The sequence below is a fragment of the Nonomuraea sp. NPDC049607 genome (assembly GCF_040675375.1).
Classification (GTDB): domain Bacteria; phylum Actinomycetota; class Actinomycetes; order Streptosporangiales; family Streptosporangiaceae; genus Nonomuraea.
Window position 1 is genome coordinate 115,344 of the sequence record NZ_JBFAOV010000002.1, and the last position, 56,170, is coordinate 171,513.

The 56,170-nt window shown below is 71.0% G+C and carries 53 protein-coding genes and 1 tRNA gene (1 of these 54 running past the window's edge); 31 read left to right on the plus strand and 23 right to left on the minus strand.

All coding sequences use genetic code 11. The features are described 5' to 3' along the window. A protein-coding gene (locus AB0J97_RS04730) for a VTT domain-containing protein (protein WP_364084508.1) crosses the window boundary here: on the plus strand, positions 1–431 show its 3' portion. Its footprint begins 91 nt before the window's first position; the window shows 431 of its 522 coding nt (coding positions 92–522); its start codon lies off the left edge, out of view; its stop codon occupies positions 429–431. Here the strand turns inward: AB0J97_RS04730 and AB0J97_RS04735 are convergent. Beyond that, positions 428–619 carry a DUF1508 domain-containing protein gene (locus AB0J97_RS04735; RefSeq protein WP_357699303.1) on the minus strand — a complete coding sequence of 64 codons (192 nt, stop codon included), beginning with the start codon at positions 617–619 and terminating at the stop codon, positions 428–430. The genes AB0J97_RS04730 and AB0J97_RS04735 overlap by 4 nt on opposite strands. 156 nt (positions 620–775) lie before the next feature. On the opposite strand from AB0J97_RS04735, the gene AB0J97_RS04740 reads away from it, so the two are divergent. Further along, positions 776–1,576, plus strand: coding sequence for a serine hydrolase (locus tag AB0J97_RS04740; protein WP_364084512.1), 801 nt, complete (start codon positions 776–778; stop codon positions 1,574–1,576). 10 nt (positions 1,577–1,586) lie between these two features. Here AB0J97_RS04740 and AB0J97_RS04745 read toward each other — a convergent pair whose 3' ends face one another. Further along, positions 1,587–2,132, minus strand: coding sequence for a hypothetical protein (locus AB0J97_RS04745; RefSeq protein WP_364084515.1), 546 nt, complete (start codon positions 2,130–2,132; stop codon positions 1,587–1,589). Between the two features lie 268 nt (positions 2,133–2,400). On the opposite strand from AB0J97_RS04745, the gene AB0J97_RS04750 reads away from it, so the two are divergent. After that, positions 2,401–2,688 carry a hypothetical protein gene (locus tag AB0J97_RS04750; protein ID WP_364084518.1) on the plus strand — a complete coding sequence of 96 codons (288 nt, stop codon included), beginning with the start codon at positions 2,401–2,403 and terminating at the stop codon, positions 2,686–2,688. Between the two features lie 5 nt (positions 2,689–2,693). Here AB0J97_RS04750 and AB0J97_RS04755 read toward each other — a convergent pair whose 3' ends face one another. From AB0J97_RS04755 to AB0J97_RS04765, 3 genes are read right to left on the minus strand one after another with little or no spacing between them, the layout of a single operon-like run. Then, on the minus strand, positions 2,694–3,143 hold the full coding sequence (locus AB0J97_RS04755) for a group II truncated hemoglobin (protein ID WP_357699295.1): 450 nt from the start codon (positions 3,141–3,143) through the stop codon (positions 2,694–2,696). Positions 3,144–3,197: 54 nt separating this feature from the next. Further along, positions 3,198–4,010: an RNA methyltransferase gene (locus tag AB0J97_RS04760; protein WP_364084521.1), complete on the minus strand. Its 813-nt coding sequence runs from the start codon at positions 4,008–4,010 to the stop codon at positions 3,198–3,200. Next, the gene (locus tag AB0J97_RS04765) at positions 4,003–4,773 is read right to left on the minus strand and encodes a DUF4184 family protein (RefSeq protein ID WP_364084524.1); all 771 of its coding nucleotides are present in this window, start codon (positions 4,771–4,773) and stop codon (positions 4,003–4,005) included. The genes AB0J97_RS04760 and AB0J97_RS04765 overlap by 8 nt, the downstream gene beginning before the upstream one ends. A 139-nt stretch (positions 4,774–4,912) precedes the next feature. Here AB0J97_RS04765 and AB0J97_RS04770 point away from each other — a divergent pair, with 139 nt between their 5' ends. From AB0J97_RS04770 to AB0J97_RS04835, 14 genes are all read left to right on the plus strand, one after another. Beyond that, positions 4,913–5,551, plus strand: a complete 639-nt coding sequence (locus AB0J97_RS04770; protein ID WP_364084527.1) for a hypothetical protein — start codon at positions 4,913–4,915, stop codon at positions 5,549–5,551. Between the two features lie 233 nt (positions 5,552–5,784). Continuing rightward, positions 5,785–7,467, plus strand: a complete 1,683-nt coding sequence (locus tag AB0J97_RS04775; RefSeq protein WP_364084530.1) for a substrate-binding and VWA domain-containing protein — start codon at positions 5,785–5,787, stop codon at positions 7,465–7,467. Positions 7,468–7,606: 139 nt separating this feature from the next. Further along, the gene (locus AB0J97_RS04780; protein WP_364084533.1) at positions 7,607–9,160 is read left to right on the plus strand and encodes a sigma-70 family RNA polymerase sigma factor; all 1,554 of its coding nucleotides are present in this window, start codon (positions 7,607–7,609) and stop codon (positions 9,158–9,160) included. A gap of 274 nt (positions 9,161–9,434) precedes the next feature. Next, positions 9,435–9,803, plus strand: coding sequence for a hypothetical protein (locus tag AB0J97_RS04785; RefSeq protein WP_357699284.1), 369 nt, complete (start codon positions 9,435–9,437; stop codon positions 9,801–9,803). Positions 9,804–9,814: 11 nt separating this feature from the next. Next, positions 9,815–10,930: a GNAT family N-acetyltransferase gene (locus tag AB0J97_RS04790; RefSeq protein ID WP_364084536.1), complete on the plus strand. Its 1,116-nt coding sequence runs from the start codon at positions 9,815–9,817 to the stop codon at positions 10,928–10,930. Between the two features lie 147 nt (positions 10,931–11,077). After that, a complete protein-coding gene (locus tag AB0J97_RS04795) occupies positions 11,078–11,911 on the plus strand; it encodes a glycosyltransferase family 2 protein (protein ID WP_357699280.1) in 834 nt (277 codons plus the stop codon). Positions 11,912–11,922: 11 nt separating this feature from the next. After that, a complete protein-coding gene (locus AB0J97_RS04800) occupies positions 11,923–12,864 on the plus strand; it encodes a glycosyltransferase family 2 protein (RefSeq protein WP_357699278.1) in 942 nt (313 codons plus the stop codon). Further along, positions 12,861–13,664 (plus strand): polysaccharide deacetylase family protein, encoded by an 804-nt coding sequence (locus AB0J97_RS04805; RefSeq protein WP_357699276.1) that lies wholly within the window; start codon positions 12,861–12,863, stop codon positions 13,662–13,664. Before AB0J97_RS04800 ends, AB0J97_RS04805 begins: the two co-directional genes overlap by 4 nt. Next, positions 13,657–14,973, plus strand: a complete 1,317-nt coding sequence (locus tag AB0J97_RS04810; protein ID WP_364084541.1) for a hypothetical protein — start codon at positions 13,657–13,659, stop codon at positions 14,971–14,973. The genes AB0J97_RS04805 and AB0J97_RS04810 overlap by 8 nt, the downstream gene beginning before the upstream one ends. Before the next feature lie 1,178 nt (positions 14,974–16,151). Further along, positions 16,152–18,395 carry a hypothetical protein gene (locus AB0J97_RS04815; RefSeq protein ID WP_364084543.1) on the plus strand — a complete coding sequence of 748 codons (2,244 nt, stop codon included), beginning with the start codon at positions 16,152–16,154 and terminating at the stop codon, positions 18,393–18,395. A gap of 70 nt (positions 18,396–18,465) precedes the next feature. Continuing rightward, positions 18,466–19,671 carry a DUF418 domain-containing protein gene (locus AB0J97_RS04820; RefSeq protein ID WP_364084546.1) on the plus strand — a complete coding sequence of 402 codons (1,206 nt, stop codon included), beginning with the start codon at positions 18,466–18,468 and terminating at the stop codon, positions 19,669–19,671. A 75-nt stretch (positions 19,672–19,746) separates the two neighbouring features. Next, positions 19,747–20,085, plus strand: a complete 339-nt coding sequence (locus AB0J97_RS04825; protein WP_357699269.1) for a winged helix-turn-helix domain-containing protein — start codon at positions 19,747–19,749, stop codon at positions 20,083–20,085. Beyond that, complete coding sequence (locus AB0J97_RS04830) at positions 20,085–20,351, plus strand: hypothetical protein (protein WP_357699267.1); 267 nt, start codon at positions 20,085–20,087, stop codon at positions 20,349–20,351. The genes AB0J97_RS04825 and AB0J97_RS04830 overlap by 1 nt, the downstream gene beginning before the upstream one ends. Before the next feature lie 9 nt (positions 20,352–20,360). Further along, positions 20,361–21,335: an NAD(P)-dependent alcohol dehydrogenase gene (locus AB0J97_RS04835; protein WP_364084551.1), complete on the plus strand. Its 975-nt coding sequence runs from the start codon at positions 20,361–20,363 to the stop codon at positions 21,333–21,335. Here AB0J97_RS04835 and AB0J97_RS04840 read toward each other — a convergent pair. Beyond that, on the minus strand, positions 21,325–21,789 hold the full coding sequence (locus AB0J97_RS04840; RefSeq protein ID WP_364084554.1) for a DUF2867 domain-containing protein: 465 nt from the start codon (positions 21,787–21,789) through the stop codon (positions 21,325–21,327). The two genes, AB0J97_RS04835 and AB0J97_RS04840, sit on opposite strands and share 11 nt — an antisense overlap. A gap of 52 nt (positions 21,790–21,841) precedes the next feature. Between AB0J97_RS04840 and AB0J97_RS04845 the strand changes: the two genes are divergently transcribed. Then, positions 21,842–22,420: a TetR/AcrR family transcriptional regulator gene (locus AB0J97_RS04845; RefSeq protein ID WP_364084557.1), complete on the plus strand. Its 579-nt coding sequence runs from the start codon at positions 21,842–21,844 to the stop codon at positions 22,418–22,420. 175 nt (positions 22,421–22,595) lie between these two features. On the opposite strand, the gene AB0J97_RS04850 is transcribed toward AB0J97_RS04845, so the two are convergent. The 4 genes from AB0J97_RS04850 to AB0J97_RS04865 all read right to left on the minus strand — a co-directional run bounded on the left by AB0J97_RS04850 (position 22,596) and on the right by AB0J97_RS04865 (position 27,176). Beyond that, positions 22,596–23,378: a methyltransferase domain-containing protein gene (locus AB0J97_RS04850; RefSeq protein ID WP_364084560.1), complete on the minus strand. Its 783-nt coding sequence runs from the start codon at positions 23,376–23,378 to the stop codon at positions 22,596–22,598. 354 nt (positions 23,379–23,732) lie between these two features. Then, positions 23,733–25,133 carry a xylan 1,4-beta-xylosidase gene (locus AB0J97_RS04855; protein WP_364084563.1) on the minus strand — a complete coding sequence of 467 codons (1,401 nt, stop codon included), beginning with the start codon at positions 25,131–25,133 and terminating at the stop codon, positions 23,733–23,735. A 91-nt stretch (positions 25,134–25,224) separates the two neighbouring features. Further along, positions 25,225–25,977 carry an SDR family oxidoreductase gene (locus tag AB0J97_RS04860; protein ID WP_357699255.1) on the minus strand — a complete coding sequence of 251 codons (753 nt, stop codon included), beginning with the start codon at positions 25,975–25,977 and terminating at the stop codon, positions 25,225–25,227. A 161-nt stretch (positions 25,978–26,138) separates the two neighbouring features. Further along, entirely contained in the window at positions 26,139–27,176 is a 1,038-nt protein-coding gene (locus AB0J97_RS04865) for a phosphotransferase family protein (RefSeq protein ID WP_364084566.1), read from the minus strand. A 157-nt stretch (positions 27,177–27,333) separates the two neighbouring features. On the opposite strand from AB0J97_RS04865, the gene AB0J97_RS04870 reads away from it, so the two are divergent. Both AB0J97_RS04870 and AB0J97_RS04875 read left to right on the plus strand, forming a co-directional pair. After that, on the plus strand, positions 27,334–28,416 hold the full coding sequence (locus AB0J97_RS04870; protein WP_364084569.1) for a GNAT family N-acetyltransferase: 1,083 nt from the start codon (positions 27,334–27,336) through the stop codon (positions 28,414–28,416). After that, positions 28,413–29,543, plus strand: a complete 1,131-nt coding sequence (locus tag AB0J97_RS04875) for a DegT/DnrJ/EryC1/StrS family aminotransferase (protein ID WP_364084572.1) — start codon at positions 28,413–28,415, stop codon at positions 29,541–29,543. The genes AB0J97_RS04870 and AB0J97_RS04875 overlap by 4 nt, the downstream gene beginning before the upstream one ends. On the opposite strand, the gene AB0J97_RS04880 is transcribed toward AB0J97_RS04875, so the two are convergent. Continuing rightward, complete coding sequence (locus AB0J97_RS04880) at positions 29,515–30,234, minus strand: hypothetical protein (protein WP_364084575.1); 720 nt, start codon at positions 30,232–30,234, stop codon at positions 29,515–29,517. The genes AB0J97_RS04875 and AB0J97_RS04880 overlap by 29 nt on opposite strands. Positions 30,235–30,275: 41 nt before the next feature. After that, positions 30,276–31,670, minus strand: coding sequence for a PLP-dependent aminotransferase family protein (locus AB0J97_RS04885; RefSeq protein ID WP_364084578.1), 1,395 nt, complete (start codon positions 31,668–31,670; stop codon positions 30,276–30,278). A gap of 71 nt (positions 31,671–31,741) precedes the next feature. Here AB0J97_RS04885 and AB0J97_RS04890 point away from each other — a divergent pair, with 71 nt between their 5' ends. The 8 genes from AB0J97_RS04890 (at position 31,742) to AB0J97_RS04925 (ending at position 40,473) form a co-directional block, all read left to right on the plus strand. Then, on the plus strand, positions 31,742–32,380 hold the full coding sequence (locus AB0J97_RS04890; protein WP_357699243.1) for a pyridoxamine 5'-phosphate oxidase family protein: 639 nt from the start codon (positions 31,742–31,744) through the stop codon (positions 32,378–32,380). An 85-nt stretch (positions 32,381–32,465) separates the two neighbouring features. Further along, positions 32,466–34,835 carry a serine/threonine-protein kinase gene (locus tag AB0J97_RS04895; protein WP_364084581.1) on the plus strand — a complete coding sequence of 790 codons (2,370 nt, stop codon included), beginning with the start codon at positions 32,466–32,468 and terminating at the stop codon, positions 34,833–34,835. Between the two features lie 114 nt (positions 34,836–34,949). Further along, a complete protein-coding gene (locus AB0J97_RS04900) occupies positions 34,950–36,638 on the plus strand; it encodes a protein kinase (protein ID WP_364084584.1) in 1,689 nt (562 codons plus the stop codon). 22 nt (positions 36,639–36,660) lie between these two features. Beyond that, positions 36,661–38,073 carry a hypothetical protein gene (locus tag AB0J97_RS04905; protein WP_364084587.1) on the plus strand — a complete coding sequence of 471 codons (1,413 nt, stop codon included), beginning with the start codon at positions 36,661–36,663 and terminating at the stop codon, positions 38,071–38,073. A 46-nt stretch (positions 38,074–38,119) separates the two neighbouring features. Beyond that, positions 38,120–39,277: a DUF2510 domain-containing protein gene (locus AB0J97_RS04910; RefSeq protein WP_357699235.1), complete on the plus strand. Its 1,158-nt coding sequence runs from the start codon at positions 38,120–38,122 to the stop codon at positions 39,275–39,277. A gap of 69 nt (positions 39,278–39,346) precedes the next feature. Beyond that, complete coding sequence (orn, locus tag AB0J97_RS04915) at positions 39,347–39,940, plus strand: oligoribonuclease (RefSeq protein ID WP_357699233.1); 594 nt, start codon at positions 39,347–39,349, stop codon at positions 39,938–39,940. 68 nt (positions 39,941–40,008) lie between these two features. Next, positions 40,009–40,084, plus strand: a tRNA-His gene (locus AB0J97_RS04920). Positions 40,085–40,239: 155 nt separating this feature from the next. After that, positions 40,240–40,473 (plus strand): helix-turn-helix transcriptional regulator, encoded by a 234-nt coding sequence (locus AB0J97_RS04925; protein WP_364084591.1) that lies wholly within the window; start codon positions 40,240–40,242, stop codon positions 40,471–40,473. Positions 40,474–40,486: 13 nt separating this feature from the next. Here AB0J97_RS04925 and AB0J97_RS04930 read toward each other — a convergent pair whose 3' ends face one another. Then, positions 40,487–41,158 carry a pyridoxamine 5'-phosphate oxidase family protein gene (locus tag AB0J97_RS04930; protein ID WP_364084594.1) on the minus strand — a complete coding sequence of 224 codons (672 nt, stop codon included), beginning with the start codon at positions 41,156–41,158 and terminating at the stop codon, positions 40,487–40,489. A gap of 122 nt (positions 41,159–41,280) precedes the next feature. Here AB0J97_RS04930 and AB0J97_RS04935 point away from each other — a divergent pair, with 122 nt between their 5' ends. Then, positions 41,281–42,504, plus strand: coding sequence for an NAD(P)/FAD-dependent oxidoreductase (locus AB0J97_RS04935; RefSeq protein WP_364084597.1), 1,224 nt, complete (start codon positions 41,281–41,283; stop codon positions 42,502–42,504). A gap of 7 nt (positions 42,505–42,511) precedes the next feature. On the opposite strand, the gene lat is transcribed toward AB0J97_RS04935, so the two are convergent. The 4 genes from lat to AB0J97_RS04955 all read right to left on the minus strand — a co-directional run bounded on the left by lat (position 42,512) and on the right by AB0J97_RS04955 (position 46,675). Next, positions 42,512–43,780: an L-lysine 6-transaminase gene (gene lat, locus AB0J97_RS04940; RefSeq protein WP_364084600.1), complete on the minus strand. Its 1,269-nt coding sequence runs from the start codon at positions 43,778–43,780 to the stop codon at positions 42,512–42,514. Between the two features lie 66 nt (positions 43,781–43,846). Next, positions 43,847–44,389, minus strand: coding sequence for an HdeD family acid-resistance protein (locus tag AB0J97_RS04945; RefSeq protein ID WP_357699224.1), 543 nt, complete (start codon positions 44,387–44,389; stop codon positions 43,847–43,849). Between the two features lie 58 nt (positions 44,390–44,447). Then, entirely contained in the window at positions 44,448–45,095 is a 648-nt protein-coding gene (locus AB0J97_RS04950; RefSeq protein ID WP_357699222.1) for a hemolysin III family protein, read from the minus strand. Between the two features lie 47 nt (positions 45,096–45,142). After that, the gene (locus AB0J97_RS04955; RefSeq protein WP_364084605.1) at positions 45,143–46,675 is read right to left on the minus strand and encodes a penicillin-binding transpeptidase domain-containing protein; all 1,533 of its coding nucleotides are present in this window, start codon (positions 46,673–46,675) and stop codon (positions 45,143–45,145) included. A gap of 25 nt (positions 46,676–46,700) precedes the next feature. Here AB0J97_RS04955 and AB0J97_RS04960 point away from each other — a divergent pair, with 25 nt between their 5' ends. Continuing rightward, positions 46,701–47,546, plus strand: a complete 846-nt coding sequence (locus AB0J97_RS04960; protein WP_364084608.1) for a fused MFS/spermidine synthase — start codon at positions 46,701–46,703, stop codon at positions 47,544–47,546. Between the two features lies 1 nt (position 47,547). Here the strand turns inward: AB0J97_RS04960 and AB0J97_RS04965 are convergent, their stop codons facing one another. After that, positions 47,548–48,225 (minus strand): response regulator transcription factor, encoded by a 678-nt coding sequence (locus AB0J97_RS04965; protein ID WP_364084611.1) that lies wholly within the window; start codon positions 48,223–48,225, stop codon positions 47,548–47,550. Then, the gene (locus AB0J97_RS04970) at positions 48,218–49,960 is read right to left on the minus strand and encodes a histidine kinase (RefSeq protein WP_364084614.1); all 1,743 of its coding nucleotides are present in this window, start codon (positions 49,958–49,960) and stop codon (positions 48,218–48,220) included. Before AB0J97_RS04970 ends, AB0J97_RS04965 begins: the two co-directional genes overlap by 8 nt. 256 nt (positions 49,961–50,216) lie before the next feature. Here AB0J97_RS04970 and AB0J97_RS04975 point away from each other — a divergent pair, with 256 nt between their 5' ends. Then, the gene (locus tag AB0J97_RS04975) at positions 50,217–51,548 is read left to right on the plus strand and encodes a serine hydrolase (RefSeq protein ID WP_364084617.1); all 1,332 of its coding nucleotides are present in this window, start codon (positions 50,217–50,219) and stop codon (positions 51,546–51,548) included. Here the strand turns inward: AB0J97_RS04975 and AB0J97_RS04980 are convergent. Genes AB0J97_RS04980 through AB0J97_RS04995 form a run of 4 tightly spaced genes read right to left on the minus strand, consistent with a single transcriptional unit; the run spans position 51,543 to position 56,136 of the window. Further along, on the minus strand, positions 51,543–53,081 hold the full coding sequence (locus AB0J97_RS04980) for a glycogen debranching protein (protein WP_357699210.1): 1,539 nt from the start codon (positions 53,079–53,081) through the stop codon (positions 51,543–51,545). The two genes, AB0J97_RS04975 and AB0J97_RS04980, sit on opposite strands and share 6 nt — an antisense overlap. Then, the gene (locus AB0J97_RS04985; RefSeq protein ID WP_364084620.1) at positions 53,082–53,903 is read right to left on the minus strand and encodes a carbohydrate ABC transporter permease; all 822 of its coding nucleotides are present in this window, start codon (positions 53,901–53,903) and stop codon (positions 53,082–53,084) included. Positions 53,904–53,913: 10 nt separating this feature from the next. Further along, positions 53,914–54,843, minus strand: coding sequence for a sugar ABC transporter permease (locus AB0J97_RS04990; RefSeq protein WP_357699206.1), 930 nt, complete (start codon positions 54,841–54,843; stop codon positions 53,914–53,916). A gap of 3 nt (positions 54,844–54,846) precedes the next feature. Beyond that, positions 54,847–56,136, minus strand: a complete 1,290-nt coding sequence (locus AB0J97_RS04995; RefSeq protein ID WP_364084623.1) for a sugar ABC transporter substrate-binding protein — start codon at positions 56,134–56,136, stop codon at positions 54,847–54,849. Positions 56,137–56,170 lie beyond the last annotated feature (34 nt).

Below are 56,170 nucleotides of genomic sequence, written 5' to 3' on the forward strand. Positions count from 1 at the left end.
TTCTCATCCTCGCGCTGTTCGGCGCGTTCCAGGTCTACTACTGGGTCGGCCGCAAGCTCGGCGAGAAGCTCTACGAGTCGCGGGTCGGCGTACGGCTCGGCCGCGAGCGCATCGCCAGGATCGAGGGCGTCGTCGAGAAGTGGGGCGCGCTGGCCGTCTACGGCTGCTTCTGGGTGCCCATGCTGCGGCACACGCTGCCGTGGGTGGCGGGCGCGCTTCGGGTGTCCTATCCCTGGTACGTGGTGGCGAGCGCGCTCGGCTGCCTGACCTGGGCGCCCATCTGGTGGTTCGGGCTCACGGCGCTGGTGTGGGGCTGGCTGGAGCTGGCCGCCCGCTCGCCCGCCGGCGCGCTGCTGCTGCTCGCGGCGGTCGCGGCCGGCGTCGCGTGGTTCTTCGTCCGCCGCCGGCGTAAGGCGCTGGCCTCGTCCTAGATCGCCGCCGGGGTCTGGTCGTCGATGGCGGCCTCTGGAGCGTTCCTGCGTACGGTCTCGATGCCGTTCACGCAGGCGGCCTTGCTGGGATAGCCCTCGCCCACGGCCAGCGTCTGCCCGTTGTTCGCGACGAGCGCGAAACGGAACGCGCCTCGCTCGTCCTGACTGATGATGAATCTGCCTGCCACGGCCTCGTCTCCCCGCAGATGTCGGATCTATCAAGCATTTACCCCCAACTGGGCGCCACTTACGGCCGAGTTTCGCAAACCAAGCCTTGATCTCCTGCGAACATGTCTGGCATGCGTATTGGGGGTTTCATCGGCTCTGCCGTACTCGCGTTGCTTGTGGGGATCTCTTACCCGGCGTCCGCCGCACGGGCCGCCGACGTCCCGGCGGTGAAGGCCGGGGCGGCGTACGTGGTGGACTCGGACGGAACGATCCACTTCAGGAAGCGGGAGACCCGGCGGGTGCCGGTCGCCAGCCTGGTCAAGGTGATGACGGCCTACGTCGTCCTGCGGGAGGGACGCCTGAACGAGGCGATCACGGTCACCGCCGCCGACACGAAGCACGCGACCAGCAACGGCGCGACCACGGCGGGCCTGCGCAAGGGCGAGCGCCTCACGGCCAGGGACCTGCTGTACGGCCTCATGCTCCCCTCGGGCGCCGACGCCGCCAACGCCCTGGCCAGGAAGTACGGGCCGGGCAAGACGGCGTTCGTGGCCAAGATGAACCGGGCCGCCCGCTCGCTCGGCCTCGCCGACACCCGCTACACCAACCCCGACGGGCTGCCCACGCCGGCCAACGGCGGCTACTCGACCGCCGTGGACCAGGTCACGCTGGCGCAGCGGGCGCTGACCGACCCGACCTTCCGCGCGGTGGTGGGCAGCCAGGTGCACAAGGTCGCCAAGTCGGCCCTGCACCGGGCGCACACCTGGCGCAACTCCAACAAGCTGCTCGACCGGTCGGACGGCGTGCTGGGCGTGAAGACCGGCTACACGAACGCGGCGCAGTACTGCCTGCTGTTCGCCGGTGAGCGCAACGGCAGGCTCGTGGTGGGGGCGCTGCTCCACGACGGGGACGAGCGCCGCTTCACCACCGCCGCGCAACTGCTGGACTACGCGGGCGAGCAGATGGCCGCCGGTTGACCCGCGAGGGTCAGCCGAACGTGAGCCGGCCCGCCGCGGGCAGCGTGCTCAGGCCCCCGGTCGCGCAGGCCAGGATGCCCATGGCGGGCGTGATCGAGCCGCGGACGTGCTCGCCGGACAGCGGCCCCGAGGCGACCGTGCCGGTCAGGAAGCTGTCGGCCGGGCTCTGGGTGGCCAGCCGGTCGGCCCGCGCGCGCACCTGCGAGGTGCCGACCGGCCGCCCGTCGAGGCCGAACCAGGTGATGCGGACGGCGCCGTGGACGTGCCGGGCGCTCGCGCACGAAGCCTGGCCGACGCTCTTCAGGGTGACCCAGCCCGAGCGCAGGTAGGGGGCCGTGCCGTCGCCCGACAGGCAGCCGGTGAGCTGGAGGTTGCCGCGGACCGACACCGGCCTCGCGGTCAGGCCGACGCGCGGGCTGAAGGTCAGCGGCCGGCCGTCGGGTGAGCTGACGGCGCAGGTCAGGGCGTGCTGGTCGGGAGCGGCCCACAGGGGGGAGGCCGCCGACGCGTACGGGGTCGCCGCGGCCGCGGCCGCGATGATCCAGGCCAGCTTCACAGGACCTCCGTAGGTCGCTCTCGGTGATCGGCAGCTCACATCTTGCCGTATCCCGGGCGGGTGACGGTCCTCCGCCGGCCCGAAAGGCAACAGCCCGGCCGGCGGGAGCGCGATCACGGCCGTCGGTTCGCGATTGAGGCGGCCGGCCGTGGGTACCCGCTGATCGCGAACTGAAACCACTCAGGTGGACTTCGCCCCCCGAAGCCGACCCCAGGGTCGATTCACGCAGATAGGGTGGTGAATCTACCCCTCCGCAATAAGGAAGATCATGGCGGAATTCATCGAAGTCCGCACGACGATCGAGGGCCATGAGCAGGCCGCCGCGCTCGCGCACACGATCCTGCTCGCGGAGCTGGCCACCTCGATCGACATCGCGGAAGCCCCGGCCGCGGAGGCCGGGGACTCCTGGCAGCTCACGCTCATCACCCCGCGGGAGCGGGCCGCCGCGCTGGAGGCGCACATCGTCGCGAACGGCGGCGCCGTCGACTCCCAGCCGGTGCTGCACGACATCGACGCCTACCCCGACTGGCTCACCGAGGACACCGACCGCCCCTGAACCGGCTATCGCGGCGGCTGCTCCCAGTCCCAGCGCGGCACCTCGCGCAGCGGATGGAGCTGGTCGTCGGTCTCGGCGTGGGAGTTCTGGAGCGCGACCTGCGTGCCGAACTCCACGTGCGAGCGGAGCGAGGCCCGGAACGGCTCGTCGCCGGGCAGCCCGGCCTCGTCGGCGGCCCGCATGTACAGCTCGACGAACCGCAGCCGCTGGGCCTCCTCGATGGCCAGCCCGCGATGCGCCTCGATGAGCAGCGGGAAGCCGCCCATCTCCGCCGAGAACGTGTCGGGGCCGCCGAAGGTCTCGACGGTGAAGGCGGTCAGGTTGTCCACGTGGCCCGCCTTGCCCTCACCGAACAGCGGCTGGAGCAGCGGGTCCGTCAGCAGGCTGCGGTAGAAGATCTCGATGAAGCGGCGTAAGCCCTCTTCGCCGCCGGCGTGCTCGAACAAGGTCTGCATGATTACAGGGTTACACGGCTGGTCGAGACGCCACCAGACCCACTCGCCGGGAGGTCAGCGCCCGGCCGGGCGCATCAGCCCGTGGCAGGCGATCGCCGCCGCGGCCACCACGTTGAGCGAGTCGACGCCGGCGTCCATCGCGGCCGGGCTCATGGGGATGCACACCGCGTGGTCGGCCTCGTGCAGCCAGTGGGAGGACAGGCCGTCGCCCTCGGCGCCGAGCAGGAGCGCCACCCGGTCGCCCATCGCGATCCGGTCGATGGGGGTCGCGCTCTGGTCGGGGGTCAGCGCCAGGCTCTGGAACCCGGCCTCGCGCAGCTCGCCGAGGCCGGTGTACCAGTCGTCGAGCCGGGCGTACGGGATCGAGAAGACCGCGCCCATGGAGACCTTGACGGCCCGGCGGTAGAGCGGGTCGGCGCAGCGCGGCGAGAGCAGGACGCCGTCGACGCCGAGCGCGGCGGCGCAGCGGAAGATCGCGCCGACGTTGGAGTGGTCGACGAGGTCCTCCAGGACCAGCAGCCGGCGGGCGCCCTTGATCAGGGTCGCGGCCGTGGGCAGCGGCAGGCGTTGCATGGAGGCCAGCGCGCCGCGGTGGATCTGGAAGCCCGCGATGCCGGTCATCAGCTCGTCGCTCACCTGGTAGACGGTGGCGTCGCCGATGACGTCGGACAGCGACTCGTACCAGCGCCGGGTGGTCAGGACCGAGCGGATGGGGTAGCCGGCGGCGACGGCCCGCCTGATCACCTTCTCCCCCTCGGCGAGGAACAGGCCGCGCTCCGCCTCCAGGCTCTTGCGCAGCTCGACGTCCCGCAGCCGGGTGTAGTCGGCGATTCGGGGGTCGTCGGCGTCGAACACGTAGTCAGGCACCTTCCGATACTGCCATGCGCCGCCTGACCTGCCAGACGACCGCGTAGCAGACCAGGACGGCCGAGAGCCCGACCACGGTGCCGGCGCCCGTCTTGGTGACCACGCTCCTGAAGCCCAGCGCGGGGTTGGGCTCGTCCACCAGCGGCCACAGCAGGGCGCCGGCGACGATGCCGAGCGCGCACGCGGCCAGCACGACCCACCGTGCGGCGGGGGCGAGCCGCAGGCGGCCCGGCACGTGGGCCTCCTCGCTCCTGGACAGGGCGCGCCACGCCCACCACACGACCACGGTCAGCCCGACGGCCGACGAGGTGTACTGCAACACGCTGAAGAGCCTGGTCGTGCCGTAGACGAGGGTGTCCGGCCAGGCGCCCCAGCGGGCGGAGGCGTAGGAGTGGGTGAAGGAGTCCCAGAACACGTGGGTGGCCGCGCCGATCACCCCACCGGCCGCCACCGGCAGGATTCTGAGCCGGACCGGACGCAGGAGCGCGGCCCGGCCGGTGAGCGACGGCGGCAGCAGCGAGATCAGCGGATCGCGCAGCACGAGGTGGAACAGCGGCAGGAGCAGCAGCACGGCGGCCAGGTCGAGGGTGAGCACGCCCTGCCAGGAGTGCCAGTTCCCGTAGACGGGCAGGAACGGCAGGAAGATCGGCAGGTCGGGGACCATCGCCCCCAGCGCGAGCGCCCACGGATCGGCGAACCGCCGCGCCCGTTCGGAGGCCACCAGCGGCAGCACGGCGGCGATGTGACTCGGCGTGAACGGCACGACCCCTCCCCCGGACGGTGCCCGCCATTATCCGGTGAATCTTGAACATCCTTTGCCGCACAGGCCTTAAAGTCACTCTGAGTCATGGGTACGTTACGTAACGCTGTCGACGGCCGGATAGCCGGAAGTTCGGGGGTTCATGGTGTCTGACCAGCGGATTCATGAGCATCCGGCCGCGACGGCCGACTGGCTGCGGGCCGCCCGCGCCGCGCGTGCGCTCTCCGTGGCCACGCTCGCCTGGCTGGCCGTGGAGAGCACGCTCGGCCTGGCCGCCGGGCTGTCGGCACACTCCGTCGCGCTGATCGGCTGGGGGCTGTCGGCCTTCGCCGAGGCGGGGGCGAGCCTGATCGTGGTGTGGCGCTTCACCGGCGCCCGCACGCTCTCGCCGCACGCCGAGACCACCGCCAGGCGCGCGGTGGCGGTGAGCTTCTGGCTGCTCGCGCCCTACCTCGTCGGGCACGTCGCGCATGACCTCGACGCCGGCCACCGGGCCACGCCGACCGTGCTCGGCATCGCGGTCACGACGGTCAGCCTGGTCAGCATGCCGGCGCTGGGGCTGGTCAAGCGGCGGCTGGGGGCGCGGCTGGCGTCGGCGGCGACGTCCGGGGAGGGCACCCAGAACCTGATCTGCGCCGCCATGGCGGCCGGCGTCCTGGTCGGCCTGTGGCTGAACACGCTGGGCTGGTGGTGGGTGGACCCGGCCATGGCGGTGGCCCTCGCGGCGGTCGCCGTGCGTGAGGGGGCGCGCGCCTGGCGCGGTCACGCCTGCTGCCACTGAGCGCCACTCTCCGTAATAGGCGCACCAAAAGAGCGGTTTTGCCACACAGAGTCCACCGAGTATCGTTCCCGAAGTATTGCGGAGCAACTCCCGCTAGGGTCTCCGGAAGGTCTCAACGCCTAAGAGGACACCAAGAGGACATCGTGGGGCGACACCGGACAGACGAGCTCGATGGCGGCTACCGAGCCCAGGAACCACCCTCCCGCAGGCGGTCCGTCAGCGGGCGTGGCAGAGTGCTCGTACCGCTGGCCGGGGCCGTCGCCCTGGCCGTGCTCCTCGGCGTCGCTGCGTTCGTGATCTTCAACCGCGAGCACGACTGCTCGGCCGGCAAGCTGCCGCTGCGCGTCGTGGCCACCCCCGACATCCACCCCGCGCTCAGCAAGATCGCCGCCAGCTACACCAAGGCCATGCATTCGATCGACAGCAAGTGCGTCGAGGTCACCGTGGCCAAGGAAGGGGCGGCCAAGACCGCGAACGGGCTGGCCGCCGGCAAGTCCGCCGCGGACGTGTGGGTGGCCGACTCCAGCCTGCTGGTGGGCAACGTCCGCAACTCCCCCGCGGGCTCGGCGCTGCCGGAGCCGGCCGGCTCGGTCGCCGTCTCGCCCGTCGTGCTGGCGACCGCCAAGTCCGCCGCGGCCAAGCTGTCCGGCAGCCTCACGCCGAGCTGGGCGGGCATGATCGCCGCGGCGAACGTCGCCAACCCCGACGGACCGGGCAGGAAGGTCCGGGTGCTGGCGCTCGACCCGCAGAAGAACTCCGCCGGGCTGGCCGCACTGCTGGCCGCCGCCACCTCGGCCAAGGAGGCCAAGCAGGACAAGGCGCTGGTGGGCGCGCTGAAGGAGATCTCCGGCCAGCTCGCCTCCGACCCGGCGGCGCTGCTGGCCAGCCTGACGGTGAAGTCGGGCAGCAGGGTGCCGGTCGGCGTCGCCACCGAGCAGGCCGTCTACGCCCACAACGCCAAGAAGCCCGAGGCCCCGGTGGTCGCCCTCTATCCCAAGGAGGGCACGCTCAGCCTCGACTACCCGATCACGGTCCTCACCAAGGACCCGGCGGTCCAGAAGGCGGCCACGGACTTCAGGCAGGACCTCGGCACGGACGCGGCCAAGAAGACCCTGCGCGCCGCGGGCTTCCGCAGCGCCGACGGCAAGGCCGGCGACGCGCTGTCGAAGGAGAAGGGGTTCGTCCCCGACAAGCCGGAGGCGCTGCCCAAGCCCGACGCCAAGGCCGTGGCCTCGATGGTGCAGACCTGGTCCCGGCTGAACCTCGGCACCCGCCTGCTCACCCTGCTCGACGTCTCCGGCACGATGGCGCTGCCCGTGCCCGGCACGAACATGACCCGGATGCAGGCCATCAACAAGATCGCCATGGAGGGGCTGGGTCTGTTCCCCGCCGACTCCGAGCTGGGCCTGTGGACGTTCTCCACGCACATGGACGGACAGGGCAAGGACTGGAAGGAACTCGTCTCGGTCGGCCCGCTCGCCGAGTCGACGGACGGTGTGCTCCGCAAGCAGGCGCTGGCCGCCCAGTTCGGGCAGATCCAGGCCAAGGCCACCGGCGACACCGGCCTGAACGACACCATCAGGGCGGCCTACGGCGAGCTGACGAAGACGTACCAGGACGACAAGATCAACACGCTGCTGATCCTCACGGACGGCGCCGGCAACGACGACCCCGACGGCGGCGTCACGAACGCGCAGATCCTGCAGTACCTCAAGAAGACCTACAACCCGAAGCGGCCGATCAGCATCCTGCTCATCGCCTTCGGCCCGGAGGCCGAGGCGGGCAGGAAGCAGATGGACACGCTGGCCAAGACGACCGGCGGCGAGGCCTACATCGCCAAGGACGTGCTCCAGGTCCGCGACTTCTTCCTGCAGGGCATGGAACGCCGGCTCTGCGCCCCCAGCTGCGACGGCTGAGCCACTCCCGTCACAACCATCACGAGGTCATGCCTGTTGGGCATGGCCGGGGCCGCGCCGGTCAACCTGGCCGATCGAGGCGGCGTCCTCTCCCGCGTGGGTGCTTTGAGCGCCCGTTCACCCGCGGGGAGGGGAATCCGTGCCTGGATGGCCGACGGTCGGCCGCGCCGACGATCAAGAGCTGGTCGACGCCCTGCGACGGGCCGACACCGACGCCCCCGCCGACCTGTACGACTCCTACGGCGAACGGCTCCACGACTACGCCTTCTCGCTGATCGGCGACCGGGAGGCGGCCGCGGACGCCGTGCACGACGCCCTGGTGACCGCGCAGGGTTGCGTGGAGCGGCTGAAGGAGGCCGGCCGCCTGCGCCCCTGGCTGTACGCGCTGACCAGGTTCCAGGTCCGGGCCAGGATGGCGCATCGCGGCACGCCCGCCGGGGGCGTGCCGCGGACGCCCCCGGCCGGGCAGCCCGACTCCGAGCTGGCCGAGCTGGTCCGCGAGACGCTGGCCGAGCTGAGCGGGAACGAGCGCGAGATCGTCGAGCTGTCGGTGCGTCACGGCCTGACGCCGGTCGAGGTCGCCTCGGTGCTGGGGCTGACCTCCCGTCAGGCCGCCACGCGGCTCGGCCGGGCCCGCGACCAGCTGGAGAACGCCGCCGCGGCGGTCGTCCTGGCGAAGACGGGCCGCGCGCACTGCCCGGATCTGTCGGCGATGGTGGATTCGTGGGAGGGGCCGCTCACGCCGTTGCTGCGGCGGCGGCTGTCGGGGCACATCGCCGGGTGCGAGGTGTGCACCGAGGGCAAGCACCGGCAGATCTCGGCGTCGCGGCTGCTCGACCTGGTGCCGGTCGAGTTCCCGCCGATCTCGCTGCGCCGCCGGGTGATCGACACCTGCGTCAATCCCGAACGCGACCAGACCAGGACGCTGATCACCGACCGCGGCGACAGCTTCGACAGGGCCGGCTTCCCGGTGGTGGCCGAGCGGCGCTCGCGCCGCCGCCGTCCGCGCCGTCTCGGGCCGGTGCTGCTGGCCGGGGCGTGCGTGCTGGCCGCGACCGGGGCGGTGGTCGTGCTGAACGGCGGCGACACCGCGCAGACGGCGCTCACCGTGACGCCCACGCCCGCCCTCTCCTCCGTCGAGCCGGCGGTCACACCCGAGCCTGACCCCGAGCCGGAGCCGGACGACGACCTGACGCCCGAGCCCACGCCGAGCGACGGCGGGCCGGAGACGTCCCCGGCCGCCACGCCCACGGCCCGGCCGTCCGCCCGGCGGCCCAGTCGCGGGCCGGCCGCGCCCACGGTGGTCCGCCGCAGGCCGGTGCCGGTCGCCCGGCTCGGCACGTCGTGCCCCGGCTCGATCGCCGGCGCCGCCAAGATCGGGCTGCGCGCCCGCAACGCCGCGGTCTCCTGGACGGCGACCGCGTCACAGGGCCTGGACGTGTTCCCGGCCAGCGGTTCGGTCAAGGCGGGACGCTCGGTGTCGATCTGGGTGACCGTCCTGGACCCGAGCGCCGCGGGCCGCGGCCGGGTCGCGTTCACCTCGAACGGCGGCGCCGCCACCTGCTCGCTGGCCTGGAACGCCGACCGCGCCCCGCAGACCGACCCGCCGTCCGACCCGCCGGCCACCCCCGAGCCGTCCGAGCTGCCGAGCGAGGACCAGTCGTCGAATGTGGACGCGGCACCACAAGGGTGACGAACAGCCTCCCAGCTAGAACGGACATAACGGGATAAACAGGACCCTGGCTCGAACATCATAGGCCACATAGGGCATTCTGGTTAGCTTGGGGAACACGCCTGGAAACCCGGAGTCACCATGTCACGTGGCGGAAGTCACATGAAGAACTTTGCCATGCCGGTGAACCTATGCGGCTCTCCAAGCGTCGGCATTGACGTGTCCGGACCCGGATTGGTCCCATGAAAGTGGATCAATCATGTCTTAACCAGAAAGAGCAGGAGAGAAACAGGAGATGCTCAAGCACCGCAGAGCGCTGGCATGGCTGCTGGCACTCGCCTGCATAGCGGGGGCCGTGGTCGCCTTGTTCGACCTCGACACCCCGCTGCGCCCGTTCTTGATCTCCTTGTTCCTTCTCGTGGTTCCGGGGGCGGCGGTCGTGGGACTGTTGCGCGATCGTGACCCGCTTGCCGCACTATCAGTAGGAGCCGCGGCCAGCCTCGTCCTGAACGTGCTCCTCGCCGAAGCCATGCTGCTGTTCAACGCATGGTCGCCCAGAGCCGGGGTCGCGACGGTCGCCGTGCTCGGAGGGTTCATGTACGTGCTTCGCGTGTTGTACCGGGGGAAGAACATGCAGACCGAACAGGGGGCCAGGGCAAGGTGAACATCCAGGTAGTGCGCCCGAGAGACCTCGGAGACTCCGAACGCGCCCGATGGCGCGAGCTCCAGAAGGCCGACCCGAGTCTGGACAACCCGTTCCTTTCGGTCGAGTTCGCGGTCGCGATGGACCGGCTGCGCGACTACGTGCGCGTGGCGGTCATCTCCGACGGCAACCGCATCGCCGGGTTCTTCCCGTACGAACGGCACAGCTTCGGCATCGGGAAACCGCTCGGCGGCTTCCTCACCACCTGCCACGGCCTGATCGCCGTGCCTGACCTGCGGCTCGACGCGAAGGACCTGCTGCGCGCCTGCAAGCTCAGCGTCTTCGACTTCGACCACCTGGTCGCCGGCCAGCCGACGTTCGCCCCGTACGAGGCCGACGTGCGCCCGGCCCCCGTGATGGACTTCACCTCCGGCTTCGACTCATGGCTGGAGCAGGTCAAGGTCAACTCTCCCAAGAACCTCAAGACCGTCCGCTACAAGGAGCGCAAGTTCGGCCGGGAGCAGGGCGGGCTGCGCTTCGAGTGGAACGCGACCGACCCCGAGGTCCTGCGCACGCTGCTGACCTGGAAGTCCGACCAGTACCGGCGCACCGGCCGGGTCGACCGGTTCGCGCAGCCGTGGATCGTCGAACTGATCGACATGATGCATGCCGAGAAATCATCGGATTTCTCGGGCATCCTCACCATGCTTTATGCCGGGGACGTGCCCGTCGCTGGGCATTTCGGCCTCCGTACCGCCACGACCCTTGTAGGGTGGTTCCCCGCCTACGACACCGAGTACGCCCGGTACTCGCCCGGCATCGTCCATCACCTGCAGATGGCCGAGGCCGCCGCGAACGACGGGATGCACATGGTCGACATGGGCAAGGGCGGCAAGGAGTACAAAGACTGGCTCAAGAGTGGGGTCCTGTACGTCGCCGAAGGCCGCATCTCACGACCGTCCGCGACAGCGGCCGTCCACTGGATGGGCCGAACTCCTTTCAACAAAGCTCGAACAATCGTGATGGATCGACCGTCTCTTTATAGGGCGGCCGACCGCGTCCTCAAGGGCTTTGGTCGGGTGCGCACCTCGATGCAGCAGCAACAGGAGTCACCCAATGTAGTCAAGGAACCAACGGGAGCGAGCTGAGCGCTCCTGGCACCACCCCCCGGCACCAGCACACCCTCACTCCACAGGACCCATAGTGCACCGCTCGACGGCTCCGCCATTCCCGCAGCACCCGGGGATGACTCCGGGCGGTGAGCAGGGCCGGGTCCCGGAAGGATATCCCTCGCCATGAGTCCCGAGATCACCAAGCACAACGGCAAGGCCCAGAAGTCGCCCTTGCGTTCCATGCCTCCGCCTTCCAGCTTCACGCCGGTCACCCCTCACCTGGCCATTTCCCCGACGGTGAGCGTGGTCGTACCGGCGATGAACGAGGCCGAGAACCTCCCGCACGTCTTCGCGACGATCCCCCAGTGGGTCGACGAGATCGTGCTCGTCGACGGCAACTCCGTCGACGACACCGTCGAGGTCGCCAAGCGCCTGCGGCCCAACGTGAAAATCGTCACGCAGACCGGCAAGGGCAAGGGCGACGCCCTGTCCGCCGGCTTCGCCGCGTGCACCAGCGACATCATCGTCATGATCGACGCCGACGGCTCGACGGACGGCCGCGAGATCATCTCGTTCGTGGGCGCCCTCGTGACCGGGGCCGACTTCGTCAAGGGTTCGCGCTACGCCGCCGGCGGCGGCAGCGACGACCTGACGCTCAACCGGCGCCTGGGCAACAAGGTCCTCACCGGCATCGTCAACGTGATGTACAAGACCAGCTACACCGACCTGTGCTACGGCTACAACGCGTTCTGGGCGCGTCACCTCGACGTGCTCGACCTCGACTGCGATGGCTTCGAGGTCGAGACCCTGATGAACGTGCGCGCGGCCAAGGCCGGGCTGAAGGTGCACGAGGTGCCCAGCCACGAGCGCAACCGCATTCATGGCGAGAGCAACCTGCGTGCCGTACGAGATGGCTTCCGTGTGCTCAAGACGATCCTGAAGGAGTGGCGCCGCCAGCCCTCCGCCCCTCAGCCTGAGCCCACCGCCACTCCCGCCGCTGACCGAGGCGTCGCGTAAGAGGAACCGTTGTGAACACGTCTGTTGTCATCTGCGTCTACACAGAAGAGCGCTGGGAGGACATCAGGCAGGCAGTCGAGTCGGTCGAGAACCAGAGCCGCCCGGCACACGAGCTGATCCTGGTGGTCGACCACAATCCGGACCTGCACCTGAAGCTCAAGCGCACCTATCCACAGGCCATTGTGGTGGAGAACACGCACGAGCAGGGGTTGTCCGGCGGCAAGAACACCGGCGTGGCCACGGCCACCGGTGAGATCGTCGCGTTTCTCGACGACGACGCGGTCGCCGAAGCGGGGTGGCTGGAGGCTTTGGAGGAGGGCTTCCAGGAATCCGGTGTGGTGGGCGTGGGCGGGCGTACCGACCCGTTGTGGGCGTCCAAGCGCCGGCCCCGCTGGTTCCCGTACGAGTTCGACTGGACGGTCGGGTGCACGTACCGCGGCATGCCCGCGGTACGTGCGCCGATCCGCAACGTCATGGGCGGAAACGCCGCCTTCCTGCGCGAGGTCGTCGCCGAGGTCGGCGGCTTCCACAGCGGCATCGGCCGCAGCGTGCAGGGCCGCAAGTCGCGCCCGCTGGGCTGCGAGGAGACCGAGTTCTGCATCAGGCTGAGCCAGCGCAAGCCGGGCTCGGTGATGTTGTTCGAGCCCCGCGCGGTCATCGGGCACAAGGTGTCCAGGCAGCGCGAGGGCTTCGCCTACTTCAGGTCCAGGTGCTACGCGGAGGGCCTGTCGAAGGCCCTGGTCACGCGGGAGGTCGGCACCCAGGACGGGCTGGCCAGCGAGCGCGCCCACGCCATGAAGACGCTGCCGCTCGGCGCGCTTCGGGGGGTGGGCGACGCCCTGCGCGGCGACCTGTCCGGGCTCGGCAGGGCCGCGGCGATCGTCGTCGGCCTGGCCTGGACGACCTGGGGTTACGTGGTGGGCACGGCAAGGCTGAAGGCGGCACGCTCATGATCCGCATTCCGATCCTGATGTACCACTCGGTCAGCGACACCCCCAACGACGACACGCGCCCGCACGCCGTGCGGCCGTCCGACCTGGCCGAGCAGCTCGCCTACCTGTCGGAGAGCGGGTTCACCCCGCTCACGCTGGGCGACCTGGTGGCCGCGCTGAACAAGATCGACGGCCGTACGGTGCCGGAGAAGCCGATCGTCCTGACCTTCGACGACGGCTACGCCGACTTCCACAGCCAGGCGCTGCCCCTGCTCGACCGCTACAACTTCCCGGCCACGGTCTTCCTGACCAGCGGCTGGGTGTCCGACGCGGGCAAGGACGCGGCGGGCCGTCCACTCGACGACATGCTGTCGTGGGGCCAGGCCCGCGAGGCCGCCCAGAACGGCATCGAGATCGGCGGCCACAGCCACAGCCACCCGCAGCTCGACCAGCTCCGCACCGACGAACTGCGGCAGGAGCTGCGCAGGAACAAGGGCCTGCTGGAGGAGAAGATCGGCGCGCCGGTCGCCACCATGGCCTACCCCTATGGCTACTCCAGCGCCCGGGTCCGCCACGAGGTGCGCAAGGCCGGCTACTTCGCCGCCTGCGCCGTGAGCAACACGATCGCGGCCGACCGCCACGACATGCTCGCCATCCCCCGGCTGACGGTCGGCAAGCCGACGACCATCAGCATGTTCAGACGCGCCGTCGAAGGCAACGCCGTACCTCTCATCTACCTGCGCGAACGCATCCTCACCAAGGGGTACGCGGTCGTCCGGCGGACGAGGTACGGGCTGCAGCGGGTGCGCGGAAATGTCTAGCCTGCGGGAAAAGATCCTCCGCGACCTCAGCAATCCGCTCTTCCGCCAGGGTTACGCCCTGATGGCCAACACGGTCGTCACGGGCACCCTCGGCATGGGCTACTGGCTGCTGGCGGCGCACTTCTACACCCCTGAGGAGTTCGGGCGCGGCCAGGCGGTGATCACCGCCATGCGGCTGTTCGCGTCGCTGACCGCGCTCGGCTTCGTGGGCGCGCTGGCCCGCTTCCTGCCAGTGGCCGGGCGGCGTACCCCCGAGCTCATCCTGCGCGGCTACGGCCTGGCCGCCGCCACGGGCGGGGTCGCGGCGCTCGGCTTCCTGCTGACGCTGCCGCTGTGGGGGAAGACGTACTCGGTGCTGGCCGGCTTCGGGCCAGGGCTGTTCTTCCTCGCCTCGGTGCTGGTGTGGGCCGTCTTCACGCTCCAGGACGTCGTGCTCACCGGGTTGCGCAAGGCCACCTGGGTGCCGGTCAACAACCTGGTGTTCGGGCTGGTCAAGATGGGCCTGCTGGTCGCGCTGGCCAGTGCGCTGCCCGACGGCGGGATCTTCGTCTCGTGGATGATCCCGACCGCGCTCGCGCTCATCCCGGTCAACTGGCTGATCTTCGGCGTCGTGGTGCCCCGGCACGTCAAGAGCCTCGGCACCGCCCACGAACCGCCCCGGCTGCGGCAGATCGGCCGGTTCCTGGCCGGTGACTTCCCCGGGACGCTGTCGATCCTGGCGATCGTCTACCTGGTGCCCGTGGTCGTGGCGACCAAGGTGGGCGAGGCCACGTTCGGGCGCTTCTCGATGGCCCACACCCTGGCCAGCATGATCGAGCTGCTGGCCATGAACATGGCGGTGTCGCTGACGGTCGAGGGGTCCTTCGATCGTTCCAAACTGGCCCTGAACTGCCGGCGGGCGCTGCGGCGCGGCTTCATGATCGTGACGCCGATCATCGTGGTCGCGATCATCGGGGCGCCGCTGATCCTGACCGTCTTCGGCGCCGAGTTCGCCGACGAGGGGTCCACGCTGCTGCGGCTGATGGCGCTGGCGGTGCTGCCGCGGGTGCTGATCGAGGTGTACCTGAGCGCGCTGCGGGCACAGAGTCACGCGCGCACGCTGGCGCTGGTGCAGATCGGGCTGGCGGTGCTGGTGCTGGTGTCCACGGTGGCGCTGTTCCCCGGCTTCGGGGTGAACGCCGTCGGCTACGGACTGCTCTTCAGTGAGCTGCTGGTAGCACTTTTGATCTTCGGAAATCTACGCAAAATACTCAATTTTGGTGAAACTGGGCAGCCGACTGTCACTCAGGGGTCGTCCGGGGCCGCATGATGGTCAACGTGAGGCAACGGGACGGCGATGGCATGACTAAGGGGAAAACCGGCTCTTCCGACGTTCGCAAGGACGCCGGTGAGGAGACAGAGGCACCCTTCGATCCGGAGGCCACGGGGGTGATCCCGCGGCTGACGTTCGACGGCGGCCAGGAGGGCACGTCCGACGAGGACGCCGCCGGCTCCTCGGATTCGGATTCGGCTGATTCCTCTGCCGAAGTGAACGCCGACACGACGACGGCCTTCCGCATCCCCGGGAACGTGCACATCGGCCACCCTCCCACGGCTGACGAGCCCTCTTCCGGGCCTCCGCAGGCGTTCGCGGAGCGTGGCGCGGAGGCGCAGCCGAAGACTTCCGGGCCCAACGCGTTCACCGCCAGGGCGCCGCACGCACCGGCCCCGTCCCCGGAGGGGGCGGCGTCGGGTGGTCCGGCTTCGGCCTCGAAGGGGTCGGCGGCGGCTGGGACCATGCCCATGCCGACCGCGGAGCCCTCTCAGGCCCCCGCCTCCGGGGGTGCCAAGAGTCCGGCTCCCGAGGCGTCCGGCGAAGGCACGGCGGGTCCGGAGACGGCCGCACACCCCGGCTCGACGGCCCCCGAGGGCGCCGGTGCGGCCGGTGCGGGAGCGGGCCGTGCGGGTACCGCCGACGTGACGAGCGAAGGCGCGTCCGGCGCTGGTGCCGGTTCCGAGGGAGCCGGTTCCACGGCGGGCCGACCTGGTGGGGCGAGCCCCGAGGCGACGAACGCCAGTAGGACCAGCGCCAGTGGGACCGGTGCCGGTGAGGCCGGTGCCAAGGTCGCCGGTGCTGGCGGTGCTGCCGGCGAGGTCGGCCGTGATGGCGAGGCTGAGGGTGAAGGGCCTGAGGCCGGAGAGGCTGACGGCCGGACCGTCGCCTTCCGCGCGCCCGGTTCCAGGACGACCGTTGCCGGTGCCGCCGGTGCCGCCGGTGCCGCCGGTGCCGGTGCGGCTAATGGTGGCCCGACTGGTGGCGCTTCCGCTGGTGGCGTTCCCGCTGGCGGTGCTCCCGGAGGTGGCGCTTCCGCTGGTGGCGTTCCCGGGAGTGGCGCCTCCGATGGCGGCCCGGCCGGTGGCGCTACCGCCGGCGGTGCTTCCGGGGGTGGTGCCGCCGAGGGGGGTGCTTCCCGTGGCGGTGTTGCCGGGGGGCCGGGGGTTGCGGTTGTGGGGGCTCCGGTTGTCGAGCGGGTCGACGTACCCGCAGGTAAGGGCCAAGTTGCCGGAGGCGCGCCCGTCGCGGCAGGGCAGAAGGGCAGGGTCGCCGGGGGGCGGGTCGGGGCGCTGATCGCGAGCGCGCCCAAGTGGTTGCCCGTCGTCCTCGTGCTTGAGGGCCTGCTCATGTACATCCTCGCCCTGCGCGTGCCCCCGGGCCCGCTGCGGGGTGTGGACCCGGCGAACATCAACGGCCTGGGCCTGATCTCGGCGCTGCCCACGACGGCGTTCATCGCCATCCTGATCATGATCGCGTCGTTCTTCGTCACGGTCGCCCAGAGCACCGACCGCAAGTTCCTGCTGCTGTTCCAGATCGCCGCCATCACGTTCGCCCTGCACGGCGCGGGCGCGCTGGTGGCCAGCGAGCCGCGTTTCCCCACGGCGTACATCCATGCCGGTTTCGTGGAGTTCATCTCCCGGACGGGCGAGACCGCGATCAGCATCGACGCCCGCATGGGCTGGCCGGGCTTCTTCGCGTTGTTCGCGTTCGTCACCAAGGCCGCCGGCATCACCGACATGACGACGATCCTGCAATGGACGCCGCTGCTGTCGAACCTGCTCTATCTGCTCCCATTCGTCCTGATCCTGCGTCAGGTGGTGGCGACGACGCGGGCCCGCTGGTTCGCGGCGCTGCTGTTCATCCTCGTGCAGTGGATCGGGCAGGACTACTTCTCGCCGCAAGGGTTCACGTTCGCCCTTTATCTGGCGTTCGTGGCGATCCTGTTGCGGTGGTTCGGACGGGTGGAGCCGCGTACGAAGCCGGTGCCGCCCAAGGGGCTGCGCAAGCTGCTCGGCAAGCTCGACGCGATGACGCCCGGCGAGATCGTGAACACCGGCACCTACCGGGCCGACAAGCTGCTGATGCTGCTGATGCTGCTGGCGCTGTTCTTCGCGTCGGTGGCCTCGCACCAGATCACGCCGTTCATGATGATGGGCGTGGTGACGGCGTTCCTGATCTTCAAGCGCACCTCGCTGTCGTGGGCGATGCCGTTCTTCCTCGGGCTCGTGACGCTGGCGTGGATCAGCTACATGACGGTGGGGTTCTGGGCGGGCCAGATCGACGCGATCTTCGGCGGTCTGGGCAAGATCTGGCAGAACATCGGCAGCGCCACCTCCGACCGCGTCGAGGGCAGCGACCCCGCGCACGCGATGGTGCTGCAGGCGCGGCTCGGCATCCTCGGGGTCATCCTCTCGCTGGCGGCGGCCGGGCTGTTCCGGCGGCTGCGGCGCGGGGTGTTCGACCGGTCCGCGCTGATCCTGCTGTGCGTGCCGGTGCTGGCGCTGGGGCTGCAGAGCTACGGCGGCGAGATCGGCCTGCGCATCTACATGTTCGCGCTGCCGGGCTCCTGCCTGCTGGCCGCGTACGCGTTCTTCCCGAACCTGCCGGCCGACAGCGCGGACGTGCGCGAGGAGACCGTGCCGCTGCGCAGACGGAACGTGCGCTTCAACCCCGAGCTGACCAGGAAGCTCTCGGTCGTGCTCGCGGCCTGCTTCGCGGTGCTGTTCGCGTTCGCGTTCCTGCTGGCCCGGTACGGCAACGAGAAGTTCGAGCGGGTCACCACCGGCGAGGTGGCCGCCCTGCACTACGTGTACGACCACGACAAGCCGAGCGCCAAGGTGCTCTACCTGGTGCCCAAGGAGGGCCCGGAGGTCACGCCCACCCTGCCGTGGGGCGAACGGGACGTCGAGCTGGTCAACTTCGGCGTGCAGGCGCTGGTGCACAAGGACCCGACGCAGATCGCCGACGCGGTGGCGAAGCTGAAGGAGCAGCCGCGCAACTCGTACCTGATGGTGAGCCGTGGGCAGGTCAGCTACCTGCAGCTCAACGAGGGCTTCCCCGAGGACTGGGGGCAGCGGTTCCGGGCCGCGCTGGACGCCTCACCCGACCTGAAGAAGGTCTTCTCCAACGAGGACGCCGCGCTCTACACGTGGAAGAAGTTCGTGAAGGGGACGGAGATCCCCGATCCGAACCCCTACAAGGGCCGTGGCGACCCCACCTCACCGTGGACGCCCGTCGGCATCGGGGCGCTGGTCGTGACCTGGGTGGCGCTGTTCGGCTACGAGGTCATCGGGTTGAACGGGCCGAACCGGGCGCGACGGGCGCGCAGAGGGCTGATGTTCCTGGCCATCCCGGCGTTTTTGATCTCTGTAGCAGTGATCATTGAGAGATTCATCCACATAGCACTAAATAACTGAATTCACAGGAAACGCTAAGGTTTTGCGGGATGATGTACGCCTGATGAGGACACAGGAGACACTTCCCGCCATGCCCGACGCACGACTCGCGGCCGCGAGGATCACTTCTGTAGACGCCCTGCGTGGCTTCTCCCTGCTGGGGATCCTCGTCGTCAACATCGCCTTCCTGGCCTCCGGCTACCGGATGGCCGGGATGGCGGAGCCCGGCTTCGACTCCTCGCTCGACTGGGTCGTGCGCTGGCTCGTGACGCTGTTCATGGAGAACAAGTTCTACCTGCTGTTCTCCTTCCTGTTCGGCTACAGCTTCACGCTCCAGCTCGACTCGGCCGTACGGCAGGGGCGGACGTTCGTGCCGATGTTCCTGCGCCGCCTGGCCGGGCTGCTGCTGCTCGGCCTGGCCCACGCGGTGCTGCTGTTCCCCGGCGACATCCTGACGACGTACGCGTTCGTCGGGATCGCGCTGCTGGTGCTGCGCAGGATCGGCCCCAAGACCGCGATCGTGCTGGCCGGGCTGCTGACGCTGATGCTGGCGTTCGGGTTCCTGATGCTGGCCCTGCTGGCGATGGTCGGCCTCGACGCGTCCGGCACGGTCGCCGAGGGCACCGCCGAGGCCGCCAGGTCCGACACCGCGCTCGGCGGGGTGTTCTGGCAGATCATCTCCGAGCACATGCGCAAGCTGTCGCTGATCGTCCTGCTGCGCGTGCTGTTCCAGGGGCCGGCAGTGCTGGCCGCGTGCCTGATCGGGCTGGCCGTCGGCAAGCTGGGCGTGTTGCGGAACCTGTCGGCGCACAAGGTGGCGCTGCGCAGGTTGCAGTGGACCGGGTTCACGGTCGGCCTGACCGGCGCCTTCGTCTACACGCAGTCTGCCTGGAACGGCACGGTGAACAAGTTCCTGGGCGAGGCCGTGGACCTGGTGACCGCGCCGCTGCTGGCCGCCGCGTACGCGGCCACGTTCCTGCGGGTGCTGCCGTACCTGCCGCGGGTGGGCCGGGCCCTGGCCGCTCCCGGACGGATGGCCCTGTCGAACTACCTGGGCCAGTCGCTGATCTGTTCACTGATCTTCACCGGCTACGGCCTGGCCCTCGTGGACCGGGTCAGCCCGGCCGTCGAGGTGCTGATCGCGCTGGCCATCTTCGTCGTCCAGGTGCTCTACAGCCACTGGTGGCTCAAGGGACACCGGTACGGGCCGGTGGAGTGGGTGCTGCGCTTCCTCACATACTGGCGCAGGCCCACGAGCGAGCGGCGCAAGGCCCGCGGCTCCGCACAGATCGCCTGAAACTCGTCTGTCCAAACCGTCTTGGGCGAGGTACGCTCGGACGTGTAAGGAAAACCTTTCACGTGACGGGAAATCATGACGGATGCCGGGCCGACCGGTGACGAACTGGTCGAGATGCTGGCGGCGCTGGCCAACCCCCTGCGGGTGCGCATCCTCGCGACCCTGTCCGCCGGCCGCGACTACGTGAGCCATCTGGCCCGCGAGATCGGCGTCAGCCGTCCGCTCCTCCACATGCACCTGCGGCGGCTCGAAGCGGCCGGCCTGATCGTCGGCACGCTGGAGCTCTCCGAGGACGGCAAGGCCATGAAGTACTACGAAGTCACCGACTTCGACCTCCACCTCACCGCCGCGGCGCTGGCCGAGGCGGCCAAGACCCTCACCGCGCCCGACCCGGAGCCCAAGGAGCGCCCCTGATGCCCACCGCCTGGCCCGAGGTGATCTTCATCCTCGGCGTGCTGCTCGTGACCGGCTTCCTGATCTGCCTGGTCATCGTCGGCCTCTTCGACTTCCGCAAGGCGAAGCTGGAGGCCATGCAGAAGGACGATCTGCGTCGGCTGGTGCACCGGTTCGAGCAGCTCGCCGAGAACACCCTCGACGCCCAGCAGCGCTCGGCCGCCGACCTGGCCGAGCTGCGCGCCCGTACGGCGTCGATCGAGCAGATCCTGAGAACCGTCGAGTAGGAGCGTGCCATGAAGGCCATCCGTTACGCCGCCTACGGGCCGCCCGATACCGTCATCGAGCTGCGAGAGGTCGACCCGCCCGCGGTCGGCGACGACGACGTGCTGGTCCGGGTGCGGGCGGCGGCCGTCAACCCCGGCGACTGGCACTACGTGCGCGGCCTGCCGTACGTCATGCGGGCCGTCTCCGGGTTGCGCCGGCCGAGGTTCGGCGGGCTCGGCATGGACCTGGCCGGGCAGGTCGAGGCGACCGGCCGCAACGTCACCCGGCTGAAGATCGGCGACGAGGTGTTCGGCCACTGCCAGGGCGCCTTCGCCGAGTACGTCGCCGTCCCGCAGGACAAGGCGCTGCTGGCGAAGCCGGCCGGTACGACGTACGAGCAGGCGGCGGCCGTGCCGTCGGCGGCGCTGACCGCCTACGAGGCCCTGGCCACCAGAGGCGAGGTCAAACCGGGACAGAAGGTGCTGGTCATCGGCGCGGCGGGCGGGGTGGGGACGTTCGCGGTGCAGATCGCCAAGGCGCTGGGCGCCGAGGTGACGGGCGTGTGCAGCGGCGGCAAGGCGGAGCTGGTGGCGTCCCTGGGGGCAGACGAGATCATCGACTACACCAGGCAGGACTTCGCCCACCACACCGGCCGCTACGACCTCATCCTTGACAACATCGGCGACCGGCGCCTGTCGGACTGCCTGCGAGTCCTCACCCGTACCGGCACCTACATCCCCAATTCGGGCTCCGGCGGCGGGGCCTTCCTCGGGCCGTCCGGGCGCATCCTGCGCGTGCTCGCGGCCAAGCCGTTCGTCCGGCAGCGCCTGGTCAACTTCGTCACGGCCGAGGACCGGGACGCGCTGGCCGCCGTACGCGGGCTCGTCGAGGCGGGCGAGGTCGTCCCGGTCGTCAGCCGGACGTACCGGCTGGACGAGGTGCCGCAGGCCATCGCCCACGTCGAGCAGGGCCACGCCACGGGCAAGGTCGTCGTCACCCTCTAGGCGCTCCCAGGCGGCGCTGGGCGGAACGGAGCATGGCCCGGACGACGATCGGGTGCACCAGGCGTACCGGCCAGAAGTAGAGCCGGCCGCGCCACCCCTTCAGCCGGACCGTGGTCGTGACCCGCACGAGCCGGGCCTCCCGGTCGACCCCCACGCCGCAGCGGAAGTCGAGATGCCGGTCGTCGGCCGCGATCAGCGCCTCGTCCCCCTCGACGCGGCCGACCCGGAAGACGTCGCGCGGCGCGCGCGGGATGCCGATCAGCGGCACGATCGCCTGCCGCAGCCCCATGGCCGCGGTGATCCAGCGGGGCATCGACCTGATCGAGAAGATGGTCTTCGCCCAGACCCGCGGATCGTCGGTCGCGCGGGGCGGCAGCACGCCGACGATCATGTCGGCGTAGTCGGGCGCGGGGATGTCCTCCAGGGCGGACGACCAGTAGACGGGTGTTCTCATGACGCCTCCATACGGTGCCGTATGGTCAGGACTATACGGTACCGTATGGCAAATGGCGCAAGGGGGCCGCAGGATCACGGCGGAACAGTGGGTGGACGCCGCATACGCGCGTTTCACCAAGATCGGACTGGACTCGGTGCGGGTCGAGGCCGTCGCCCGCGACCTCGGCACCACCAAGGGCTCCTTCTACTGGCACCACGCCGACCGCGGCGCGCTCGTCCGGGCCGTCATGGAACGCTGGGAGGCCGAGGAGACCGAGCACATCATCGCGGCCGCCTCCGCCGAGGCCGGCCCACGCGCCCGGCTGCGCGCCCTGTTCGGCACGGTCGCGGCCCGCGCCGGGCGGCGCGGCGGCGAGAGCCGCCTCTACCTCGACGCCGAACACGAAGGCGTCGCCGACGTCGTCACCCGGGTCACCCGCCGCCGCGTCGACTTCGTCGCCGGGCTCCTGGTGGAGCTCGGCTTCGGCGCGGAGGAGGCGGAACGGCGCGCGCTGCTCGCGCTGGCGGTGGTGCTCGGGTTGCAGCAGCTCGAACGTGGCACGCGGCCGCACATCTCCTTCGATCACGCGCTCCTCACCGAGACCGCCTTCACGATGGCCGTCACACCGCCGCACGCCCAGGTCGGCTGAGGGGGTTCGGGCGCGAGCGGCCTGCTCGGGTGTCCGGGCCGCTCGGATGGTCCGGCCGCTCAAGCCCCTGGGCCGTTCACGATGTCGGGGCGTTCAGGTGTACGGGCCGTCAGGCGTACGGGCCGGTCGGTGTCCGGGCCGCTCGGGCGTCGGGCCGGTCAGGCGTACGGGCCTGTCAGGTGTCTGGGCCGTTGCGTTGTAGTTCCAGGAAGTCCTGGTCGCAGCTCAGACGGTAGCCGTCCGGGGTGCGGAAGTGCTCCTGGAGGTAGGCGGCGACCTCGTCCACGACGGGCGGCTGCGCCAGCGGGACCACGTTGAGCATGAACTGCGCGACGGCCAGGGCGGTTTCCAGGTCGGGCATGGTGACGGAGGCCGGGTCCGTGCTGATGCCGATCTCCCATTCGGCGCCGGCGGTGGCGGCGAAGGCGCGTCCGAGCGCGTCCAGGTCGTAGCGGTGCCCGGTGAAACGCCGCAGCAGGCGCATGCAGTCGCTGTCGGGGTTCTGCATGACGACCACGGTGAAGCCGCCCTCGGCGGTCCAGGAGGCCAGCCGCTGGAGCTGATGCAGCCAGGACTCCTGCGGGATGTAGTACAGGACGTGCGCACACAACACGAGGTCGGCCGACTCCCCCGGATCGGCGACGGCAACCCCCTGGCCGAGGACGGTCGCCTCAGGACACCGCCTGACCAGTTCCGCCCGGAGGTGCTCGTTGGGCTCGATGGCGATGGTCCGCTCGAAGCTGGGGGCCAGCCAGGCGGTGGTCTCGCCCGTCCCCGCGCCGGCGTCGATGAGTGTACGGCGGTGGGGCAGCCGGTCCACGACCCGGCCCAGTTCCTCGCGGGCCCGGATCTTCTGGTCGGTGTGGGCCAGGAAGGTGGCGAAGGCGGCGTCGTAGGCCGCGCTCATCGGGTCGAGAAGGTGCACGATGGGCGGCTCGGCGTTGCTGCTGTCGGTCATCACGGCCCCCGGCATCACAAGTCGGTCACTTTCAGCTTATGGAGCACCACTCTACGTTCCCGTCTGCCTGGATCAGCGGAGTGGTGGACCGTGCCGGGCGGACGGCTGGTTGGGGGGCCGTGGCGCGAACTCGGGCGGCGGGTCGTCGTGTTCGCAGCGTCAGTACGCCACGCCAGAGCGTTCGACCGGTTCGACCGGTTCGTCCTGTGGTGGCGGTAGTCGGTCGCTCTTAACCTGAGGCGCAAGGCTCTCCGCAGGCCCACCCGGTAGCCACGCAACGACACGCATCACCCCTGAGGGCCGAAGGCCCCCTCCCGGGTGGGCTCCAGCAGGCCCACCCGGTGGGGGAGGTCGTCAGGTGCCGCCTCTGCCGGCCCACTTGATCTCGTACGCCCCCAGCGTCACCGCCCTGCCGTCCACCGTGGCCGTGACCTCCCGGTCGGACGTGTTCACCATGACGACCTGCTGCTCCTGCGCCAGCACCTTCACTTTGGGATCGGACGACGTCACCGCCCCGTCGAGCCGCGCCCCCGCCGGGAACCACCGGGTGAAGCCGCTCAGCAGCCCCGCCATCGGCATCTCGTCCCCCCGCCCGGGAGCCCACAGGCAGCCGGGGCAGTCACCGGAGCCCTTCACCTGCGGGTTCCAGTACAGGGCCGTGGTGACGCCGCTCCTGGCGAACTCCATCAGCGCCGCCGCCTGCACGGCCGTGCGCCGCTCCTCGCTCCACCCCGAGTTCTCCGGCTCGACGTACCACTCGGCCCACCAGACGGGCAGGTCGTCGCTCTTCTGCCGCAGCCACGTGGTGATCGCGCTGAACTTGCCGAGCGCGCCGAAGTCGTCGGGAACGTTCCCCTTGTCGGTCGTCATGGAGGCGCCGTCCACGACGATGAAGTCGGCGCCCTTCTTGTTCTGGATCCAGTACTCGATCGCGTCGAGCGCCCGCTGGTCGACGGTTCCCCACGGGCCCTTCAGCTCGGAGGCGCCGTCGCCCGAGCCGCTCTCGATCGGCATGTACGGCCCGCCCACCTTGATCTGCGGGTCCACCTTCTTCAACGCCGTGTAGACCTTGTTGTACAGCTGCGTGTATCCCTCGGCGTCCCACCGGTTGGTCGACGGGTCCCAGAAGCCCTTGAACTCGTTCCACACCATGTAGTACTTGACGGTCGGGTACTGCCTGGCCACTCGCGCGGCCAGCTTGGCGTAGTCGTCGAAATGCTCTGGTTTGGGAGCGACGGTGTGGTTCTTGCTCCAGTCGGTACGTCCGGGCTGCCCGCCCTTCATCCAGTCGGGCGCGCAGCACAGGGTGATCACCGGCACGGCCCGCGACGACGCCATGAACGTCAGCCGCCGGTCGAGGTCGCGGAAGCTGAACTGGCCGGGGCTCGGTTCGGGGTTGCCCACCCCCCAGCCCATGATGTGCTGGTTCTGCAGCATCGGCACCCGTCCCAGCATGCCCCTGGCCTGCTCGACGACCTGCCGCGGCTCGGTCTCCGTGCTGTACTGCGTGTGCGTGACGCCCCAGCGGGGCCAGTTCTGGAGCACAGGCGGCTGTTCGAGCTGCGGCGGGGCCTGGGTCGGCCCGACCTCGGCCACCTCGCCGCCCTTGTAGCCCTTGTCGCCCACGCGCGAGCTCGACCGGACGCCCGCGTAGATCATGATGCCGACGACGAGCACGACCGCGAGGATGCCCGCCCCGAGGGCGATCGGCCATGGCGACCGTCTGCGCGCGTGTCTGCCGTCGCTGGGAATCACAGAACGCTCCTTACCATCACGCAACGTATCAAGAACCGGGCAGCGCCCAGCCCTTATGACGGTAATCGTCCCGCTTGCAGCAGACTTGACGTCAGTCGGAAGCGGGTGGCCGCTGACCGCCCGCGGGCCCGGGAACCCCCGAGTAACGGTACGGCACCGGCTGCCTACCCGGCTGCACGACGAGAAGGGTGCCCGGCGTCTCGGCGTAGAAGGCCGACTCGACGGCGGCGGCGACGTCCTCGGCCGTGAGCAGCGGGAATCCGGCGTTCACGAACATCTCCCGCGCGGCGGCCACCAGCGGAGTGTCGGTGAATCCGGGGCAGACGGCGTTGATCCGGATGTTCTGCTGGGACAGCGGCTCGGCCAGCGCCCGGACGAGTCCGACGACGGCGTGCTTGGTCATCGTGTAGATCGGGTCGCCGGCGAAGGCCACCAGCCCGGCCAGCGAGGACGTGGCCACGATCGCGCCGCCGCCCGACCTGGTCAGCAGCGGCACGCTGGCGCGCACGCCGAAGACGACGCCGTCCACGTTCACGCCGACGATCGCGCGGTAGCGGTCCAGGTCGAAGTCCGCGAGGTCGACGCCGCCGGAGATGCCGGCGTTGAGGTGCACCAGGTCGAGGCGGCCGTACCGCTGCTCGGCGAGCGCGACGGCCTCCAGCGAGGCTTCCTCGTTGCTGACGTCGGCGGCCAGCCACGCGCCCTCGACCTCCTTGGCCAGCCGCTCGACCCCCTCGGCGTCGCGGTCGACGAGGACGCACTTCGCGCCGCCCGACGACAACCGCCGGGCCACCGCGGCGCCGATGCCGCTCGCCGCTCCGGTGATGAGTGCAACTGTGCTCATAACGCTCCTTGCGAGGGTCAGGGCTGGTCGAGCTTTGCGATAGGCGCGGAAGGTCGGGACTGGTCGAGCATCGCGATGGACGCGGAAGGTCGGGACTGGTCGAGCATCGCGCCAGGCGCGGGAGATCAGGACTGGTCGGGCGTTGCGATGGACGCGGAAGGTCAGGGCTGGTCGAGCATGCGATGGGCGCGGGAGATCAGCGTCGGAACGGCCGCGCCGATGCGGTCGAACCCCTCCCCCACGGTCTTACCCTGCTTGAACCGGGCGTGGATACCCTCCACGATGACCGCGAGCTTGAAATTGCCAAAGGCCACATAGAACCCAAGGTCCGAAATATCGCGACCTGACACCTTCCCGTAGTGGGCGGCGAACTCGGCGGCGTTCATGAACCCCGGCGCCACCGTCACGTCCCCCGACACCGGGATGCGGGCCCGCTCGTCGTCCCCGCGATCGTGCCAGTACGTCAGCGTCAGCCCCAGGTCGGCCAGCGGGTCACCGAGCGTGGACATCTCCCAGTCGACCACGGCCATGATCTCGATCTCGGCCGGCGGCGGCGCCAGGCGCACCAGCGTGTTGTCGAGCCGGTAGTCGCCGTGCACCAACGTGCTGTCGGACGTGACGGGCAGCCGCTCACGCAGCCGCCGTACGAGGCTGTCGTAGTCGGGCAGGTCTGCGGTCTTCGACCGTTCCCACTGCTGGCACCACCGGTCGAGCTGCCGGGCCATGTACCCCTCGGGCCGGCCGAAGTCGCCGAGGCCCACCTCGCGGTAGTCCACGGCGTGGATGGCGGCCAGCACCTCGGCCAGCCGCTCCGACAGCCGCCGCGTCTGGGCCGGCGTCGGCTCGCCCAGCTCGGCCCTGGTCTGGACGGCGGCGCCCGGCACGTACCCCATGACGTAGAACGGCGCCCCGACCACCTCTTCGTCGGCGCAGAAGGCGACCGGCTCGGGCACCGGGACGGGCGTCCGCGCGAGCGCGGAGATGACCCGCCACTCACGCCGCATGTCGTGGGCGGTGGGCAGCACGTGACCCAGCGGCGGCCTGCGCAGCACCAGCCGGCGCTCGCGCGCCTCCACCAGGTAGGTCAGATTCGACCTGCCTCCGGAGATCAGCGAGACGGACAGCGGCTCCCCCGCGTCCGGCACGTTCAGGCCCAGCCACGAGACCAGCCGGGGCCAGTCGATCCCTGGTACGGTCATGGAAACACATTAGAACGCCACTCGGTCCTGAAAGCCAGCTGAGAGTTGCATAACAGTAGGCCCGGCCTAGCCCAGGCATGGATTCTCATCCTTTAATCTGGCCATACACCTCTGACCGCATGCTGGTCAGATCGTGGTAAGCCGACAGTAGGAGCCCATGCGCGTCACCGTTGCCCACCCTCGCGAACTGGGACAGCCCGAGATCAGCCGATGGCGCGCCCTTCAGGAGTCGGACGCCGCCTTCGACAACCCCTTCCTGTCCCCGGAGTTCACGGTCACGGTGGGCGATCTGCGGGATCCTGTCCGGGTGGCCATCCTGTACGACGGGCCGGACATCGTCGGCTTCTTCCCCTTCGAACGCCATCCGCTGGGCATCGGCAAGCCGGTCGCCGCGGGGCTCACCGACGCGCAGGGCCTGGTCCACGCCAAGGGGTTCGACCTCGACCCGCATCGCCTGATCAAGGCGTGCGGGCTGTCGGTCTACGAGTTCGACCACCTGGTCGCGGGCCAGCCGCTGCTCGACGGGCGGCACACCACGCACCCCTCGCCGATCATCGACCTGCGCGACGGCTACGGCCCCTACACCGAGACGCTGAAGGCCCAGTCCGGCAAGACGTACAAGTCGACCCTGGCCAAGTCGCGCAAGCTGCAGCGCGAGGCGGGCGCGCTGCGCCACGACTACGCGATCACCGACACCGGGCCGCTGCAGACGCTGCTCGGCTGGAAGACCGACCAGTACCGGCGTACCGGGCGCACCGACCGGTTCGCCCAGCGGTGGATCGTCGAGCTGGTCGAGCGGCTGCTCGCGACCCAATCCGACGGCTTCGCCGGCGTGCTCGACATGGTCTACGTCGACGACGTGCCGGTGGCCGGGCACTTCGGGGTGCGCACCCGTACGACGCTGGCCGGCTGGTTCCCGGCCTACGACACGCAGTTCGCCAAGTACTCCCCCGGGCTCATCCACCACCTGGCGATGGCCGAGGCGGCCGCCGCCTCGGGCGTCCAGGTGATCGACATGGGCCGGGGCGAGAAGGAGTACAAGGACAAGCTGAAGAACGGCCAGTACGAGGTGGCCGAGGGCCGGGTGGCCAGGGCCGGGGTGGCGGCCGGGGTCCACTGGATGATGCGGGTGCCGGTGCGCAAGACGCGCGCCACGGTGATGGCCAACCCGCTGCTGCTCAAGACCGCGGACAAAGCGTTGAAAACCTTTGGGCGACTGCGTACCGTCCTACAAGGGTGAGACTCATCGCGGAGCGCACCGGACGGCACTGCCTGTCGCTCCCCTCCAACCGCCTCGGCCTCTACCTCGCGCTGCGCCACTGGTGCCTGCCGGGTCAGCGGCTGCTCATGTCGCCGATCTCGGCCGACGAGATCCTCTTCCTGGTGCTGGCGGCCGGCCTGCGGCCGGTGATCGCGCCGCTGAACCCGCGTGACGGCAACATCGACGTCTCCCGCGCCGACCTGTCCACCGTGGACGCCGTCCTGACCACGAACCTGTACGGCCTGCCCGACCAGGTGTCCGCCTTCGCGGGAAAAATCCTGATCGAGGACGTGGCCCACGCCCTGGAGACCGCTCCCGGCGGGCGTCCGCTGGGCACGTTCGGACAGGCGGGGGTCTTCAGCCTGTCCAAGCATCCGGGGGCGGGCTCGGGCGGCGTGCTGGCCGTGACCGACCGCGCCGACCTCGAAGCGCTCGAACGCGCCCGCGACGAACTGCTCGTCCCCGGCGCGCTCCGCGCCGACCTGGTCAGCGTCGCCACGTCCATGGCCCGGCAGGCGGCGCTCCGGCTCGGCCTCGTACGGCCCGCGCTCGCGCTCATGCGCGCCCTCGGCATGCAGGAGGAGCGCGAGGGCTACCGCATCGCCCTGGAGGCCGACGCGCTGGAGCTGGCGCTCAAGCAGGTGCCCGCGCTGCCGCCGTTCGACCCGTGGGTACGCGCCGACCTGGCGCCCTACCGCGCCCGGCGGGGGCGGCTGGTCGGCTGGTACCAGTCCAGGCGCCTGGCCAAGGTGCCCGGCGAGCGGGCGCGGCGGCTGGCCGGGATCGCCCGGCTGGCCGAGCTGCCCACGGTGGCGCCCGCCGTGCTGGACAACCTCGACCAGCCGCTGTTCCGCGTCCCGCTGCTGGTGCGCGACCGGGACGCGGCCGTCGCCGAGCTGGAGCGCCGCGGGGTGGCCACCGGCTACCTGTACGACCCGCCGTACGACGACTACGCCCCCGGCTTCACCGACGCCTCGCCGGACCCGGGCCCCGCCCGCTGGTGGGCCCGGCACGTGCTGCCCGTCGACCCGGTGTACGTGTCCCGTTCCCTGCCCGTGCTGCGCACTCTTGAGCCGCCTACGCGGGGTCCGCGCGAACCAGCCTGAGGAACGCGCGCAGTCCGGTGATGATCTCCTGGTTGTCGTTCAGGCCGTCCACGGTCTCCTCGAAGCGGCGGGCCATCAGCGTGATGCGGCGGGCCAGGTCGTGGTCGGCCTGCTCCAGACCGGCCCTGGCGGCCGCGAGCTCGCCGCCGAGCTCCTCGACCTGCCCGGCGAGCCGTTCGGAGGCGGCGGTCAGCGTCTCGACCTGGCCGCGCAGCGCGATCACGTCGAGGCGCGGGTAGCGGACCTCGCCGCCGAGGGTCCTGACCCGCTCGCGCAGGTGCGCGACGTAGGCCCCGGCCGGCCGGAACGCGGTGGCCAGCAGGTAGAACCCGGCGAAGTAGTAGCCGACCTGCCGGCCGGAGAAGAACGTCACCACCGCGACCACGACGGCCGAGACCACGTGCCCGGCGACCGCGAGGACGAGCATGCGGCGGGCGATCGTCCTGGCCTCCTCCTCGCGGTGGGCCGGGACCTCGATGCCCGACTCGCGGGAGACCGCGATGTCGTGCACCACCTGCCGGGCGGCGAAGGACAGGTTCCACGGGAAGGTCAGCAGGACGACCAGCCAGAACAGGCAGACCGCGCCCAGGCCCAGCGACAGCAACGTGGACAGGGGCACGCCCGCGTGGAGCACGAGCCAGGCGGTGACCGCCGTGACGAGCAACGAGATCAGCAGGAGCCAGGGTTTCATGCCCGCCACCCTGCCGACGGCGGGACGTCCGCCGCCAGCGCTCAGATACTCAATCCGCCCTGAGCATCCCGGATCAGGCCGGCCAGCACCGCGCAGCCGCGCCGGACGTCCCTGAGCGAGGCCGAGCCGTAGCCGAGGACCAGGCCGTGCAGGCGGGCGCGGTCGTGGTGGTGGCGGTCGGCGGGGTCGAGCAGCACGCCGCGCTCCCTGGCCCGGTCGACGACCCCCTGGACGTCGCCCGCCGGCAGCTCGGCCAGCACGTGCAGGCCGGCGGTGTCGCCGCGCAGGCGGCAGACCGGGCCGAGGATCTCCACGATGGCGGCCCGGCGGCGGGCGTACTCCAGGCGCATCCTGCGCAGGTGGCGATCGAGGTCGCCGCGTTCCAGGAGAGTGGCGACGGCGTGCTGCACCGGGCCGCTGGTGCGGTCGGACATCATGTCGCGGACGGCGGCGATCCGGCTCACCAGGTCGGGCGTGCCGACCAGCCAGCCGACGCCGACGTCGGGCGAGAGGGTCTTGGACAGGCTGCCGAGCAGCACGACGCGGGTGGGGTCGAGGCCGAAGAGGGCCGGCAGGGGGGCGACGTCGTAGCGGAACTCGCCGTCGTAGTCGTCCTCGACGATCGTGGCGCCGGTGCTCCTGGCCCAGGACAGCAGGCGTTCCCTGCGCGGGATCGGCAGCCGGCCGCCCAGCGGGTACTGGTGGGCCGGGGTGGTGTAGAGGACGCGCAGGTCGCGCGGGAGGCCGTGGACGATCACGCCGTCCTCGTCGACCGGGCAGGGCACGACCTCGGCGCCCCTGGCCGCGAACACCGTGCGGGCCACGTGGTAGCCCGGGTCCTCGACGCCCGCGCGTCCGCCGCCGGACAGCAGGGCCAGCGCGCACAGGTCGAGGCCGTTGCCGGTGCCCCTGGTGACCAGGACGTTCTCCGGGCCGACGGCCATGCCTCTGGCCCTGCGCAGGTGGTCGGCGAGCAGCTCGCGCAGGCGCGGCAGGCCGTGGGGGTCGGGCGAGTCGCCGGGCGGCAGCTCGCCGGCCCTGCGCCAGGCCCGCTTCCAGGCGGCCCGGTCGTAGTCGCGCACCCAGGGGTCGCCGGGACGCAGGTCGATCCACTCCCCCTGGGGGCGGCGGGCGGGCGGCGCCGGCTCGTACGGGCTCTCGCGGGGCGGGACGTGCGACTCCATGGCCGCCACGAACGTGCCGGACCCGTGGCGCCCCTCCAGCCAGCCCTCGGCGTAGAGCTGCTGGTACGCCTCGGTGACGACCGTCCGGCTGACCTTGAGCTGGTCGGCCAGCGCCCGCGTGGACGGCAACCGCTCGCCCGGCGCGAGCGCGCCGCCCATCATGGCGCGGCGCAGCCAGTCGGCGAGCTGGGTGGTCAGCGGCACGGCCGAGTCGCGGGACAGGGATACGGGCAGGTCAACGTTGGTGCGCACGGAAGTGGTCTCTAGGAAGGGTCGGTTAGTGGCCCTACAGGATAGGTCCACTTCGCGACTAGCGTCGAATCATGCTCTCCTCCACCCCGCGCACGACCCTCGGCCGAGAGAAGCACCGCGGCAGCACCGACAGGAACGACCTCTACGAGGTGCTCGACGCCGGGCTCGTCTGCCACCTGGGCGTGCTGGCCGACGGCTGTCCCATGGTCGTGCCCACCGGCTACGGCAGGATCGGCGACACCCTCTACCTGCACGGCTCCACCGGCGCCCGGTCGCTGCGGGCCGGCGACGGCGACGAGGTGTGCGTCACGGTCACCCACGTGGACGGCATCGTGCTGGCCCGTTCGGTCTTCAACCACTCCGTCAACTACCGTTCGGCGATCGTCTACGGCCGGGCCCGGCTGGTCACCGATCCCGACGAGCGGCTGGCGGCGCTGCGGGCGCTCACCGAGCAGCTCGCCCCCGGCCAGTGGGACTACGTCCGCCCGCCCACGCGCAAGGAGCTGGCCGCCACGGCCGTGCTGGCCCTGTCGCTGGCGGAGGCGTCGGTCAAGATCCGCCAGGGGGCTCCGGAGGACGACGAGGAGGACTATGCGCTTCCGGTCTGGGCCGGGGTGCATCCGCTGGTCACGACCTGGGGCGAACCGCAACCGGATCCGGCACTTCCAGAAGGTATCGATATACCGGTTCACATCCTCCATCGGGAGTAGTTCCATAATTCCGGAACCACCTGGCAAACCCGACTCCTTGATCACGCGTCTCATCAGGTGGGCCGGCTCCTGATGGGAGAGGGCGATGGAGTGGAGTGCTCCCGGTTACACGGAGATCAGACAGCTCGGCGCGGGCGCGAGCGGGCGCGTCGTGCTGGGCGTGCACGACGAGACGGGCGTGAAGGTCGCGATCAAGTACCTCTCCGAGGCACTGCTGCGCGACCCCGCCGCCCTGTCCCGCTTCCAGGCCGAGGCGCGGGTGCTGACCTCGCTGCGCGATCCCAACATCGCCACGATGTGGGAGTACATCCAGGAGCCGAACGGCGCCTGCATCGTGATGGAGCTGGTCAACGGCGTCTCGCTGCGCGCCCTGCTGCGTGAGAACGGCACGACCGAGCCCGAGGCGGCGCTGGTCGTGCTGAAGGGCTCGCTGCTGGGCCTGGCCAGGGCCCACAGGTCCGGGGTCGTGCACAAGGACTACAAGCCCGAGAACGTGCTCGTCCGCGACGACGGCATGAGCAAGCTCGTGGACTTCGGCGTCGCGGTGCCGCAGGGCACGGCCACGCATCCGGAGGGCACGCCGCCCTACATGGCGCCGGAGTTGTGGGCCGGCAGGCCCGCCTCCCCGGCGACCGACGTGTACGCGGCCACCGCGGTCTTCTTCGAGTGCCTGACCGGGCACCGGCCGTACCGGTCCACCGAGGCCAGCGTGCTCGGCTACCAGCACGTGCACGCCCCGGTGCCCTTCCACGACGCGCCCGAGCCGGTTCAGGAGCTCGTCCGGCGCGGCCTGGCCAAGGAGCCGCGGGACCGGCCGCAGAGCGCGCTGGCCTTCGTGGAGGAGCTGGAGGCCACGGCGCGGGCCGCGTACGGCGAGGACTGGGAGGAGCGCGGCCGGCGGCGCCTGGCCGCGCTGGTGGCCCTGCTCGCGCTGCTGCTGCCGACCCCGCCGCAGCCCACCCCCGAGGTCACCACGTCGCTGGCCAGGACGGTCTTCCGCGGTCTGCGTTCCAACGCGGTGCGGGTGGGCATGGGCACCGCCCTGGTGGCGGTGGTGACGGTGGCGGTGGTGGTCGCGCTCGCCGCCCGGCGGCAGCCGCCCGAGCAGCCGGTCGGCGCGGCCGTCGCGGTGCCGCCTGCCACGACCGAGGCGGTGGCCGCGCCGCCGGGCACCGAGGAGGCCGTGATCGCGCCGCCGAGGACGCCCGAGGCGACGCCGCGGACCTCGCCGGAGGGGCCGCCGTCCCCGTCGTCCTCGCCGGAACTGCTGCCGCCGCCGACGGCCCCCGCCTCGCGACCGCCCACCACCACCGCCGCCCCGCGCACGCCGACGCGTACACCGACGCCCACGCCCACGCCCACGCCCACGAGGAAGCCGACCAGGACCGCCACGCCGAAACCCCCGGTGACGCCCACCCCGACCCCCACGCCCACCCCGACCCCCACCCCGACGCCGACACCCGTCGCGACCGTCCTCGGGGTGAGCGTCGGTGACGTCACGGTCGACGACGACGGCGTCGCGCGCGCCTCCGTCACCGTCCGGACCGGCGGGGGCGCCGCCGTCACCGCCACCGGGACGTGGACCGCGCCGGGCGACGACGGCCGCGTCCAGCGGCTGCGGCTCAGCGGCGCGACCTCCTACACCCGCGCCTTCACCTGGGACCTCGGCGAACGTCCCTGCGGCCGGACCGTCACGCTGACCGTCGTCACCTCTCCCGCCGCGCCCGGCGGCCCCCGGTCGTCCTCGGTGTCGGTGCCGGCCTGCCCGACACGGGTGAGCGGGCTGTTCGTCTCGCTGGCGATGCCCGACGCGCCGGGGCTGACCGCGCGCGCCCAGGTCAGGGTGCTCGCCACCGGCGCCGGCGAGATCCCGGTCGAGGCCGCGTTCGCGGTGGACGGCGAGACCGTCGGCACCCGTACGGCGAGCCTGTCCGGCCGGACCGCCTACTCCCGCGTCTTCACCCACGCCTTCCGGTCGCGCCCCTGCGGCTCCACCCTCTCGGTACGGGTCCGCGCCGGCGACCGCGTCCTGACCGCCCGCACCGAGGTCGCCTGCCCGCCCGCCGTACGGAAGGTCTCGGTCGTCCGGGCCGGGCTGGGCGAGAACGGCCTGGTGGCGACCGTCTCGGTGGTCACGGCCGACGACCGGCCGGTGACGCTGGACGTGGGGTTCCTGATCGGCGGGGAATCGGTCGGCTCGGAGCGGGTCACGCTGTCCGGCGACACGACGTACACCAGGACGGTGAGCCGGGCGCTCAGGACCGTCCCGTGCGGCACCACCTGGACGGTCACGGCGAGCACGTCGCCCGCGGCGGACGGCGGCGCGGACCGGGCGACCGGGAAGACCCCGGAATGCCCTGGAGAAACCCCCAAACCGGAAGAAACCCCAAAGCCACAGGAAACGCCCAAACCACAGGAAACCCCACAATCCAATAAGACCGACACAGCGGACTAACCTCGCAAATTCTGCCATATCGGCATATCGGTGGCGGGAAAGCCCTTCCCTCTGGTTAAGCTACGCAGCGTTTGATGCGGGTGGGGGCCCGATGACTCCAGAGGAGACCGTTTTATGTACGGCGAAGGGCAGTGGGGGGTCCCCGGCTACACCGAAGTCCGGGAACTGGGCAGCGGTGCCGCCGGCCGGGTGGTCCTGGCCACGCGCGATCACGACGGCGTGGAAGTCGCCATCAAATACCTCAATGACGAGCTCAGGTCCGACATGGGCTTCGTGGCCAGGTTCCGGCACGAGGCCCGGCTGCTCGGCACCCTGCAGAGCTCGCACCACGCGCGCCTGATCGACTACGTCGAGTCGGGACAGGGCGCGGCGATCGTCATGGAGCTGATCAACGGCGTCTCGCTGCGCGAGATCCTGCGCTCCGAGGGGCCGACCGGGCCCGAGGCCGCGCTGGTCGTGCTCAAGGGCTCGCTCCAGGGCCTGGCCGCCGCGCACGCGATCGGCGTCGTCCATCGCGACTTCAAGCCCGAGAACGTGATGGTCCAGGGCGACGGCGTCAGCAAGCTGGTGGACTTCGGCATCGCGGTCCGGGCCGGCGAGGGGGTCAGCGCCGCGGGCACGCCGCCGTACATGGCGCCGGAGCAGTGGATGGGCGGGGCCGCCGGGCCCGCGACCGACGTCTACGCCGCCACCGTCGTGTTCTTCGAGTGCCTGACCGGCACCCGGCCCTACCGGGCGCCGAACATCGCCGCGCTCGCCCGTCAGCACCAGAGCGCGCCGCCGCCCGTCGAGGAGGTGCCGACGGCGCTGCAGAACCTGGTCGAACGCGGCCTGGCCAAGCAGCCGGGCGAGCGGCCGCCGTCCGCCGAGGCGTTCCTGACCGAGCTGGAGGCCATCGCGGCCGAGGCGTACGGCGCCGACTGGGAGGAGCGCGGACGCCGCCGCCTGGCCGCGCTGGCGGGCCTGCTGATCCTGCTGTTCCCGAGCCCGCTGCACGATCCCGCCGAGACGCAGACCGCGCTCACCGAGACCCGCTTCCCCGACCCCGCCCGCCTGCTGAGCAAGCTCTCGGCCAAGGTGGCGATCGGCGCGGTGGCCGTGGGCGTGGTGGTGGCCGTGGGCGTGATCCTGGTCAACTCCTCCACCGACGAGCCGGTGCTGCGGGCCCAGACGAGCGAGGTCACACCCACCGGGGCCGACCCGGTGATCGAGGACGAGCCCACGGACGACCCCACGGAGGAGCCGACCGCGACGCCCGAGGAGAGCACCCCGGAGCCGGACCCGACGCCGACGTCCGCGGACCCGGTGGCCTCGACCCCGCCGGCCGTCCTGCCGACGGCGTCGGCCTCGGCCTCGGCCTCGCCGTCCAGGACGCCCCGGCCGACCCCGACGCGGAAGCCGACCAGGCGGCCGGTCAGGACGCCGAAGCCGACCCCGACAGACTCCCCCGAGCCGGACATCACCGGCAGGAACAGCACGACCAGCGACGGCAGCAGGCCCACCACCGCCGCCCCCACGCGCACCCCGCCCCCGACGCCCCCGACCACCGCCCCGCCCACCAGGACGCCCCCGACCAGCCAGCCCCCGACCAGCCCGGGTCCCTCGGAGACATCGCAGACGCCGACAAGGACCTCGACCGACGACGGCGAAGGCGGCGGGGGCGGCACCGAAACGCCCACCCTGGACAAGGTGGGCCAGGCTCAGGCCGGACTGCTCGCGCTCGGCCTGATGACGTCCGGCGCGGTTCCGGTCACACTTGCGGTGAAACGTCGCATGACGGGACGCCACAGGAAGCAGCGCTAGACGCGCCGGGGGGCCAAGGGGGATGGACAACCACAGGAACGGCATCGCCGGGTTCCGGCTGACCGAGCACACGTGGATGACCGAGCTGGGCAACTGGATCGACGCCATCTCGCCGGACGGCCGCAGGGCCGGGGCGCTGCTGTTCGACCCGCGGGTCATCGGCCGGCCCGGCGTCCGGGAGCGGGTGGTGAACACGGTCATGACCGACCAGCACCTCGTGCTGGGCGGCCTGGGCGGGCTGATCCCGGTGGCCGACGTGGTCGCGGCCGGCGACCAGGTGTGGCTGCTCACCGCGCAGGCGGTCAGCCCCACGCTGGCCGATCTGCTCTCCGGCGCGCCCATCGACCCGGCGGGGGCGGCGTCGGTGCTGATGGAGACCGGGCAGACGCTGCTCGCGCTGCACGCCGCCGGGGTCACGCACGGCTCGGTGCACCCCGGCACGGTGGTGATCACCGCCGAGGGGGCCGCGCTGCTGTCGGAGCGCGGCCTGTCCGACGCGATCCGCGGCCAGGTCTCGCCGCGCGAGCGGGACGCGGCGGGCTGGGCGTCGCTGGCCCGCGGGCTGGCCGCCTCGTTCACGCAGACCGCGCCGCGCGCCGCCGGCCTGTTCGAGCGGGCCGCCGGCACGGCCACCACGCTCGGCCTCGACGCGGCCCGCGCCATGCTGAGCCAGGAACGCGCGGCGCTGCCCGGCGGCCTGATCAGCCGGGACGCGCTGGCCCGTGCGGCACGCGGCCGGTCGGCGTTCGCGCAGGCGCCGTCGTTCGCCGCGCAGCCGCCGCCGGTGCCCCAGGACGAGGGCGACATCGTCACGCTGCTGCACGTGCCGTCGTCGGGGTCGTCGGGGGCGCCGCCGCGCCTGCAGTTCGGGCCGGGGGTGGGCCCGGGCGCAGGGGCGGGGGCCGCCGGGACCGCGCAGCAGTACCGTCAGGAGACGACGGCCGAGCGGATCTGGCGCGAGGGACGTGACGGCGCGGCGACCGTCCACCAGCCGGAGAGGCGGTCCGGCGGCCGGGTGGCCAAGGTCTCGCGGCGACGGCGGCGGCGCACGATCCTGTCCACGGCGATCTTCGCGGTCGTCATGGCGGGCGCGATCGTGGCCTGGTTCCGGCTGACGGACGCCCCCGAGCTGGCGGTCCGGTCGATCGACGTGGTGGCGCCGAAGAAGACGCTGGGCTGCGACGGCGCGATCGTCCTCACCGCGACGGTCGTCACCAACGGAGGCGTGGGCGAGATCCGCTACGAGTGGCGCAAGAACCTGGACAAGGAGGTGGTCGAGGGCAGCCTGCGCACGAGCGCGGACAAGACGTCCTACTCGGTGCCGTTGCGCTGGACGTTGTCGGGCAAGAGCAACGTCAAGGCCACGGCCACGCTCAAGGTGCTCTCACCGGGCCCGGTGCGTACGGACAAGGCGAGCTTCACGTACAAGTGCTGACGTTCCCTGAATGCGCAACAAAGCGGTTCTTACTAATCTGACGGGCATGACCACGCAGACCCCCGCGGGCTGGTACCCCGACCCGTACGGAGAGCCGCAGCTCCGCTGGTGGGACGGCAACCAATGGACGGACGCCACCCACGCGCAGGAGCGGCAGCCTCAGCCGCAGCCGCAGCAGCCGTCCTCCGGGCCCCAGCCGGGCCCGGGGCCGCAGCCCCAGTCGTCCCCCGACTGGTCGGCCAGCCCGGCGAACCCCACTCTCCAGTACGGCCAGCCCACCTTCGGCCAGCCCCCCTACGGGCAGCCCGCGGCCGGACAGCAGCCCGCCCAGGGCCGTGCCGCCCACGGGCAGCCCACGCAGGGGCAGCCCGCCTTCGGGCAGCAGCCCACACAGCAGCCCACGCAGTGGTCCGGCGGTCCGCTGCCCGGCCCCGGGCAGGCGCCGCCCAAGCAGGGCAACCCGCTGCCGTGGGTGTTCGGCGGACTGGCCGCGCTGGTCGTGGTCGCGCTGATCGTGGTCGCCGGGATCTTCTTCCTCAACCGGGGCGGCAGCACCCCGGTGGCCTCGCCCTCCACCGAGGAGTCGCAGCCGTTCCCGACCGAGGAGCCGCCCTCCGGCGGGCCGCCGACCGAGCTGCCCTCGCAGGGCGGCGAGCTGCCGCAGCCCCAGGACGGCCGCATCACCGACGCGCGGAGCGGCCTGTCCTACCTGGCGCCCGACGGCTGGAAGGTGCCCGCGTACGGCGACGTCAACGGCTCGGACCCGTCCCAGCAGATGTGGACGAGCGGCGTGCAGGCCAGCTCGCAGGAGAACTACGAGGGCGACAAGGACTGGATCGGCAACGCCTACGCGGGCCCGCTGGCCGGGCTCATCCCGTACGCGGGCGCCTCGGGGCTGGAGGAGACGAGCAAGGCGCTGTTCATGCAGTTCAGCACCGAGTTCTACGAGCCGCAGCACACGACCAAGATCATCGAGAACAAGGGCGTCAAGATCGGCGACCGCCAGGCGTGGGTGATGCAGTTCCAGCTCGACTTCACCGCCGTGGCGGAGAAGAACGGCTACAAGTGGAAGAAGGAGAACGCCGCGATCGTGCTCATGGACCGCGGGCCGGGGCAGCGTCCGACGCTGCTGTACATCTCCGTTCCCGACAATCTGGGCACCGACGTGGTCGGCAAGGTTCTCGGCTCCCTCAAGCCCGCGTAAGCGGGTGGCACTAGGCTGGTGGGGTAACAAGCGGGCGGATTGCTCCGAGCCGCTGGGCGAGGAGATCGAATGAGTGACGTGCTGGTCTGGATCGACTGCGAGATGACCGGGCTCGACCTGGGGCGCGACGCGCTGGTCGAGGTGGCGTGTGTCATTACCGACAGCGAGCTCAATCAGCTCGACGAAGGCGTCGACGTGGTCATCAAGCCGCCGCCGGAGTCGCTGGAGCAGATGTCGCAGGTGGTGCGCGAGATGCACACCGCCTCGGGCCTGCTGCCCGAGCTGCCGGGCGGCGTCACGCTGGCCGAGGCGGAGTCGCTCGTGCTCGACTACATCCGGCGTCACGTGCCGGAGGCGAAGAAGGCGCCGCTGTGCGGCAACTCGATCGGCACCGACCGCACGTTCATCGCCAGGGACATGCCCGGCGTCGACGGCTATCTCCACTACCGCATGGTCGACGTGTCGTCGATCAAGGAGCTGGCCCGCCGCTGGTACCCGCGGGTCTACTTCGCGGCCCCCGAGAAGCAGGGCGGCCACCGCGCGCTGGCCGACATCAAGGAGAGCATCAGGGAGCTGCGCTACTACCGCGCGGCGATCTTCGTGGCCCAGCCCGGGCCCGACTCGGCGACCGCCCGGCAACTCGCCGAGCGGGTCAGCGGCTAATTGGATGGCGTAAAGACTCCCGAACCCCGCTACACTTTTCCTGTGCCGCCACGGAACTGGCGGCCATGGTGGGTGTAGCTCAGTTGGCAGAGCGCCAGGTTGTGGTCCTGGATGTCGAGGGTTCAAGTCCCTTCACTCACCCCAAGCGCACAGCCGGTCCCTCGGGACCGGCTGTTGTCGTTTTCTCCCGACAACGCCCCCAAATCAGGACAATGCGAGTTATGCTCGCTGTCTACCGCTAACGCCGGAAGCACGGGGGCCATCGGCGATCAGACCGTCTGCGCGCCCCCGGAGGCCGGATGAGAGTCGACGACGCAGCGTTCGATAGCGTGCTCACGTCCTTGAGCAAACGCGAGGCCGAGGTCATGGACCTGATCGCCACGGGCCAGTCCAACGGCCAGATCGCCCAGCGCCTGTTCCTCAGCGAGAAGACCGTGAAGAACCACGTCAACCGGATCTACGCCAAGCTCGGCGTCGACTCCCGGGTGACGGCCATCGGGCTGTGGCTCTCGATCAGGAAGGACGGCGACTGATCGGCCGAGGCGTTCAGCCGGGCGCGATCCTGCGTCCGGTCAGGCGGGTGGGCCTGATCTTCAGGTAGTGCTGGCGCCGCCCGCCGGCCCACGGCTCGACGCCCGTGCTCTCCGCCTCCGCGCGTTCCCGCTCGGTCGTGACGTGGTGGAGCGAGCCGCGGACCAGCACGCTCCAGCCGCCCCGGGTCAGCTCCTCGATGCGGTCGACCTCGAACGCGACCTCGTACTCGACGTTCTCCACCCCTGTGTTCAGGTCCTCGTCGGTGCTGCCGCCCGCCACCGTGCGGAACACGATCGCCCCCTCGGACATGCGGAAGTTCACCGGCAGCACGGTCAGGCCGTAGCGGCCCTCGAAGGCGATCCGGCCCACTCCTCCGGACCGCAGCAGGCGCAGGCACTCCTCCTCGCCCAGCGGGAGCAGCGTCGGGTGCGCCGAGGCCGGGCCCACGCCGGCGGGCGTGTCCGCCACCTCCCCGAGCAGGCCCTCCACGGTCGTCTCCAGCGCCGCGGCCAGGCGGGTCAGGGCCTCGCGCACCGAGATGCCGGACTGGTCCTCCAGATAGGCGACGTAGCCGGCCGCCACGCCGGACCTGTCGGCCAGGTCCTGCCGGCTCAGGTTCAGCGATTCGCGGCGTTCGGCGATGCGGCGGCCCAGACGTTCCATCGTGGTCACTTGCTCAGACATACGAAATGCCCTACCCCGGATCTCCCCACTTCCCGGTGGTGTATCCGACAGAAATGGTTTAACCGATGCTCTCGGTGCCATATGGACCATGAATCGGAATCCCGGGAAGGAACGTGGTCATCGTGCGGAGAGCGCGCGTCGTCGTCGTGGGGGCGGGCTTCGCCGGCCTGGCCGCGACGCGGGAACTGGCCAAGGGCGGCGCCCTGGTCACGCTCGTGGACCGGAACCCCTACTCGACCTTCCAGCCCCTGCTCTACCAGGTGGCCACCGCGGGGATGGGCACGTCCGACATCTCCTACCCGATCCGCACGTTCGCCGCGAAGTGGCCGAACGTCCGCGCCCACCGGGCCGCGCTGAGCAAGGTGCACCCGTCCGACCGGCGGGTGGAGTTCGAGGACGGCTCCACCCTCGACTACGACTACCTGGTGATCGCCACCGGCGTCACCACCAACTGGATCCACGTGAGCGGCGCCGAGGAGAACGCGCTGCCGATCTACTCGCTGCGTGACGCGGCCGAGCTGCGGCGACGGCTCCAGCACTACCTGGAGGACACCGCGGCGGGCCGTCGCGAGGGCACCCACGTCGTGGTGGTGGGCGGCGGCGCGACCGGCGTGGAGACCGCGGGCACGCTGGCCGAGCTGCGCCGCCGTACGGTGCCGCTGACGCATCCGGAGATCCGGCCCGACCAGACGAGCGTCACCCTGGTCGAGCGGTTCGACCACGTGCTGGCGCCGTACAAGCCGCGGCTGCGGGACGCGGCGGCCGCGGCGCTGCGCAGGAGAGGCGTGCGGATGCGCCTGGGAGCCACGGTGGCGGGCGTGGAGCCGGACGCCGTCATCCTGGAGGACGGGACGCGCCTGGCGAGCGACGTGACCGTCTGGGCCCTCGGCGTCACCGCGCCCAAGGAGGTGACCGACTGGGGGCTGCCGCAGGGCAAGGGCGGCCGGATCACGCTCACCGACGCGCTGAACGTGCCCGGCCATCCCGAGATCTTCGTGGCCGGCGACCTCGCGGGGCAGCCGGACGCGCTGCCCCAGCTCGCCCAGCCGGCCATCCAGATGGGCAAGCACGTGGGCAGGCAGGTCCTGGCCGCGGCGCACGGGCGGCCGCTCAGCCGCTTCTCCTACCGCGACCCGGGGATCATGGCCACGGTCGGCAAGGCCGAGGCGGTGCTCCAGCTGCGCGACGGGCTGACCATGCGCGGCCTGCCCGCCTGGCTGGCCTGGATCTTCGTGCACGTGGCGTACCTGCTGGGCGGGCGCAACCGGGTCAGCGTGCTGCTGAACTTCTTCTGGCGCTACGGCGGGCCGCGCCGCAGCGCCACCAGCATCGCCTCGACCGAGTGAGCGGCGCTCAGAGCGCGGCGGACAGCGCGTTCAGGCCGTGTTCGAGGTCGGTCTCGGGGATGTTCAGCGCCGGGCGCAGGCGTACGGACCGGGGCCCGCAGGGCAGCGCCAGCACGCCGTGCTCCTCCCTGAGCCGGGTCACGAACCCGTCGCGGGCGGCCTGGTCGGGCAGGTCGAAGGCGCACATCAGGCCCCTGCCGCGCACGGCCGAGACCGTGTCGGGGTGCTCGGCCTCCAGCTTGGTGAGCCGTTCGAGCAGGACGCCGCCGAGCGTGCCGGCCCGGGCGATCAGGCCGTCGCGTTCGACGATCTCCAGGATGCCGCGGCTGCGGACCATGTCCACCAGGCCGCCGCCCCACGTGGAGTTGATCCGGCCGCTGAGCTGGAAGACGTTGTCGGCCACCTGGTCGACCCTGCGGCCGGCCATGATCCCGCCGACCTGCACCTTCTTGGCGAAGGCCACCACGTCGGGGGCCAGGCCGAGCTGCTGGTAGGCCCAGGGCGTGCCGGTGGTGCCGCCGCCGGTCTGGACCTCGTCCAGGACGAACAGGGCGTCGTGCTCGTGGCACAGGTCCTGCATCGCGCGCAGGAACTCGGCCCGCATGTGGTTGTCGCCGCCCTCGCCCTGGATCGGCTCGGCGATGAAGCAGGCGATGTCGTGCGGGTGGCGGGCGAACGCCTCCCTGGCCTGGGCCAGCGCGCGGGCCTCGGCGGCCTCCACGTCGCCGAGGTGGATGGCCGGCACGTCGATGCGCGGCCAGTCGAACTTCGGGAAGCGGTCGGTCTTGCCCGGCTCGGTGTTGGTCAGGCTCAGCGTGTAGCCGCTGCGGCCGTGGAAGGCCCGGGTCAGGTGCATGACCTTGGTGCCCAGGTCGCGGGGGCGGCCGGCGGCCTCGTTGCGCCGGCTCTTCCAGTCGAAGGCGGTCTTGAGCGCGTTCTCCACGGCCAGGGCGCCGCCCTCGACGAAGAACAGGTGAGGCAGCTCCGGGTCGCCGAGCACCCGGGCGAACGTGTCGACGAAGTCGGCCAGGTGCTCGGTGTAGATGTCGGGGTTGGCGGGCTTGTTCCGGGCGACCTGGCCGAGCAGCGCGGCGAAGTCGGGGGCGAAGGGCGGGTTCACACCGAGGGGGGCGGACGCGAAGAAGGTGTAGAAGTCCAGGTAGCGGCGGCCGTTACGGGCGTCGACCAACCAGGAGCCACGGCTGAGTTCGAGATCGAGGACGAGACGGTAGCCATCGACGAGCAGGTGACGGGCAAGGCGGGTGTGTACGTCCATGCCTTCTCCAATGTCGTGAGACAGGCCGGAGGTTCCTCACAGGGAACCCGGTCGTATCCGTAAAATTTACGGTATTCCTGCCCCGCGAGTGAACTTCTTCAAACGAAGTGACAGCACAATCATTGCGATTCCATACAGGATCGCGAAAATGCCGATCAGCCAGACAAGGCTCAGCATTCCGGCGCCGGGCCAGATGAGCAGCAGCACACCGAAGATCACCGACAGGATGCCGGCGATGATGAACATCCATTCGTTCTCGATGCTCTTGCGCAGCCGCACGCCCGCCACGATCTCGGAGACGCCGGAGATGATGGCCCAGAAGGCGATGAGGTAGAGCAGGGCGAGTGAGGTGATCCCCGGCCAGACGAAGGCGATGACACCCGCCACGATGCCGACGATGCCCGAGAAGATCAGCCAGGCCCGTGACCGGGCGCCGTGCCGGAAGGCGGCGAACAACTCGAAGACGCCGGAGACGATGGCGTACGCACCGAAGAAGATCACCAGCACCAGCAGCGTGATTCCCGGCCAGATCAACGCCAGCACACCGAAGATGATCGCGGCGATGCCACGGATGAGCAGCAGCCACCACGAGCGCGTAAGTTCCTGCATACTGGTCTGCTTTCCGTGATGAGTGCGAAAAGAGACCAGCTTCGGGTCAAATGTCTATCTACATGTGGGAGTAGACCACGATCGACACCGCGATGTACTGCACCAGGTACGCGGCGATCGTGAAGGCGTGGAAGACCTCGTGGAAGCCGAACCAGCGCGGCGACGGATCGGGCCGGCGCAGGCCGTAGACGACGGCGCCCGCCGAGTAGAAGACCCCGCCCACGGCCACCAGCACGACGGCGGCCACCCCGGCCCCTTCGAGCAGTTGCGGCATCACGAAGATCGCGGTCCAGCCCAGCGCCAGGTACAGGACCGTGTAGAGCCAGCGCGGCGCGCTCATCCAGAACACCCGGAACAGCACCCCGGCCAGCGCGCCGCCCCACACGACGGACAGCACGGCGACCCTGGCCGCGCCGTCGAGGGCCAGCAGTCCGAACGGCGTGTACGTGCCCGCGATGATCAGGTAGATGTTGGCGTGGTCGAACCGGCGCAGGACCTCGGCTAGGCGCGGCCCCAGCGTGCCCCGGTGGTAGGTCGCCGAGATGCCGAACAGCAGCGCCGAGGTGATGGCGTAGACGCCGGCCGCCAGGCGGGCCTGCTGGGTCGGGCCGAGCGCCACGAGCACGAACCCGGCCACCAGCGTCACCGGCAGCGCCCCGGTGTGCAACCAGCCACGCAGCCTCGGCTTCACGGTGATGGTCGTCATGTAACCTACGGTACCGTAGGTTACGGATTCGGCTGAAGTGCCGCTGATCACAGTCCGTTCAGGAAGCGCACGGCGATCGGCACCGCCGCCGAGCGGCCCGAGCCCCCGTTCCTGACGAACACGCAGAACGCCAGGTCGTCCCGGTAGCCGATGAACCAGCCGTGCGACGTCTGGCCCTCGACCTCGGCGGTGCCCGTCTTGCCCGCCACGCCCGCCGGCAGGCCGGCCTGGCTGGCCGTCCCGTGGTCCACGACGGCGGCCATCATCTCCCGCAACGCCCCGACCACCCCCTCGTCCAGGTGGACGTCCGGGAACGGCTCGCCGTCCACGCGGCGCACGTCGTCCTCCGACAGCAGGCGGGGCGAGCGCCACGTGCCGCTCTGCACGGCGGCGGCCACGGTGGCCATGCACAGCGGGGTGGCCACCACCGTGCCCTGGCCGATGACGTTCAGGGAGAACATGTCCGTGTCGTCGGTCTCCTGCATCGTGCCGCACCGGCCGCCGACGCCCGTCGCCATCGTCCGGTCGAACCCCCACCGGGCGGCGGTCGCGCGCAGGTCCTCCATGGTGAGCCTGGTCGTGGCCTGCTCGACGAAGGTGGTGTTGCAGGAGTAGGCGTAGGCGTCGGCGAAGGTGACGGTCCCCCGGTCCGCGCCGCCGTCGTTGCTGATCGGCGCCGAGAAGTCCGGCGTGTACGAAGCCGGGCAGCCCATCTCGTCGGCCGGCGTGACCCCCTTCTCCAGCAGCGCGGCGGCCACGATCGTCTTGAACGTCGAGCCGGGCGGGAAGGCGTCGCGCACCGCGCTGAAGTTGTCCTCCAGCCGGTCGGCCAGGGCCAGGATCTCGCCCGTGCTCGGTCTGAGCACCACGATCGAGGAGTCGGCCACGCCGTCCAGGGCCCGCGCGGCGGCCGCCTGGACCGGCCGCGACAGGGTGGTGCGCTCGACGTTCGCCTTCGGCAGGCGGCTCAGCAGCGCCTTGTCGGGCTGTCCCGGCACCCTCGACACCAGCTCCAGCCCCTTGTTGGCCTTGGCGAACTCGGGCTTGAGCGGGTTGAGGTAGGAGTCGGCGTAGCTGTCGTTGGGGATCTTGGCGCCCTCGCTGGTGACCAGCTCGGCCGCCGTCGCCTCGACCTCCTCCAGCTCCAGCGTGCCGCCGCCCTTGAGCAGCGGGTGCAGCGTCTCGGGCGTCCACAGCACCCGCCAGGTCCGGTCGCGCACGCCCAGCCGCAGCGTGCTCTCGAACGGCCACGGCCCGAGGTCGGTCAGCTCGCGCACGCCCGCGAAGCGCACCTCGGCCGACTCCTCCCCCGTGCCGCGCACCGGGCCCGGCGTGAGGCTGATCGACTCGACGCCCAGCTTCTGCGACAGCGAGCGGTGCCGGTCGAAGAAGTCGGCCGGCGGCCGGTCCACCAGCAGGGCCATGCCCGCGACGTCGCCTTTCCGCCAGGCGTCGAAGTAGGCGGCGGCGGTCTGGGCGGCGCTGCCCTTGACGTGGTCGGCGGCCAGAACGGCGAAGGCGCCCGCCCCTAATATCGCGACAACCGCGATGACGAGCACAATCAGCCTTCTGCGTCGCATACGGTTCTCCCAGGGAGGGATCAGCGTGGCACGTGGACAGCGGGAACCGATGCCCGGCCTTTATCCGGTGACGTTCGGTGAGGTCGAACTTCTCCGGGACCTGGACAGGCAGGACGGCTGGGTGCTGTCCAAGGATGGCGTACCGCAGTCGTACGTTGACCTGCAAGACCCGACATTTCTGGATTTCGAGTACGTCCGGCTCATGGCCGACGTCATCGACCTGCTGCCCGAGGGGCCGCTGAGCTGCGTCCACGTCGGGGGCGGCGCGTGCACGATCCCCCGCTATGTCGCGGCCACCCGTCCGGGCTCGCGGCACATCGTGATCGAGCCCGACGGCCTGCTGGTGAACCTCGTCCGTGAGCAGCTCGACCTGCGCTCGGTCCCTCGCCTGAAGGTCATCGTGGCCGGCGGCCGCGAGGGCACGGCCAAGGTGTGGGACGAGTCGGCCGACCTGGTCGTGCTGGACGCGTTCACGGGCGCCACGATGCCGGTGGAGCTGGCCACCGTGGAGTACATGGGCGACCTGGCTCGGGTGCTGCGCCCGGACGGCACGCTGCTGGTCAACATGGCCGACGGCAAGGGCCTGGCGTTCGCCAAGCGGCTGCTGGCCACGGTGTGCGACACGTTCCGGCACGTGGCGCTGCTGGCCGAGCCGGGGATCATGCGGGGCCGCCGGTTCGGCAACCTGATCGTCGCGGCCTCGCGTACGGAGCTGCCGCTCGACCTGCTGACCCGGCGCGCGGCCGGCGGGCTCACCCAGGCGCGCTGCCTGCACGGGGAGGCGCTGAAGAACTTCATCGGCGGGGCCTACCCCATCAAGGACGGCGACTCCGTCCTCGCCCCGGTCCCGCCCCCGGCCGTCTTCGGCTGAGTCAGCGGTCGGCCGGGCCGAGGTAGGCGAGCACGGCGGCCACCCGTCTGTGCACGTCGCCGCTGTTCTCCAGCCCCAGCTTGGTGAAGATGGCGTTCACGTTCTTCTCCACCGAGGAGATCGACAGGTGCAGGGCGCGGGCGATGCCGGTGTTGGAGCGGCCGTGGGCCATCTCGCGCAGCACGTCGCGCTCCCTCGGGGTCAGCGACTCCCCCTGCCCGCGGACCTCGCGCCTGGCCAGCAGGCCCTCGACCACCTTGGGGTCGATGACCGAGCCGCCGCCGGAGACCGCCCGGATCGCGCCGAGCAGCTCGTCGAGGTCGCCCACGCGGTCCTTCAGCAGGTACGCGAACCCGGCCGTCCCGTGCTTGAACAGCTCGAAGGCGAACAGGGCGTCGGAGAACTGCGACAGCACCACCACGCCGATGCCGGGATGCGCGGCCCTGATGCGATGGGCCGCGTCGATGCCCTCGAAGCCCTGACGCCACTGCCCTCCGGGCATGCGGATGTCGGTGACGACGACCTGCGGCTCCAGCCTGCGTACGGCGTCCAGCAGCTCGTCGGCGTCGCCGACCGCGCCGACGACGGTGACCTCGCCGGACAGTTCGAGGAGCTGCCGGGTGCCCTCGCGTACCAGGTAGTGGTCGTCGGCGACGACCGTGCGGACGGGCTCAGGCATCGGCCGGCACCCAGGCGTGCATACGCGTCCCCTTTCCGGGCTCGCTGTCGAGTTCCATGCCGCCGCCCAGGGCGTCCAGGCGGTCGGCGAGCGTGGCCAGGCCCCGGCGGGCGGCGGCGGCCGGGTCGAAGCCCTTGCCGTCGTCGGCGACGGTGGCCCGTACGCGGCCCGGCGCCAGGGTCAGGCGCACCTCGATCCGGGCGGCGTCGGCGTGCTTGAGCGCGTTGGCGACGGCCTCGCTGACGGTGAAGTACATCGCGCCCTCGATCTCGTCGGCGAAACGGCGGGCCCGCAGCCCGGGGTCGGAGGTGACGGTCGTGGGCACGGGCAGCCGGGAGCAGCGTTCCTCGACGGCCTCCACCAGGCCGCCCTGGCTGAGCGCCGACGGATGGATGCCGGCGGCCAGCTCGCGCAGGTCGGTGAGCGTCTGGCGGGCCTGCTCGCGCAGGCGGGCCAGCGCCTCGGGGCCGGCGCCGGTGACGCGGGCCAGCTCCAGCCCGGCGATGAGGGCGACGAGCTGCTGCTGCACGCCGTCGTGGATGTTGCGCTCGATCCGCCGTCGTTCGGCCTCCTGCGCGTTGACCAGGCGGGCGACCAGCCCGGCGCTCTGGATCGCCAGCCCGGCGGGCACGGCCAGGGCCTCCAGGAAGCGCCGGTCCTCCCGGTCGTACCGGCCGGCTCGGCGCGGGCCCAGCTCGATGCGTCCGAGGCCGCCGCGCACGGGCACGGTCAGCGCCGTCCCGCCCTCCTCCTCGCCCGCGGCCACCCGGGTCCCGTCGGCCAGCTCCACGGCCGCCCACCTGGCCTCAAGCCCGTCGCGGACGGCGGCGGCGAGCCGTCCGAGCTGCTCGACGGGCTCGGGCGTGGCCGCCAGCGCGGTGCCGAGCCCGGACAGCACCTCGTCGACGGTGGGCCGCAGGTCGAAGATCAGGTGCAGGCGGGAGCCCCGCAGGCCGAACCGGATGTCGAGCAGCCGGTACCGGACGATCCCCACCAGGACGGCGGCCGGCAACGCCGTCATCAATGCGAAGACGCCGATCAACGCGGCACCCCACAGCCGCGTGCTCAGCACGTACAGAAGCAGCACGCCCGCGAGGAGCTGGACGGCGGCGCCCGCGACCATCCAGGCGTACTGGCCGCGCTCGGCCGGCTCACTGCGCCGCCAGCGGACCACGAGCCCGGCGAGGACCACGACGGCTGTCAGGAAGACGAGGAGCTGGCCCAGCGCGCTGGCCAGGGACGCCCAGATCAAGGCGGCGGACAGCTCGGCGGGCAGCTCTCCCGGCCGGGCGGGATCGGTCACGAACAACCCGTATCCCACCGTGTGCATGGCGATCGCGATCCCGCCGAACCAGGCCACGGGCCGCCAGCGGCGGGACGGCAGGCGGCCGTCGGGAAAGAGCAGTGGGACGAAGATCCAGGTCAGGCCGTAGTACATGGCGTAGAGCGCGGACATCCAGACGACGACCGGCCCGGCGTAATGGAACCTGATGGCCAGGCCGGAGCCCAGCGTGCCGAGGCCGAGGCAGGCGGCGGCGGCCAGGAACAGCCAGCCGTAGCGCAGGTCGGCGCGGCGGACGACGAGCAGCCAGCCCAGCGCGGGCAGCACCACGCCGAGGACGGCGTAGGCCCACTCCTGCGGCGCGATGCCCGTCCGGGACTCCATCAGCGCGCCCGCGAGGGCGCCTCCGGCCCCGATCGTCGCCAGCGACCCGGCGAGCAGCCTGGAACTCATGAACCACCATCGTCCGGGGGAACTGAAAGGGCGTCTATGAGGTTATCCGCACATTTCATGCGGCTACCCTCACCTGCGAGAACGGTGGCCCATATGGTGGGCGCGGGCCCGGCCGCGGCTGTTGGCTGGGGTCATGTCTCACCACAAGTTCGCGGTTCCGGCCACGGCCGGAGTCAGGTCTCACCACAGGTTCCCGGTTCCGGCCACGGCCGGAGTCAGGTCTCACCACAGGTTCCCCGTTCTGGCGACGGCCGTCATGGCGGCGGCGGTGACCGCCTGCGCGGCGCAGCCCGTCCCCGCCCTCGCCACGGTCACGGCCGCCACCGCGCCCACCGCCGCGCCCGCCACCACGTCCACCTCCGCCGCGGCGGCGGAGATCCCCGACACCCCCGCCGGCAGGCAGCTCACCTGGCTGCTGGACGCCGTCAACCGGCTGCCGGTCGGCGACGCCGAGCTGGCCGGGCACTTCGCGCCGAGCTTCCTCGAGAACATCCCTCCGGCGCAGGTCAACCAGGCGCTGGCCGGGTTCGGGGGCATGCGGCTGGACAGGCTCGACCAGGCCCAGGAGCGGTCGCTGTCGGCGACCGTCACGGCGGCCGGCAAGGCGTTCACCCTCGCGCTCAGCGTGGACGGCACCGACAGGATCGACTACATCCAGTTCAGCGGCGTCGCGCCGGCGAGCTGGTCGGAGCTGGACCAGCGGCTGCGTCAGGTCGCCCCGCGCGCCGGCTTCCTGGCCGCCGAGCTGACCGGCGACGGCCGCTGCCGCCCGGTGCACGCGGTGGCCGGCGCGAAGACCTTCCCGCTCGGCTCGATGTTCAAGCTGTACGTGCTGGGCGCGGTGGCCGAGCGCATCAGGAGCGGCGCGTTCGGCTGGGACACCCGGCTCACGATCCGGCCGGAGCTGAAGAGCCTGCCGAGCGGCGAGCTCCAGGACCGCCCGGACAACAGCCAGGTGACGGTGCTGGAGGCGGCCCGGCTGATGATCTCCATCAGCGACAACACCGCCGCCGACCTGCTGATCGACAAGGCCGGCCGCCGGACGGTCGAGCGGGTCATGCGCTCGTGGGGCGGCGACCGGCGCAACGTGCCGTTCCTGACGACCAGGGAGCTGTTCGTGCTCAAGGGCGCCGACCACCCCCGGTACGCCGAGCGGTACCTGTCGCTCGGCACGTCCGCGCGCCGCGACTACCTGGCCCGGGTCGTGGACAAGGTGCCGGTGTCGAAGGTGCGGGCCTGGAGCGAGCCGCGCGAGCTGGACCGGCTGGAGTGGTTCGCCACGCCCGCCCAGGTCTGCCGGGCCTATGGCGAGCTGGCCCGGCTGAAGGACGCCCGCGTCGGCGAGGTGTTGTCGATCACCGACGCGGGGTTGCGGCTGGACAAGGCGCAGTGGCCCGTGGTGTGGCACAAGGGCGGCTCGGAGCCGGGCCTGGTGGCCATGAGCTTCCTCGCCCGTACGGCCGGCGGCCGGACGTACGTGGTGTCCACGACCGCCGTGAACCCGTCCGTGCCGCTTCAGCAGGGGCCGGTGGCCCAGGAGCTGCTGACGCTGACGCGGGGGGCGTTCACGCTCGTCACGTCCTCATAGGGCGGCGTGGGCGAGGTCGACGAACAGGGCCGAGGACCAGCCGAAGCCGGTCGTGGCGCGGCCCGCCCGCCGTCCCGTGAGGGGGTTCCAGTACTCGTACAGACCGCCGCCGTCGCGCACCATGGCCAGGGTGCGCGCGGCGAGCTCGTCGGCGACGTCCGGACGGCCGGAGCGGCGCAGGCCGTCGATCAGCAGGTAGTTGACGTTCAGCCAGACCGGGCCGCGCCACATGGCGTCGGGGTCGAAGCGCGGGTCGTCGAAGGCCACCGTGGGGACCGGACGTTCGGCCCAGAAGGAGGGCGAGGTCAGGTCCTGGACCAGCCGGTCCGCGATCTCGGCCGGGAGGCGGCCGGTGAGCAGCGGCATGAGGTCGAGCGGCGTGCGCACGTCGGCGTCGGCAGCTCCGGCGACCTTGGTGACGAAGCGGTGGCCGTTCCAGCGGCGTTCGACCATGCGGTCCACGAGTTCCTGCGCCCTGGCCCGCCACCCGCCGGCGTCCTTGCCGAGCACGGTGGCGATGTCGCCCAGGCGGTCGTACTGGAGGGCCAGGTAGGAGTTCAGGTCCGGGGGCTCGGCGCGCGGGCCGCCGTCCCAGATCGGGCTGTCGTCCAGGCCCGACGAGTACGGGTGCAGGTACTCGGCCAGGCCGTCGCCGTCCGGGTCGGAGTGGGCGAACCACCATTCCTGCGACCTGACCAGCGGCTCGTAGACCTCGGCCAGGAAGGCGGGATCGGGGTCCACCTCGTGGATCTTCCACACGGCCCACGCGGTGAGCGGCGGCTTGGTGACGGGCACGACGTGCCGGATCGGCTCGCCGCCGACGTGCTGGGCGAGCCGGGCCAGGTCGGAGCGCGGCAGGTCGGTGGTCTCGGCGAGCACTCCGTGGTCGTGCACGACGTCGGGGATCAGGCCGTCGGGCCGCTGGTTGTCGAGCAGGATGCGGATCTGCTCCCTTGCCAGGGCGGGGTCGGCGTGCCTGAGGGCGATGGCGTGGAAGTAGGAGTCCCAGTTCCACAGGCCGACGTAGCCGTACTTGGAGGGGACGAGAGACTCCCTGCCCTGGATGCGTACCAGGTTGACCGCCAGCGTCCACCAGGCCTGCTCGGCGCGTTCGCGCAACTCGGCGGGGACGGCGGGCATCCGGGCGAACCAGGCGGCCCAGCGTTCGGCGGCCCGGGCCAGGACCTCGGCCCCGTCGCGGACGGTCGGCTCGCCGGCGAGGGTGACACAGCCGTCGATGGCGGTCTCGCCGCCGTCCCAGACGGCCCGGGCGCCCTCGCCGACCGCGACCAGGGTGCCGGGGTCGGCGAAGGCCAGGGTCACGTCGCCGTCGAGCTCCACCCGGTCGGGCAGGGCCCGGCGTACGCGCAGCTCCCGGGAGCCGGCGTAGAACCGCAGGCCGGCGCGGACGGTCGTGTCGTCGAGCCGGGTCTCGTAGAGCGCCTCGGCGACGCGCAGCGAGCCGTCGTCGGCCGCCATGACGAGCAACCGCGAGCCGCGCTCGGTGAAGGGGCGTTCACGCAGGTCCAGCACTTACTTTCCTCCCAGGCCGGAGGCGGCCATCGAGTTGATGATCTTCCGCTGCCCGATCAGGAACGCGATCAGCGTCGGCACCACGGCGATCGCCGAGGCCGCCAGGATCTGCCCGTAGTCGGTCGCGCCGTGCTGCTGGGCGAACTGGCTGAGCAGCAGCGGGACGGTGAACAGCTCCGGCGTGTTCAGGAAGATCAGCGGGAACAGGAACGAGTTCCAGGACGCCAGGAACACGATGATGCCGAGCGCGCCGAGCCCCGGCCGGATGTTGGGCAGCACGATGCTCCAGAAGCACCGCCACCGGCCCGCGCCGTCGATCCTGGCCGCCTCCTCCAGCTCGATCGGCACCGCCCTGATGAACTGGCGCAGCAGGAACACCGCGAACGGGTTCGCGATCGTCGGGACGATCAGCGACAGGTGCGAGTCGATCCAGCCGAACTTGGCCAGCATCAGGTACAGCGGCACGATCGTCACCTGCGACGGCACCATCTGCGTGGCCAGGAACAGCACGAACAGCACGCCCGAGCCCCTGAACCTGATCCGGGCGAAGGCGTAGGCGGCCATCGCCGAGGTGAGCAGGGTGAGCACCACGTTCAGGGCGGCGATGTAGAAGCTGTTCCAGTACGCCAGCCCGAACGGCATGGTCGACAGCGCGTCGGGATAGTTCTGCCAGGTCCAGGGGGCCGGCAGCCAGGCGGTCGGATCGTTGATCATCTGCCGCACGCCCTTGGCGGAGGTGAACAACATCCACACGAACGGGAACAGCATGAGCAGCCCGCCGACCGTGAGCGCGGCGTGCAGACCGATCTGCCGTGATCTCATGCGTACCGCCTCACGAGTCGTAGTGGACGAAGCGCTTCTGCGCGGCGAACTGGACCAGCGTCACGAGCAGCGTCAGCACCAGCAGGATCAGGGCGGCCGCGCTGCTCGGCCCGAACTCGAACTTCTTGAAGCCGAGATCGAAGATGTGGTACACGATCGTGCGCGCGCCCTCGTTGTCCTTCGGGTCCACCAGCACGTAGATCTGGTCGAACGCCTGGAACGAGCTGATCACCGCCACCACGCTGGAGAAGAAGATGGTGGGCGACAGCAGCGGCAGCGTGACCGACCGGAAGATCCGGAAGGGGCTCGCGCCGTCGATCCGGGCGGCCTCGACGACCTGCGGCGGGATGGTCTGCAGCCCGGCCATGAAGATCACCACGTTGAGGCCGAGCGACGACCAGATCGTCACCACGGCGATGGCCACGATGACCCAGCCGGGGTCGAGCAGCCAGTCGGGGCCGCTGACGCCGAACCAGCGCCGGAGCGAGGTGTTCAGCACGCCGTTCTCGTCGCCGGCCAGGATGACCTGCCACATCAGGGCGACGGCCACCGAGCTGGTGACGACCGGCATGAAGTACACGACCCGGTAGACGTTGCTGCCCTTGATGCTGTTCAGGGCCACCGCGATCAGCACCGCGAGGGCGAGCCCGAACGGCACGGTCAGCAGCGCCAGCTTGACCGTGTTCCACACCGCGCGGCCGAACAGCGGGTCGGTGAGCTGGGCGGCGAAGTTGGACAGCCCGGCCCACGACTTCTCGCCGAGCCCGTCCCAGTTCATGAAGGCCAGCACCACGGCGAACCCGAGCGGGATCACCAGGAACACCACCAGCGCGCCGACCTGCGGCGCGAGGAAGATCGCGGCCCACCAGCCGTCGCGGTCGCGCAGCTTCTTGGCGGGCCGCGCGGCGGTCTTGCCGCGCGGCCCGGCGAGCACGGCCATCCGCTAGCCCAGCTTGCCGTCGACGAGGGTCTGCAGCTCGGTCATGCCCTGCTCGAAGCCGAGCTTGCCCTGCCAGACCTTCATCAGGTGCTCGTTGATCGAGGCGGTCAGGCCGGGCACCGCGACCTCTTCGGGATAGTTCGCGAAGCCGGTGTCACGCACGTCGAGGAAGGTCTGGGCGTGCGCGGGGTAGTTGCCGGCCAGCACGACCTGCTCGGCGCCCTTGATCGAGGGCACCGCGCCGCCGTCCTTGAGCCGCATGAGCTGGCCCTCCTTGCTGACGAACTCCGTCAGGAAGGTGAAGGCCTCCTTGGGCTGCTTGGTGCCCTTGTTGAGCGACAGGTAGGAGGCCGCCACGGCGCCGGGCATCGGCTCACCGGTCTCGGACGGGAACGGGACGATGTCGTAGTTGTCCAGCTCGCCGCCCTTCTTGACGATGTCGATCACCCAGCGTCCGCCGGCGTAGAAGCCGACCTTGTGCTTGATGAGCTGGGTGTTCCCGCTGTTGCTCGCGGGCTGCAGGTCCGCGCTCAGGAACGTCTTGTCCTGGTAGCCCTTGGCCAGGGTCTCCAGCGCCTTGCGGGACTTGGGGTCGGTGGTGGCGACGAACTTGCCGCCGTCCCAGACCTTGCCGCCGAAGCCGGAGATGACCGAGTACGTGGATCCGTACCAGTTCCAGTAGACGGACCCGCCCAGGCCCGCGGCCTTGAGCTTGGCGTTCATGTCCAGGTACTTGGCCATGGTCCACTGCTTGGACGCGTTGAGGGTGGCCGGGTCCTCGGTGATGCCGGCGGCCTTCAGGGCCTTCTTGTCGTACCAGAGGACCTCGGGGTTGGTGTCGTTCGGGACGCCGTAGATCTTGCCGTCCTTCTTGGCGCCGCCGTACACGCCCTCGAAGAAGTCCTCGGGCTTGCTCTTGGAGTCGGGGCCCGCGAGCTGGTCGTTGAGCGGCTGGACGACCCCGGCGGAGACGAACTTGCCGATGTTGTCGTCGCCCACGAAGAACACGTCGGGGGCGGTGCCGCTGGTGAGCTGGGCGAGCAGCTTGGGGTGGTAGTCCTCGTACTTGGCGACGGACTCCAGCTTGAGCTTGATGTTCGGGTGGCGCTGCTCGAAGTCCTTGGTGAAGGACTCGTAGAGCTTGACGTCCTCGGCCGATCCCCAGGTGGACCAGCGGACGGTGACCTGCCCCGCGGCGGCGTTCCCGCTCACGCCTGGAACATTCCCGCCACCGCCGCTGCAGGCGGTGGCGGCGGTGGCGAGCAGACCCAGTACGGCCAGCGCACGCTTCATGATGGGCTCCTTCAGGGGGTGGTGCTGTTGGGGG

Bases quoted from the DNA above. Each gene is read 5' to 3' on its own strand.
- AB0J97_RS04865 (WP_364084566.1), bottom strand. From the start codon at position 27,176: ATGACCGTACCAGGGATCGACTGGCCCCGGCTGGTCTCGTGGCTGGGC.
- AB0J97_RS04970 (WP_364084614.1), bottom strand. From the start codon at position 49,960: ATGAGTTCCAGGCTGCTCGCCGGGTCGCTGGCGACGATCGGGGCCGGA.
- AB0J97_RS04770 (WP_364084527.1), top strand. From the start codon at position 4,913: ATGGTGTCTGACCAGCGGATTCATGAGCATCCGGCCGCGACGGCCGAC.
- AB0J97_RS04830 (WP_357699267.1), top strand. From the start codon at position 20,085: ATGCCCACCGCCTGGCCCGAGGTGATCTTCATCCTCGGCGTGCTGCTC.
- AB0J97_RS04805 (WP_357699276.1), top strand. From the start codon at position 12,861: ATGATCCGCATTCCGATCCTGATGTACCACTCGGTCAGCGACACCCCC.
- AB0J97_RS04825 (WP_357699269.1), top strand. From the start codon at position 19,747: ATGACGGATGCCGGGCCGACCGGTGACGAACTGGTCGAGATGCTGGCG.
- AB0J97_RS04845 (WP_364084557.1), top strand. From the start codon at position 21,842: ATGGCGCAAGGGGGCCGCAGGATCACGGCGGAACAGTGGGTGGACGCC.
- orn (WP_357699233.1), top strand. From the start codon at position 39,347: ATGAGTGACGTGCTGGTCTGGATCGACTGCGAGATGACCGGGCTCGAC.
- AB0J97_RS04985 (WP_364084620.1), bottom strand. From the start codon at position 53,903: ATGAGATCACGGCAGATCGGTCTGCACGCCGCGCTCACGGTCGGCGGG.
- AB0J97_RS04835 (WP_364084551.1), top strand. From the start codon at position 20,361: ATGAAGGCCATCCGTTACGCCGCCTACGGGCCGCCCGATACCGTCATC.
- AB0J97_RS04905 (WP_364084587.1), top strand. From the start codon at position 36,661: ATGGACAACCACAGGAACGGCATCGCCGGGTTCCGGCTGACCGAGCAC.
- AB0J97_RS04995 (WP_364084623.1), bottom strand. From the start codon at position 56,136: ATGAAGCGTGCGCTGGCCGTACTGGGTCTGCTCGCCACCGCCGCCACC.
- AB0J97_RS04910 (WP_357699235.1), top strand. From the start codon at position 38,120: ATGACCACGCAGACCCCCGCGGGCTGGTACCCCGACCCGTACGGAGAG.
- AB0J97_RS04810 (WP_364084541.1), top strand. From the start codon at position 13,657: ATGTCTAGCCTGCGGGAAAAGATCCTCCGCGACCTCAGCAATCCGCTC.
- AB0J97_RS04895 (WP_364084581.1), top strand. From the start codon at position 32,466: ATGGAGTGGAGTGCTCCCGGTTACACGGAGATCAGACAGCTCGGCGCG.
- AB0J97_RS04975 (WP_364084617.1), top strand. From the start codon at position 50,217: ATGGCGGCGGCGGTGACCGCCTGCGCGGCGCAGCCCGTCCCCGCCCTC.
- AB0J97_RS04850 (WP_364084560.1), bottom strand. From the start codon at position 23,378: ATGACCGACAGCAGCAACGCCGAGCCGCCCATCGTGCACCTTCTCGAC.
- AB0J97_RS04785 (WP_357699284.1), top strand. From the start codon at position 9,435: ATGCTCAAGCACCGCAGAGCGCTGGCATGGCTGCTGGCACTCGCCTGC.
- AB0J97_RS04755 (WP_357699295.1), bottom strand. From the start codon at position 3,143: ATGCAGACCTTGTTCGAGCACGCCGGCGGCGAAGAGGGCTTACGCCGC.
- lat (WP_364084600.1), bottom strand. From the start codon at position 43,780: ATGGACGTACACACCCGCCTTGCCCGTCACCTGCTCGTCGATGGCTAC.
- AB0J97_RS04930 (WP_364084594.1), bottom strand. From the start codon at position 41,158: ATGTCTGAGCAAGTGACCACGATGGAACGTCTGGGCCGCCGCATCGCC.
- AB0J97_RS04900 (WP_364084584.1), top strand. From the start codon at position 34,950: ATGTACGGCGAAGGGCAGTGGGGGGTCCCCGGCTACACCGAAGTCCGG.
- AB0J97_RS04965 (WP_364084611.1), bottom strand. From the start codon at position 48,225: ATGCCTGAGCCCGTCCGCACGGTCGTCGCCGACGACCACTACCTGGTA.
- AB0J97_RS04750 (WP_364084518.1), top strand. From the start codon at position 2,401: ATGGCGGAATTCATCGAAGTCCGCACGACGATCGAGGGCCATGAGCAG.
- AB0J97_RS04925 (WP_364084591.1), top strand. From the start codon at position 40,240: ATGAGAGTCGACGACGCAGCGTTCGATAGCGTGCTCACGTCCTTGAGC.
- AB0J97_RS04950 (WP_357699222.1), bottom strand. From the start codon at position 45,095: ATGACGACCATCACCGTGAAGCCGAGGCTGCGTGGCTGGTTGCACACC.
- AB0J97_RS04890 (WP_357699243.1), top strand. From the start codon at position 31,742: ATGCTCTCCTCCACCCCGCGCACGACCCTCGGCCGAGAGAAGCACCGC.
- AB0J97_RS04840 (WP_364084554.1), bottom strand. From the start codon at position 21,789: ATGAGAACACCCGTCTACTGGTCGTCCGCCCTGGAGGACATCCCCGCG.
- AB0J97_RS04945 (WP_357699224.1), bottom strand. From the start codon at position 44,389: ATGCAGGAACTTACGCGCTCGTGGTGGCTGCTGCTCATCCGTGGCATC.
- AB0J97_RS04860 (WP_357699255.1), bottom strand. From the start codon at position 25,977: ATGAGCACAGTTGCACTCATCACCGGAGCGGCGAGCGGCATCGGCGCC.
- AB0J97_RS04990 (WP_357699206.1), bottom strand. From the start codon at position 54,843: ATGGCCGTGCTCGCCGGGCCGCGCGGCAAGACCGCCGCGCGGCCCGCC.
- AB0J97_RS04870 (WP_364084569.1), top strand. From the start codon at position 27,334: ATGCGCGTCACCGTTGCCCACCCTCGCGAACTGGGACAGCCCGAGATC.
- AB0J97_RS04955 (WP_364084605.1), bottom strand. From the start codon at position 46,675: ATGCGACGCAGAAGGCTGATTGTGCTCGTCATCGCGGTTGTCGCGATA.
- AB0J97_RS04880 (WP_364084575.1), bottom strand. From the start codon at position 30,234: ATGAAACCCTGGCTCCTGCTGATCTCGTTGCTCGTCACGGCGGTCACC.
- AB0J97_RS04820 (WP_364084546.1), top strand. From the start codon at position 18,466: ATGCCCGACGCACGACTCGCGGCCGCGAGGATCACTTCTGTAGACGCC.
- AB0J97_RS04795 (WP_357699280.1), top strand. From the start codon at position 11,078: ATGAGTCCCGAGATCACCAAGCACAACGGCAAGGCCCAGAAGTCGCCC.